43 protein-coding genes (2 of these 43 cut by a window edge) are annotated in these 57,671 nt (G+C 42.1%); 22 read left to right on the forward strand and 21 right to left on the reverse strand.

Translation table 11 applies throughout. The annotated features are described in order from the left end of the window. The 3 genes in view from Q0993_RS04590 to Q0993_RS04600 are tightly spaced (at most 8 nt apart) and all read right to left on the reverse strand, a layout consistent with a single transcriptional unit that may run on beyond the window. On the reverse strand, window positions 1-106 hold the beginning of the coding sequence (locus Q0993_RS04590) for an L-ribulose-5-phosphate 4-epimerase (RefSeq protein WP_299530151.1). Its footprint begins 599 nt before the window's first position; 106 of the gene's 705 nt are visible here — the first part of the coding sequence; it begins with the start codon at window positions 104-106; its stop codon lies off the left edge, out of view. Beyond that, a complete protein-coding gene (locus tag Q0993_RS04595) occupies window positions 99-1,790 on the reverse strand; it encodes a ribulokinase (protein ID WP_299530152.1) in 1,692 nt (563 codons plus the stop codon). Before Q0993_RS04595 ends, Q0993_RS04590 begins: the two co-directional genes overlap by 8 nt. Before the next feature lie 8 nt (window positions 1,791-1,798). Continuing rightward, the gene (locus Q0993_RS04600; protein WP_299530153.1) at window positions 1,799-2,476 is read right to left on the reverse strand and encodes an NUDIX domain-containing protein; all 678 of its coding nucleotides are present in this window, start codon (window positions 2,474-2,476) and stop codon (window positions 1,799-1,801) included. A gap of 305 nt (window positions 2,477-2,781) precedes the next feature. On the opposite strand from Q0993_RS04600, the gene Q0993_RS04605 reads away from it, so the two are divergent. Beyond that, a complete protein-coding gene (locus tag Q0993_RS04605; protein WP_299530154.1) occupies window positions 2,782-3,732 on the forward strand; it encodes a bifunctional helix-turn-helix transcriptional regulator/GNAT family N-acetyltransferase in 951 nt (316 codons plus the stop codon). 22 nt (window positions 3,733-3,754) lie between these two features. On the opposite strand, the gene Q0993_RS04610 is transcribed toward Q0993_RS04605, so the two are convergent. The 3 genes from Q0993_RS04610 to Q0993_RS04620 all read right to left on the reverse strand — a co-directional run bounded on the left by Q0993_RS04610 (window position 3,755) and on the right by Q0993_RS04620 (window position 9,480). Beyond that, window positions 3,755-4,855 carry an alanine--glyoxylate aminotransferase family protein gene (locus Q0993_RS04610; protein WP_299530155.1) on the reverse strand — a complete coding sequence of 367 codons (1,101 nt, stop codon included), beginning with the start codon at window positions 4,853-4,855 and terminating at the stop codon, window positions 3,755-3,757. A 69-nt stretch (window positions 4,856-4,924) separates the two neighbouring features. Continuing rightward, window positions 4,925-7,795 carry an FAD-binding and (Fe-S)-binding domain-containing protein gene (locus Q0993_RS04615; protein WP_299530156.1) on the reverse strand — a complete coding sequence of 957 codons (2,871 nt, stop codon included), beginning with the start codon at window positions 7,793-7,795 and terminating at the stop codon, window positions 4,925-4,927. Window positions 7,796-7,812: 17 nt separating this feature from the next. Further along, window positions 7,813-9,480 (reverse strand): L-lactate permease, encoded by a 1,668-nt coding sequence (locus Q0993_RS04620; RefSeq protein WP_299530157.1) that lies wholly within the window; start codon window positions 9,478-9,480, stop codon window positions 7,813-7,815. Window positions 9,481-9,770: 290 nt separating this feature from the next. Here Q0993_RS04620 and Q0993_RS04625 point away from each other — a divergent pair, with 290 nt between their 5' ends. Continuing rightward, entirely contained in the window at window positions 9,771-11,717 is a 1,947-nt protein-coding gene (locus Q0993_RS04625; RefSeq protein ID WP_299530158.1) for a metallophosphoesterase, read from the forward strand. Window positions 11,718-11,830: 113 nt separating this feature from the next. Here Q0993_RS04625 and iolG read toward each other — a convergent pair whose 3' ends face one another. From iolG to Q0993_RS04685, 12 genes are all read right to left on the reverse strand, one after another. Beyond that, window positions 11,831-12,838, reverse strand: a complete 1,008-nt coding sequence (gene iolG, locus Q0993_RS04630) for an inositol 2-dehydrogenase (protein WP_299530159.1) — start codon at window positions 12,836-12,838, stop codon at window positions 11,831-11,833. Window positions 12,839-12,852: 14 nt separating this feature from the next. Beyond that, entirely contained in the window at window positions 12,853-13,758 is a 906-nt protein-coding gene (locus tag Q0993_RS04635; RefSeq protein WP_299530160.1) for a TIM barrel protein, read from the reverse strand. Between the two features lie 8 nt (window positions 13,759-13,766). Next, window positions 13,767-15,242 carry a CoA-acylating methylmalonate-semialdehyde dehydrogenase gene (locus Q0993_RS04640; protein WP_299530161.1) on the reverse strand — a complete coding sequence of 492 codons (1,476 nt, stop codon included), beginning with the start codon at window positions 15,240-15,242 and terminating at the stop codon, window positions 13,767-13,769. A 39-nt stretch (window positions 15,243-15,281) separates the two neighbouring features. After that, window positions 15,282-16,880 (reverse strand): solute:sodium symporter family transporter, encoded by a 1,599-nt coding sequence (locus Q0993_RS04645; protein WP_299530162.1) that lies wholly within the window; start codon window positions 16,878-16,880, stop codon window positions 15,282-15,284. Between the two features lie 15 nt (window positions 16,881-16,895). Then, complete coding sequence (iolD, locus tag Q0993_RS04650) at window positions 16,896-18,755, reverse strand: 3D-(3,5/4)-trihydroxycyclohexane-1,2-dione acylhydrolase (decyclizing) (RefSeq protein ID WP_299530163.1); 1,860 nt, start codon at window positions 18,753-18,755, stop codon at window positions 16,896-16,898. 12 nt (window positions 18,756-18,767) lie between these two features. Continuing rightward, window positions 18,768-19,781: a 5-dehydro-2-deoxygluconokinase gene (gene iolC / locus Q0993_RS04655; RefSeq protein ID WP_299530164.1), complete on the reverse strand. Its 1,014-nt coding sequence runs from the start codon at window positions 19,779-19,781 to the stop codon at window positions 18,768-18,770. A gap of 4 nt (window positions 19,782-19,785) precedes the next feature. Continuing rightward, window positions 19,786-20,658: a 5-deoxy-glucuronate isomerase gene (gene iolB / locus Q0993_RS04660; protein WP_299530165.1), complete on the reverse strand. Its 873-nt coding sequence runs from the start codon at window positions 20,656-20,658 to the stop codon at window positions 19,786-19,788. An 8-nt stretch (window positions 20,659-20,666) separates the two neighbouring features. After that, the gene (locus Q0993_RS04665; protein ID WP_299530166.1) at window positions 20,667-21,608 is read right to left on the reverse strand and encodes a class II fructose-bisphosphate aldolase; all 942 of its coding nucleotides are present in this window, start codon (window positions 21,606-21,608) and stop codon (window positions 20,667-20,669) included. A gap of 113 nt (window positions 21,609-21,721) precedes the next feature. Beyond that, window positions 21,722-22,777: a LacI family DNA-binding transcriptional regulator gene (locus tag Q0993_RS04670; RefSeq protein WP_299530167.1), complete on the reverse strand. Its 1,056-nt coding sequence runs from the start codon at window positions 22,775-22,777 to the stop codon at window positions 21,722-21,724. A gap of 179 nt (window positions 22,778-22,956) precedes the next feature. After that, complete coding sequence (locus tag Q0993_RS04675) at window positions 22,957-25,272, reverse strand: GH92 family glycosyl hydrolase (RefSeq protein ID WP_299530168.1); 2,316 nt, start codon at window positions 25,270-25,272, stop codon at window positions 22,957-22,959. 260 nt (window positions 25,273-25,532) lie between these two features. Further along, entirely contained in the window at window positions 25,533-27,290 is a 1,758-nt protein-coding gene (locus Q0993_RS04680) for a RagB/SusD family nutrient uptake outer membrane protein (RefSeq protein ID WP_299530169.1), read from the reverse strand. Window positions 27,291-27,308: 18 nt separating this feature from the next. Continuing rightward, window positions 27,309-30,287 (reverse strand): TonB-dependent receptor, encoded by a 2,979-nt coding sequence (locus Q0993_RS04685; protein ID WP_299530170.1) that lies wholly within the window; start codon window positions 30,285-30,287, stop codon window positions 27,309-27,311. A gap of 569 nt (window positions 30,288-30,856) precedes the next feature. Here Q0993_RS04685 and Q0993_RS04690 point away from each other — a divergent pair. From Q0993_RS04690 to Q0993_RS04700, 3 genes are all read left to right on the forward strand, one after another. Beyond that, entirely contained in the window at window positions 30,857-32,662 is a 1,806-nt protein-coding gene (locus Q0993_RS04690) for an alkaline phosphatase (protein ID WP_299530171.1), read from the forward strand. A gap of 79 nt (window positions 32,663-32,741) precedes the next feature. After that, the gene (locus Q0993_RS04695; RefSeq protein WP_299530172.1) at window positions 32,742-33,383 is read left to right on the forward strand and encodes an HAD-IA family hydrolase; all 642 of its coding nucleotides are present in this window, start codon (window positions 32,742-32,744) and stop codon (window positions 33,381-33,383) included. A 447-nt stretch (window positions 33,384-33,830) separates the two neighbouring features. Then, a complete protein-coding gene (locus tag Q0993_RS04700) occupies window positions 33,831-36,971 on the forward strand; it encodes a sensor histidine kinase (protein WP_299530173.1) in 3,141 nt (1,046 codons plus the stop codon). A 70-nt stretch (window positions 36,972-37,041) separates the two neighbouring features. On the opposite strand, the gene Q0993_RS04705 is transcribed toward Q0993_RS04700, so the two are convergent. Further along, window positions 37,042-39,150, reverse strand: a complete 2,109-nt coding sequence (locus tag Q0993_RS04705) for an IPT/TIG domain-containing protein (RefSeq protein ID WP_299530174.1) — start codon at window positions 39,148-39,150, stop codon at window positions 37,042-37,044. 135 nt (window positions 39,151-39,285) lie between these two features. Then, a complete protein-coding gene (locus Q0993_RS04710) occupies window positions 39,286-42,222 on the reverse strand; it encodes a tetratricopeptide repeat protein (protein WP_299530175.1) in 2,937 nt (978 codons plus the stop codon). A 212-nt stretch (window positions 42,223-42,434) separates the two neighbouring features. Here Q0993_RS04710 and Q0993_RS04715 point away from each other — a divergent pair, with 212 nt between their 5' ends. From Q0993_RS04715 to Q0993_RS04795, 17 genes are all read left to right on the forward strand, one after another. Continuing rightward, the gene (locus Q0993_RS04715; RefSeq protein ID WP_299530176.1) at window positions 42,435-43,046 is read left to right on the forward strand and encodes a hypothetical protein; all 612 of its coding nucleotides are present in this window, start codon (window positions 42,435-42,437) and stop codon (window positions 43,044-43,046) included. A 172-nt stretch (window positions 43,047-43,218) separates the two neighbouring features. Continuing rightward, window positions 43,219-43,863, forward strand: coding sequence for a bifunctional 2-polyprenyl-6-hydroxyphenol methylase/3-demethylubiquinol 3-O-methyltransferase UbiG (locus Q0993_RS04720; protein ID WP_299530177.1), 645 nt, complete (start codon window positions 43,219-43,221; stop codon window positions 43,861-43,863). A gap of 8 nt (window positions 43,864-43,871) precedes the next feature. After that, a complete protein-coding gene (locus tag Q0993_RS04725; protein ID WP_299530178.1) occupies window positions 43,872-44,540 on the forward strand; it encodes a hypothetical protein in 669 nt (222 codons plus the stop codon). A gap of 161 nt (window positions 44,541-44,701) precedes the next feature. Further along, window positions 44,702-45,244, forward strand: a complete 543-nt coding sequence (locus Q0993_RS04730; RefSeq protein ID WP_299530179.1) for a hypothetical protein — start codon at window positions 44,702-44,704, stop codon at window positions 45,242-45,244. An 80-nt stretch (window positions 45,245-45,324) separates the two neighbouring features. Next, complete coding sequence (locus Q0993_RS04735; protein WP_299530180.1) at window positions 45,325-46,326, forward strand: hypothetical protein; 1,002 nt, start codon at window positions 45,325-45,327, stop codon at window positions 46,324-46,326. Between the two features lie 83 nt (window positions 46,327-46,409). Further along, the gene (locus Q0993_RS04740; RefSeq protein WP_299530181.1) at window positions 46,410-46,994 is read left to right on the forward strand and encodes a Crp/Fnr family transcriptional regulator; all 585 of its coding nucleotides are present in this window, start codon (window positions 46,410-46,412) and stop codon (window positions 46,992-46,994) included. Window positions 46,995-47,066: 72 nt separating this feature from the next. Continuing rightward, on the forward strand, window positions 47,067-48,341 hold the full coding sequence (locus tag Q0993_RS04745) for a DUF3179 domain-containing (seleno)protein (protein WP_299530183.1): 1,275 nt from the start codon (window positions 47,067-47,069) through the stop codon (window positions 48,339-48,341). Between the two features lie 165 nt (window positions 48,342-48,506). Further along, window positions 48,507-49,154, forward strand: a complete 648-nt coding sequence (locus tag Q0993_RS04750; RefSeq protein ID WP_299530185.1) for a DUF2459 domain-containing protein — start codon at window positions 48,507-48,509, stop codon at window positions 49,152-49,154. 204 nt (window positions 49,155-49,358) lie between these two features. Further along, on the forward strand, window positions 49,359-50,231 hold the full coding sequence (locus Q0993_RS04755) for a hypothetical protein (protein WP_299530187.1): 873 nt from the start codon (window positions 49,359-49,361) through the stop codon (window positions 50,229-50,231). 76 nt (window positions 50,232-50,307) lie between these two features. Then, on the forward strand, window positions 50,308-51,654 hold the full coding sequence (locus Q0993_RS04760) for an amidohydrolase family protein (RefSeq protein ID WP_299530188.1): 1,347 nt from the start codon (window positions 50,308-50,310) through the stop codon (window positions 51,652-51,654). 71 nt (window positions 51,655-51,725) lie between these two features. Next, window positions 51,726-52,397, forward strand: coding sequence for a hypothetical protein (locus Q0993_RS04765; RefSeq protein ID WP_299530189.1), 672 nt, complete (start codon window positions 51,726-51,728; stop codon window positions 52,395-52,397). Window positions 52,398-52,507: 110 nt separating this feature from the next. Further along, window positions 52,508-53,524 carry an NAD-dependent epimerase/dehydratase family protein gene (locus Q0993_RS04770; protein ID WP_299530190.1) on the forward strand — a complete coding sequence of 339 codons (1,017 nt, stop codon included), beginning with the start codon at window positions 52,508-52,510 and terminating at the stop codon, window positions 53,522-53,524. Between the two features lie 138 nt (window positions 53,525-53,662). Then, on the forward strand, window positions 53,663-54,565 hold the full coding sequence (locus Q0993_RS04775) for an AraC family transcriptional regulator (RefSeq protein ID WP_299530191.1): 903 nt from the start codon (window positions 53,663-53,665) through the stop codon (window positions 54,563-54,565). Between the two features lie 68 nt (window positions 54,566-54,633). Next, the gene (locus Q0993_RS04780; RefSeq protein ID WP_299530192.1) at window positions 54,634-55,251 is read left to right on the forward strand and encodes a hypothetical protein; all 618 of its coding nucleotides are present in this window, start codon (window positions 54,634-54,636) and stop codon (window positions 55,249-55,251) included. A gap of 12 nt (window positions 55,252-55,263) precedes the next feature. After that, entirely contained in the window at window positions 55,264-55,734 is a 471-nt protein-coding gene (locus tag Q0993_RS04785) for a DoxX family protein (RefSeq protein WP_299530193.1), read from the forward strand. Then, on the forward strand, window positions 55,731-56,054 hold the full coding sequence (locus Q0993_RS04790; RefSeq protein ID WP_299530194.1) for a multidrug efflux SMR transporter: 324 nt from the start codon (window positions 55,731-55,733) through the stop codon (window positions 56,052-56,054). The genes Q0993_RS04785 and Q0993_RS04790 overlap by 4 nt, the downstream gene beginning before the upstream one ends. 257 nt (window positions 56,055-56,311) lie before the next feature. Beyond that, a complete protein-coding gene (locus tag Q0993_RS04795) occupies window positions 56,312-57,337 on the forward strand; it encodes a serine hydrolase (RefSeq protein WP_299530195.1) in 1,026 nt (341 codons plus the stop codon). A 71-nt stretch (window positions 57,338-57,408) separates the two neighbouring features. Here Q0993_RS04795 and Q0993_RS04800 read toward each other — a convergent pair whose 3' ends face one another. Continuing rightward, a protein-coding gene (locus Q0993_RS04800) for a DUF6528 family protein (RefSeq protein ID WP_299530196.1) crosses the window boundary here: on the reverse strand, window positions 57,409-57,671 show its final stretch. 682 nt of this gene lie beyond the right edge of the window; 263 of the gene's 945 nt are visible here — the last part of the coding sequence; the start codon falls outside the window, past its right edge; it ends in the stop codon at window positions 57,409-57,411.

Genomic DNA, 57,671 nt, shown 5'->3' on the forward strand with positions numbered 1-57,671 from the left:
GGTCAACGGCGCTTGCGTTCCCGAAAGTAAAAAGCACCAATCCCAATTCCGGGAGCTGCATATTGGCCTGGTAAGCCTCTTCTTTTAGTGTTCTATAATTACTCATTTCCCTTAACTTGTTCCATTATATGCCCTTCCATAGTTTCGCCTAAAGTATCGTATTTTCTATAGAGAATCATATATGCCTTTGATCGTTGGGCATCAGGTTTATACACGGTCTCGAAAGGGCTTCCCATTTTTTGCATCGCTTGGGGCACTTCCTTGTAAATCCCTGCAGCGACGGCTCCAAATATGGAAGCCCCCAAGGCACATGCCTGCTCGGATGCTACTACCTTAATGGGCATGTCCAGAACATCGGCCATCATCTGCATGATGAAAGGGGATTTTTTGGCCACTCCTCCCAATGCCACAATGCCCTTGATGGGAATACCTTCTGAATGAAAACGGTCTACTATCTTTTTGGCCCCAAAGCAAGTGGCCTCTACCAAAGCCCGAAATACCTTGGGTGAAGTACTCCCTAAATTGATTCCAGAAATGACCCCCTTTAGATTTTGATTGGCGTCCGGAGTTCGTCTTCCGTTCATCCAGTCCAGGGCCAATTCCCCAGAAGCGCCTATGGGTTCCTTGGAGGCAGCATGGCTCAATTTTGGAATAAGGTTTTCCATGGCCTCCTTTATCAATCTTTCCTTTGTTCGGGCATCGATTACACCTGAATTTCCGATAAGCTCCTTAACAGGCCAGGATAGTAGCTTTTCGTACCAGGCATAAATATCCCCAAACGCAGATTGACCTGCCTCCAAGCCCAACATATTGGGAATCACAGATCCGTTTACCTGCCCACAGATACCTTTGACCAATTTTTCCTTCCCTTGCAAAGGGGCCACCAAAATATCACAGGTAGAAGTACCCATGATCTTGGTCAAAAAATAAGGTTCCGCTCTTGCACCTACAGCGCCCATGTGGGCATCGAAAGCTCCAACGGATACGTTAACCGATGGCGATAGACCTAGACGTTCAGCCCATATGGGACTCAAAGTTCCCACAGGAATATCAGAAGTGTAGGTTTTTGTATAGAGTCTGTCCCGTAATCCATCTAACAAGGGGTCTAAGGTCACAAAAAATGCATTAGGCGGTAAACCGCCAAAGGTCTCATGCCACAACGCCTTGTGCCCAGCGGCACAACGGCTGCGTTTCATTTCGTTGACGTTGGTTCCCCCGGTCAATAAAAAAGGGACCCAATCGCAATGCTCTACCCAAGAAAAGGCTGCTTTGTGAACGCTATTGTCCGCTCTTGAAATATGTAGGATTTTTGACCAGAACCATTCCGAGGAGTAAATGCCCCCTTCATATTGTGCATAGTCAATTTCCCATTTACTGCATAAGTCATTGATTTCGTCAGCTTCATGGATTGCGGTATGGTCTTTCCAAAGCACAAACATGGCATTGGGATTCTCCTGAAATTCATCGAGAAGCGCCAGCGGTGTTCCATTCGAATCCACTGCAACGGGAGTGGATCCCGTAGTGTCCACGCCTATGCCCACAATACTTTGGGCTACTTCCGTCCCCACCTCTTTCACGATCTCGGTAATACTTTGTTCAATGCCTTCTATGTAGTCCAAGGGATGTTGCCGAAACTGGTTCTTTGAAGGGTCGCAATACCTTCCTTCTGCCCAACGCTTATAACGATGAACGGATGTAGCAATTTCATCACCGGTTGAAGTGTTGACCAACAACGCCCGAACCGAATCCGTTCCAAAATCCAATCCTAGACAATATGCAGTTTTTGCCATACTTCGATTTATATGCTAAAGCTCTTGGCCTTGTTATATTTCTTTTTATCAAATCGATATAGGAACGCTCCTTTTTTGGACTGGGATCTGTCCTTCTCATCCAGTCTGACCAAAAAGTCCATGGTTCCCAACTTTTTTCTAAAATTCCTTTTATCAATTTTTTCTCCCAAGATACCCTCATACAACTTCTGTAATTGTGGTAATGTAAATTTTCCCGGGAGCAAATTGAAACCGATAGGAACACTTCGAACACGTCTTTGCAAGCGCTGCAGGGCAGATACAACCATGTCCTTATGGTCAAAAATCAGATCGGGAAGGTCATGTATGGGAAACCATTCGGCTCTATATTCTTTAATGAACTCTGCCTTGTAGTCCTTTTTTAAGATCAACGCGCTATAGGTTGTGGAAACCACACGTTCGTAGGGGTCCCGATTTGCCTTTCCAAAGGTCCGTACCTGCTCCATATACACATTATTCAATCCAGACAAATTGCGAAGTACACGGTTTGCCGCCTCATCCAAATCCTCTTCATTCCTCACAAACCCACCCATCAAAGACCATCTTTCCTTCTCGGGTTCAAAACCACGATGCACCAATAGAACTTCCAATTGATCGGTATCAAAGCCAAAAATGATGCAATCTACGGCAAGTGTAATCTGCTGAATTTGCTTATAGGTCCTGTTCACTCTGGTTTATGATGGTATTCATATATCGGTTTCCATCAAATATATAAAAACAAAATGAGTGTACTACATACACTTAATAATTGTTTCTGTTGACTAGCTTTTTATTGGACCCCATAAGAACAGGCCAGATCCAAGGATAAAACGAAATCATAAAGTCCAACAGTGATGACCATTAATTCAGTACATGTACGTCATATCCTGACCATGAGGATATTACTGAAAACTGCTTAAAAAAGTCAGATGTAGTTAAATATATAAAAGTACTTTTATATATTTACAAAAGTGCTTTCATATATAATTGTATAATGACAGATAGATTAACAAAACTTGGTTATTTGGCAGGGGCATCCCGGTTTAGGAGGATTAGCGAGAAACTGCAACAGGATGGTGATAAAATTTACAGAGAAAACGGTGTTTCTTTCAAAGCAAGTTGGTTTTCGGTTTACTACGTGCTCTGCACATCCAACTCCCCCCAAAGCATTGTTGAAATTGCCAAACAAATTGGTTTTTCCCACATCACGGTTAAAAACGTTCTTAGGGAGCTCAAAATGGAAGGGTTGGTCATCATTAAGCCCAATCCATTGGACAAACGCTCCAAACTGGCTTCGCTTTCCCATAATGGAAAACTCATATTCAAAAAAATGGAGCCATTATGGCTATCATTTTCCAAGGTGCTGGAGGAAGTTTTCAATAGTGGCCATCCGGATCTTATGAATATTCTCAACAGAATCGATTCGGAAATCAGTAAGAATCCAATACATGAAAGAATCCCAAACCTTCCTCCAAAAACCATTGCTATAATCGACTATAGACCAAGCCTAAAAAAGAGCTTTAAGAAGTTGGCCGGTCCTTGGTTATTACGTGTTTTGGACGGTAATTTGGAAGCAGAGGATGCGTATACCCTGAATCAACCGGACAACGCATATCTCAAAAAAGGAGGATTTCTATTTTATGCCCAATACCAAACCAAAATTGTAGGTTGCGTTGCGCTAAAGCGATTGGACGATGATACATTTGAGTTTGCCAAACTATTTATTGACCCAGAGTATAGGAACCTAGGGATAGCTACAAAGCTTATAGAAAGATGTATAGGTCGATGCAAGGAAAATTTGGCCAAACAACTTTGGCTGCAGACTACCATGCGTATGCCACAAGCCCATAAATTATACTACAAACTAGGGTTTGTGGATAAAAAGGCCCCAAAACAAATGGAAGTTTTGAAAAGAACAGAAAAAATTATGTGCTTGCCCCTGTAAACCAAAAAATGGATATACGAATTTATTGGGACATAATACTCCTCAATGCGGCCAACAACATATTTACATGATTGGCATCCGAGCTTTCACCCATTAGACCTATACGCCATATTTTCCCCGCAAAGGGACCAAGACCTCCCCCTATCTCAATGTTATATTCCTCCAATAATCGTCTTCTTATCATGGAATCGTCTATCCCCTCGGGAATGCGCACAGCATTCAACATGGGTAGGCGGTACGGCTCCTGTACCAGAAATTCAAAACCCATACCTTCCAATCCATCCCGAAGCAGTTCATGATTTCTTCGGTGACGTGCAAAACGGTTTTCCAAACCCTCCTCAAGAACGATCCGCAATGCTTCGCGCATGGCATACATGGACGATATAGGTGCCGTATGGTGGTAGGCTCTCTTGGCCCCGGCCCAGTAGTTCTTTACCAAGGATAAATCCAAAAACCAGCTTTGCACCTTGGTCTTTCGATTATCCAGTACATCTATCGCTGCTTCACTGAAGGTAACCGGGGATAATCCAGGGGGGGCACTGAGGCATTTTTGGCTTCCGGAGTACAAGGCATCAATACCCCATTCGTCTACTTTCAAATCCGCGCCACAGTACGAGGTTACCGCATCTACTACAAACAAGGCCCCTGCTTCCTTGGTTAGCCTACTTATTTCCTCCAAAGGTTGCAACACACCAGTTGAGGTTTCGGCATGCACTATCGCCAACAACTTTGGGGTACAGCTCTCCAGTGCAGTCTTTACATCCTCCACTTGTATTGGGCTACCCCAATCTGCCTCTACCTTAATGACCTTCGCCCCACAGCGTTCCGCTATATCCGCCATTCGGTTTCCGAAAACGCCATGTACGCAAATTATTGCTTCATCACCTGGTTCCAATAGATTTACCAGACATGTTTCCATCCCGGCACTTCCAGGAGCTGAGACTACAAAGGTTAACGAATTTTTGGTTTGCAGGGTCTCCTGCGTCATGACCTTAATGTCGTCCATTACTTCCAAAAACTCGGGATCAAGATGTCCTAATAATGGTGTAGCCATAGCCTTCAATACCCTTGGATGTACATCGCTTGGCCCAGGGCCCATTAAAACCCTCGTACTCGTTCTCATTTCGCTGATCTTTCCCATTTTAATAGTTTTCGTTTTCTTTGGATGGATATAACATGTTCCGAAATATATTCAATTAATTTTTACAGCCCGTACGGCCTCAACAAAATGTTTGGGCCTTGCCTCCGTGAAATGTGCTATTTGATGACGACAACTGAAGCCGCATGCCACAATTTCATGGTCTTTGTGTAGCTTTTTTATTGCTGGAAACAGAATTTCATTTCCAATTTTTTGGGAAAGGGCGTAATGTTCCTTTTCGTAGCCAAAAGAACCGGCCATACCACAACACCCCGATGGTATTTCCTGGATTTTCCTTGTAGAATCCTTTACCAATGTCTTCATGGCATTAGTGCCATAGAGTGCCTTTTGATGGCAATGCCCATGAATGGCCAGGGCCTTGGATATGGGTTCTAATCGTACGTCCAAATGGCCTTTTTCCAATTCATTGCTCAAGAATACATCAATCATCATCACCCCATTTTTCAATTGTTCCGCCATCTCCGTATCGGCAATCATATCCGGCAAATCATCATTTAGGGCCGAGGCACAACTGGGCTCACACACCACCACCTTTAATCCCTTATCCAAGAATTTTTTCAATCCTTGTGTTGTCCGTACTCCCTCCCTCTTCGCGTCCCGTAAAAACCCATGGGAGATTTTCGGTCGTTGGCAACAACCCACATTGGCCAAAATGACCTCATAACCACAGGAATTCAGAAGCTGAAGTGCTGAAATCCCTACCTGGGGTTCGTGATAATTCAAATAGGTATCCGCAAAAAGCACCACTTTTTTGTCGCCTACATTTGTTTTATGGGCATGCATAGCGAACCATTTATAAAAGGGCCGTTTGGCAAAACCGGGTAGTTTCCTCCGCTTATCGAATTTTACGGCACGTTCCAAAATCGATCGAAACAGCTTGGTTTTTTGAAGGGGGTTGATCATATTGGCCTTCCATCCGGCTATGTTCGCCGCGGCCCTTGCGGAATCACGTATCAATTTATCCCTAAGCGTAATGCCATGTTCATCATAATACATTTGCAAGCTATCGCTTTTCATCTTCGCCATATCCACATTACTGGGACATTCGGATTTACAGGCCTTACAGGAAAGGCAAAGGTCCATGACCTCATGGAGACGTTGGCTGGTCAGACCTTTCTCTCCAAATTGATTGGACATCGCCAAGCGCAGCGCATTGGCCCTTCCCCTTGTTGAATGCTCTTCGTCCCTTGTGGCCTTGAAACTGGGGCACATGGTTCCACCGATTATTTTTCGGCACTCCCCAACACCGGTACACATATGTACCGAGGCCCCAAAACCTCCTTCGACTCGGTATTGGTATTCTGTCCTTACCGCTTGGTCTTGATAGGCCGTCCCATACCGTAAATTATGTTCAATGGTTTGTGCCTCAACAATCTTGCCCGGATTCATCAGGTTATCGGGGTCGAATAGTTTTTTAATATCCAAAAAGACCTTGTATAGGGTTTCCCCGAAAAAACGTTTGTTATAAGCACTCCTTACCAGACCATCTCCATGTTCCCCGCTCCAAGACCCTTTGTACTTCATTACCAGTTCAAAGGTATCTTCGGTGATCGCCTTCAGTCTTTGGATATCCTCTTCCAATCGAAGATCCAATATGGGGCGTACGTGGATTACCCCAACACTGGCGTGAGCATACATCGTCGCCTGGGCCCCATTCTTCTCACATATTTTCAAAACCTGATCGATATACTCGGGCAAGTGTTGGGATGGTATTCCCGCATCCTCGATAAATGCCAAGGGCTTTTTGTTGCCTTTTAACCCCAACATCAATCCCAAACCTTTCTTACGGATTACCCAAACATCCTCGTAGGCTTCGCCTTCCGGGAAAATGGGGTAGGCATAACCCAATCCACTCGCCTTCAATTCTGCTATCATTTGCAGTGGTCTATCCATCACCTCGTCCATGGTATCTCCGTAGAATTCTACTATTAATATGGCTTCCGGGTTTCCTTCTAAAAAGTGACAATGGTTTTTTGTAGTGAGGTTCTCCCTACTAAGGCCGATAACTGTTTTATCCAATATTTCTATAGCGGAGGGGCTAAACGGCAGTATGGATTCTACCGCGGAAATGGCTTCCAAAATTTCGGCAAAATGTGCCACACAGACCGATTTATACTTGGGCAGATCCACAAGATTAAGCTTCAGTTCCAAGGTAGTGGCCAAGGTGCCTTCGCTACCACAGATTAATTTGCTTAGGTTCCATTGGTCGGTATGGACAAATTCGTCCAGATTGTATCCTCCGACTCTTCGCATTACCTTGGGAAAGCGTTTCTTGATTTCCTTAACATGAGTATCCACCAATTTTTTGAAAACGGCATAAATCTCTCCCTCACGATCGTTTTGTGAGGCCCTTTTACGATATTCTTCCGAGGAACAGTTCTTTAAGCCTAGCGAGGTGCCATCTGCGAGTATTACCTTAGCCTCCAAAATGTGATCTACGGTCTTACCGTACAAAATACTTTTGGTACCCGACGAATTGTTGCCGACCATACCCCCTACGTTTGCCCTGCTCCCCGTAGCGGGATCCGGTGCAAAATGCAATCCGTAGGGTTTCAATTCCGCATTGAGATTGTCCCTTACCATGCCCGGTTGTACCCGTGCCCATTTTTCCGTTACGTTTATTTCCAACAGATCGTTCATGTATTTGGAAAAATCCAAAATCATGCTTTTGCCTACGGTCTGTCCGGCCAAGCTGGTTCCAGCTCCCCTGGGAAGGATGCTGATCTTGTTCTTTTGTGCAACGGAAATGGCATTTTTTACATCTTCGGCATCCTTTGGCAAGACTACCGCAAAAGGTTTTATTTGATAGATACTGGCATCAGTGGCATACATGCCCAAAGAGTATTCGTCCGTTAAAACTTCTCCCTTTAACGATTTATCCAAACGATTAAAAATAGCCTTCATCCCCATAATGCCGTTTATCAAATAAAGATAAGTCCCAGGAGACCAACCACCAATAAATAATATAACGTAGGTACAATGGTCCTGCGCAAAACCATACCTTCCTTTCCAAGGAAGCCAACAGTAGCGGAGGCCGCTACCACATTGTGAATCGCGATCATATTTCCCGCAGCCGCACCGACCGCTTGCAGTGCCAATACTATATAAGAGGGCATTGCCAATTTTGCCGCTACCCCAAACTGGAACAGTCCGAACATAAGGTTGCTTACGGTATTGCTACCAGCAATAAAGGCTCCCAGTGCACCAATGGTAGGGGCGAACATGGGATAAATGCGACCAACGGTATCCGCTACCCATTCGGCCATCGCAATGGGCATACCGGGAATACCGGCAGGATTGGCTCCCGAGTTAATGTAGATACGCACCATGGGAACCGTAAAAATCAACACAAAACCGGCTCCCAATAACATTTTTGCACTGTCCTTAAAGGCAATCCGAACCTTGTCCCATTTCATATTATGCAACCCAATAGTAATCGTTCCCGCTATCAGCAGAATTGTCCCGGGCAAATAGATCGGGCTACTAGAAGCCGAGATGGAGGTACCCAAAATTTCGGCCCATACTATTTTAATATTGCCAAGCCATCCCTTTAAGGGTAGTTGTGGAAGTCTGGACAATACCAATAGGGCCGCCATAGCCAGATAGGGGATCCATGCCTTGGCCAATGGCATCTTTTTCCCGACAATATCATCCTTCAATTTTACTTTTAAAGTGCCGAACCAAGTGGAAGGCCAGTTTTCGGCGGAATCAAAATCCCAAACCTTTTTTGGAATCAAAAAACCCCGCTTCGCCCCAATCACAACAATAGGAATAGCGACCAAGGCCCCCAATAGGGAAGGAAACTCGGGACCTAGAAAAAGACCCGTAAGAACATAGGGAACCGTAAATGCAAGTCCGCCAAAAAAAGTGAAGGGCAGTATTTGCAATCCTTCCTTCCAAGATTTGTTCTTTCCAAAAAAACGGGTCATCATGCAGACCATGAGGGTTGGTATAAGGGTCCCGGTTATACCGTGTAGAAGTACTACTTGAGAGGTAACCTGTTGTATATAATCGGAAAGTTCCAACCCGGTTGCGGCAAGTTCCGCATCAAATTCGGGGCTTTGGATGCCACCACTTACGCCAACCAAAATAGGGGTTCCAACGGCCCCAAAGGATACTGCAGTACTCTGCACCATCATCCCCAACATTACCGCACAAAAAGCCGGAAAGCCCAAACCTACCAACAGGGGTGCTACAATTGCCGCCGGGGTACCGAAACCGGCCGCTCCTTCAATAAAGGAACCGAAAAGCCATACGATGATGACCACCTGTACCCTCCGATCTTTGGAGATATTGGCAAAACCCTCTCGAATTACACTTAAAGCCCTAGAATACTTGAGTAGATTTAAGAGTACGATGGCCCCAAAGACAATATACAAAATGTCGAAAGTGATGAACAGTCCTTGAATCGTGGAAGCTATGATATCGATAATAGCTATATCCCAAACCAAAAAAGCAATCCCGATCGTGACCAAAAAAGAAATAGGCATGGCCCTTTTTGCCGGCATTCTTAATCCGACCAAAAGTATGGCGGCCGTAAGAATAGGAACGACCGCCAGAAATGCCAATAGGGATGATGACCTGTCCAACTTAGTTTTTGTTCTACAATTTAAACCCTTGCAATCTGTTTAAAAATAATACAAATAGGACTGATATTCGGAAAGTCCTTAAGATTCTTTGCAAGTGCCCTAGCCCAAATTAAGGAAAACCCGAATGCACTAGACACCTATTCCCAATGACAAAAACTATAAACTAAAATTTTATGGACAAAAATCCGACTCCATTGCAAACCTTTGCATAAAATAGATAAGGCTATCCCTTTTATATCCACTATTTTTATGTGGCATAGCCCAACTCTGAGCACTTATTTCGTAATGGTATGAGCTTCCCAAGAAACGTAAAATACCTACTCTCCTCCGTTATCCTAATAATCGGTATTTCCTGTGCCCCGAAAAAAGGCATATATCCGGAAAATTTAAGGGTTGCCGTAATTGCCGATGTACACCTTCAGGACGTTTACGGTAAACTTCAGGATAGTGAATACCCTGGGGTAAAGAACCCCAAAAATGGGAACTATGTACTTATCCGAACGATGGGAAGTCAGTTGAGGTCCACCCGGATTTTTAATGAAAATTACTTCGCGTTTTTGGCCGCTCTTGACGACATAGTCAAAAGAGATGTGGACTATGTATTGTTACCTGGGGATTTCTCGGATGACGGGCAGCCTATCCATCTACGTGGACTAAAACGGATATTGGAAGACTATTCCAAAGACCATGGACTGTCATTCTATTTAATCCATGGCAACCATGATGTTGTACGGCCGTTTAACCGCAAAGATGGAAAAACTGATTTCCTTGGGGAAGGTGGTAAGCAGCAACCCATTATGTCGCAGGTGCAGATGTATGTTGCCGATACCACCAAAGAACACCCGGTAGTAGTCTCAAGGGATATTCAAAATTTGGGGTATTACGAGTGTACGGACCTTATGGCCGATTTTGGATTTTTTCCCAAAGAAGATCATGTATATTGGGAATCCCCGTTTTCTGGATATACCTATGATACTTATACTTTTGAAAAGGCCAAGGAACAGGCGTCCTTAAAAAATAGGAGCCGCTTACTTCCTTCCAATGCTATTCCCTTGCCGGACACCAGTTATCTGGTAGAACCGATTGAAGGCATCTGGTTACTCGCCCTTGATGCGAATACCTATCTAAAAAAAGCAAAAAAAGATAAGAAAAGAGGAGCAGAGGATTATCCCAATACCGGATTGGGTCACGACAATCTCCTTGACACCAAAAAATACCTCGTGGACTGGGTAAGGAAAGTGGTGAAAAATGCGGAAAGACAAGGCAAAATACTCATCGCCTTTAGCCACTACCCCATGGTCGATTTTACAAATGGTGCTACTCCTGAAATTGATAATTTATTAGTCGGCAGTCAAATGCAATTGAGGCGGGTTCCCAATAACAAAGTGGCCGAAGTATTTGCCGATGCAGGCCTAAAACTCCACTTTGGAGGTCATATACATATTAACGACACAGGAATTACCACCACGGAAAAGGGAAACACATTGGTGAACGTTCAAGTGCCCTCCTTGGCTGCTTATAAACCGGCCTACAAACTGCTTACTATAAAAGAAAAAGCGGTTATGGAGGTGCAGACGATAACCTTGGATTCCGTTCCCAAACTTGATGAATTTTTCGACCTATATGAACAGGAGCACGCTTTTTTGAGAAGTATAAATGACAAAAATGCCTGGAACAATATGGTTTTGACCTCAAAGACCTATAATGAGTTTATGACATGGCATTTAAGGGAACTCATTCGATTACGATTCCTAAAATCCGAATGGCCAACTAAATTTGCTTCCTTTCTTTTACCCATTTCCGGTAAAGAATTACTTGTGCTCTCACAAACGAACACCTCGGAACGTCTTGAAGAATCATTGAAAAAAATCAAGGAGAATAAGACTTCGGATTACTGGATAATAGCACGGGAAGGTGCTAAAATGGCAAATCTGGACTTTGAGCGGTTCGACGATTGGTCGGGATTTGATTTAGTATTCGATCTCTATCGACTTAGAAGCGCCGACGAATTGGCCTTCAACGATATTGGCCAAGAACGGTTGGACCAATACCAGCTTCTTATCCAATCGTTCCTACAACAAGAAAAACTAATTTCAGATAATGACCCGATGCGAAGCAGCCTGATCGAGTTGCTAAAAATGTTTCAAAAATTTATGAACGGGGAGCCTTCCGACCATTTTCAAATACATCTCAATACCGGGAAAGTAATCCCGTTGCATAGCAAAACGGCAGATTGAAACCCTATGGGAAGCTAGAAGCCGAACCGATTCGGTTGGACTTCTGAAATGAAAAGGGGCCAAATCCCTGCCTATTCAAAATACACGATGAAGAGCCAATACCTAAATGCGAATCATCCGATTTCCGATATTTTTACCGGCCTGTTTTCCTGAATGGATTTTATTGCGGCAAGTCCAATTTTTAAAGATTGCAGACCATCATTCCCATTGACGGGCATCATGGTGCCGTTTGAAAGCCCCTTAATAAAATCTTTCATTTCCGTTTTGTAGGCCTCCTGATAGCGTTCCAAGAAAAAATGTAAGGGTAAGGCCGCATGTATCCCTCGATCGTTGTACAGTTTATGTGAATCGTGAAAATTATTGTTGGATTGCACCATACCCTTTGATCCAAAGACTTCCACCCTCTGATCGTAACCGTAGGAGGCCTCTCTACTATTATCTATGATGGCCATGGTACCATCCGAATAGGTTAGCGTAACTACAGCGGTGTCGATATCCCCGGCATCTCCGATGGCCGGATCGATTAAAACAGCGCCTTTAGCGTACACTTCCTCAACTTCCTTGTCCACCACAAAACGGGCCATATCAAAATCATGAATAGTCATATCCAAAAACAGACCTCCTGATTTTTCAATGTAGCTTACCGGCGGAGCACCGGGATCTCGACTTGTAATCTTAACTAAATGAGGTAATCCTACAGCTTCGTTTTTCACTAATTCCCGAACCTTCCTAAATTCCTTGTCGAACCTTCTATTAAAACCCAACATTAGCTTTACCTCGGCCTCTTTTACGATTCGTAACACTTCCGAAACCCTTGCCAATGATAGATCCAATGGTTTTTCACAGAAAATATGTTTTCCCGCTTTTGCCGACAACTCCACATAATCGGCATGCGTATTCGTGGGGGAACATATCAAGACGGCATCGATTTGGGTGCCTCCCAACATTTCCTCAAAAGTATCAGTGGTATAGGGTACGCCTTTGTTCCTTGCATATTGCAAAGACTCCTCATCGGGATCCGTCGCCGCTACGACCTCTACATCCGATGTTTGGAGCAGATTGTCCAAGTGGATTTTTCCGATTCTTCCCAATCCTGCTATGGCTAATTTTAATTTTGTCATCTGTTTCTAATTAATTACAATCCCAGTGTTTTTATGTAGTCCCTATTGGCCTGTGCACATTTTTTGGGTGCTCCCATACCTGGAAGTATATCCTGTTCCACAACGATCCAATCCCCATAGTCCTTATCTTTCAAAAGCTTTACAACTGCATTGAAATCTACAGATCCTTTTCCAAGCTCGCAGAACACTCCTTTTTTTAGGGCATCGAAATAGTCCCCGTTTTCTTGATGGGATAACCGTGCAGCTTCAGGGTCATAGTCCTTAAAGTGAACGTGCCATATTCGGTCCGAATACTTTGTTATGGCATCTATGGGATTACCCCCACCAAAGGCATAATGCCCTGTATCCAAACAAAGTCCCAAAAATTCAGGGTCGGTCAAGGCCATAAGCGTATCTATTTCCTGTGGGGTCTCTACATACCCTGCACAATGATGGTGAAAAACGGTGCGTAGTCCGTGTTTTTCCTTCACCGCTTTGGCTACTTTTTCGGCACCTATCGCATATGCCTTCCATTGCTCTTCTGAAAGTCCCATTTCCGGGGTTATTCTCCCTGCATATTGGGTACGGTATGGTACGGTCCCATTGTCATCGGCCAAAACAATAAATGCTTTCGTATATCCCGCATCATGCATCAACTGGGCCACTTTTAATGCGGCATCGACTCCAGTTTCATGAGTATCGCTATCGGCCAAGGCCACCGGAACAAAGGCTCCCAGTAACTCTAAACCTCTTTTTTCAATTTCCCGCCGCAAGAGATTGGGATTTGTGGGCATATATCCCCAATCACCGAGTTCCGTACCAATATACCCTGTTTCCTTTATTTCGTCCAAAACCTGTTCAAACCCGATTTCCTCGGATTTTTCCTCTAGGTCAAATTCCAGGGCGCCCCAGGAACAGGGTGCATTTGCTATTTTAATCATTCCAATTTTTAAAATTTACGCGACCATATACTGGGCCATCGCTCAATAATTACTTTGGTTTGAGTGAAAAATTCAATGGCGTGTTTCCCCTGCCCATGCAGATCTCCAAAAAAACTATCCTTCCAACCGCTAAAAGGAAATTGGGCCATTGGGGCCGCCACTCCAATGTTAATGCCAATATTCCCGGCATCGGCCTCGTTCCTAAACTGTCTCGCATTTGCCCCACTTCCCGTAAACAAGCAAGCCATGTTACCATAGTCTCCGCTGTTAACGAACGAAAGGGCCTCATCTATAGTCGCCATAGAAATAAGGCTCATTACAGGACCGAAGATTTCCGTTTTTATAAGTTCCTTGTCCAAAGCTACATTCTCCAAAATGGTGGGGGTAATGAAATTCCCATTTTCATATCCGGAAATTGAGGTATTTCTACCGTCCAAGAGCACTTGGGCGCCTTCATCGACTCCCTTTTGGATCAATCCCTCTATTCTTGTCTTGCTTTCCGGGGTGATTACCGGGCCCATGCTAATCCCTTCTTCCCACCCATAACCCGTAGTCCTTGATTTTACGGTTTCGTAAAGGGCATCCTTTACTTCCCGCTGCGCGTCATCTACCGTGATGATGGTCGAGGCTGCCAAACATCGCTGCCCTGCACAGCCATAAACGGAATCTGCAATAATCTTTGTAGACATCTCAATATCCGAATCGGGCAATATAACTACAGGATTTTTTGCTCCTCCCTGTGCCTGTACCCTTTTTCCGTTGGCCGTCCCCTTGGAATAAATATATCGCGCTACGGGTGTACTGCCCACAAAACTGATGGCCTTGATCTGCGGATGTTCTAAAAGCGCATCTACGGAATCCTTTCCACCATGTACTAGATTGACCAAGCCCTTTGGAATATCCAATTGATGGATGAACTCAAAAATCTTCATCATGGTCAGAGGTACTTTTTCGGAAGGCTTTACGATAAAGGCATTCCCAGTAGCAATCGCATAAGGTAGAAACCAGAATACGATCATACTCGGAAAATTAAAAGGCGTAATACAGGCTGTAACGCCTAAAGGTTGGCGAACCATCATTTCGTCTATTCCTGTGGCAATATCCTCTATGACATCACCGGCCATGAGCATCGGTGTACCACAGGCTACCTCAACATTTTCTATGGCCCGTTGTATTTCCCCAAAGGATTCGGCCTTGGTTTTGCCCGACTCATCCGTAATGATTTTTGCCAAAACCTCCGAATTGTTTTCGAGCAACGATTTTAAATGATATAGAACCTGAACCCTTTTCATTACAGGCACCTTGCTCCATTCCTTATACGCCTTTTGTGCAGTGATTACAGCTTCGGCCACATCATTTTTCGTATCCGGGCCATACGGTACTTTTGCCAAAACCTGCTGATCGGCCGGATTTACTACATCAATTGTTTCCTTAGATATACTACTTTGCCAATCACCATTTATATAATTTCTTAAAATGCTCATTTTTTTGAATTCTTAATACGTATTAGTTAAAAACTGCTTTTATCCATTGCTGCCCAATAAAACATATATCAAAATTGTAATCGTACACAACCCGATCGACATGGCTTTGGTATACTTCCATGACGCCAGATTAACGGCACCCACATCGGTAACTTCATACAAATTCCTTCTTGGGTAAAAATAGGAAACCACGTACATAATAACCACATTCAATACGAATTCAATGCCCCATAAATGCACAAAATGAATCCCATGCCCCGTATAGCCCCAAGTCATGAAAATGTAAAAGCATAAACCAAAAATCAAGGCAACCTTGGCCCCAAGGGCGGAAACTTTTTTCATAAAGAACCCTGCCAAAAGGATTGAAGCTATCGGGATAAAGAAAATACCATTCAGTTCCTGCAATAATTGATATAATCCATCAGAGGCGTTGGCAACCATTGGTGCCGCAAAAATGGCCACTACAGCCAATACAGCAGATGTTCCTTTTCCGATTCGGACCAGGTGGGTATCGCTAACACTTTTATATAGATGTTTTTTTACAATATCGACACTGAACAGGGTGGCTACCGAATTTAAAACCGAATTAAAAGTACTCAAAACCGCCCCCATAATTACAGCGGCAAAAAAACCGATCAACCAAATGGGAAGTACCTTTTTTACCAATTGGGGATACACGGAATCCTGTTGGTCAAAATAGGAGTCCTGAAAATAAAAGTAACAGATGACACCCGGGAGTACGATGACCAATGGAATCAATATTTTGAAAAGGCCCGTCAATAATAATCCCTTTTGCGCTTCCTTTAAATTCTTGGCCCCTAATGCCCTTTGAATAATGGCCTGATTCATCCCCCAGAAATAGAGTTGATTGATTATCAATCCCGTAAACAATACCTCAAAGGGCAAAACCGAATTAGGTTTTCCTATCACATTGAATTTCTCCGGGGCAAATTCATAAACCTTTACCAGGCCATCCACAATATTGTTGTCGCCAATGGCCATTAACGCAAGAATGGGAATCAATAACCCCCCGATCAAAAGACCGAGGCCATTGATGGTATCGGAATACGCTACCGCCTTTAATCCACCAAAAATTGCATATATAGACCCAATGGCCCCAATGGCCACAACGGTAATCCAAAGTCCCTGCGTGGTATCTACGCCTAAGAAATCCGAAACTCCGAAAAGACTTTCAATGCCGATGGCCCCTGAATACAATACAATGGGCAAAAGGGTAACGACAAAGGAGAAAATCAATATGGCGGCAACCATGGTCCGTGTGAGTGCATCAAAACGATTTTCCAAAAATTGGGGAATGGTGGTGAGACCCATCTTAAGGTATTTGGGTACGAAAAAAATTGCGGCAATAACCAAGGCTATGGACGAGGTAACCTCCCAGGCAATAACGATGAATCCATTGACGTACGAATTGCCGTTCATGCCGATTAGATGTTCCGAAGAGATATTGGTCAGCAACATTGAACCCGCGATTACGGTTCCGGTGAGACTTCTCCCTCCCAGAAAATAGCCTTCGGAAGAGCCCAAATTGGTCCTTCGCAGGCTATACCAGGTAAAGAGCGCCACTCCTCCCGTAAAAAGGATAAAGGAGGCCAACGTAATGATCAAATCGGTATTCATCGGGTCGGTTGTGGTTTACAAGTAATACTTCTGGGATTTCTTGTTTTTTTGATAGGTCTTGTACGATTCACTTACGGCGGTTTTCTCCGATACCTCCGCCACGGCCACATCCCACCAAGCAAAACCGGGAACGCCTTTCTTGCGATCCACCTCAATATAAATCAAGGTAGTGCGATCAACGGTCTTTGCCTCCTTAAGGGCCTTTTTGAGCTCCCCAACATTGGAGGCCTTGATTACATGCGCACCCATGCTGGCCGCATTGGCAGCATAGTCTATGGGCAATAATCCTCCATCCAATTGGTTGGTCTCCGCATTGCGATAGCGGTAATAGGTACCAAAGCCGTCGCTTCCCAAAGAAGCGGACAGCCCTCCGATACTGGAATACCCATCGTTGTTCAGGAGCACGATGGTTAATTTTTGTCTTTCCTGAATGGAGGTAATAATCTCTTGCGACATCATCAAGTAACTGCCATCGCCTACCAGCACATAGATCTCACTTTCCGGACGGGCCATTTTGGCACCTAACCCCCCCGCGATTTCATAGCCCATACAGGAGTATCCATACTCCAGATGAAAGCCTTTTGGATTTCGGGTTCTCCATAATTTGTGTAAATCGCCTGGAAGGCTTCCCGCGGCACAAATCATAATATCATTGTCATCGGAAAACGTGTTTACCGCACCAATGACCTCACCTTGAAAAGCTGGGGTCTCGTTCTTTTCCGTATAGATATCGGAGACAAAATTGTCCCAGCTGGTATTGAGGTTCTCCACTTTTTCCCAATAATCCGTACTAACCTTATATTCGGACAACTGCTGATCCATTTTTTCAAGAATCGCCTTGGCATCACCTATTAGTGGTAATGCTCCATGTTTAAAGGAGTCGAACTCGGTTACGTTGACATTGATAAACTGCACTTTGGGGTGTTGAAAGGCCGATTTTGAGATAGTGGTGAAATCGCTATACCGTGTTCCGAGACCAATCACCAAATCGGCTTCCCTAGCGATTTCCACAGCTCCTGGAGTTCCTGTTACCCCTACGGCACCCAGATTTTGGGGTTCATTATACTTCAATGATCCCTTACCTGCAAAAGTCTCGGCTACCGGAATGCCCGTGCGGTTGACTAATTTTTTCAAAATTTCAGTGGCACCACTATAGATGGTGCCTCCCCCTGAAACTATCAAAGGCTTTTTGCTTGCCCTTATTTGTTCGATTGCCTTGGCCAAAAAGGCTTGATCCGGCATTGTTCTGCCGATATGCCATACCTTTTTTTGGAAAAAAGTGGCGGGAAAGTCAAATGCTTCTGCCTGTACATCCTGGGGAATACTTAAAGTAACCGCCCCGGTTTCGGCTTGGGAGGTCAATACGCGCATAACCTCGGGCAATGCGGTAATCAATTGTTCCGGGCGATTGATACGGTCCCAGTATTTGGATACCGGCCTGAAACAATCATTGACCGAAATATCCTGGGTAGCTGCCGATTCCAATTGCTGTAAAACGGGGGCCACATGCCGGGTCGCAAAAATATCCCCCGGAATCAATAAAACAGGAATCCTATTTATGGTGGCCGCTGCGGCACCCGTAACCATATTGGTGGCTCCAGGACCGATGGAAGAAGTACATATAAAGGTCTGTAAACGATTTTTCACTTTGGCATAGGCCGCTGCCGTATGTACCATGGCCTGTTCGTTTCGTGCCACATAAAATGGAAAATCCGGGTTTTGATGCAGTGCCTGCCCTATACCGGCGACGTTGCCGTGACCCAAAATCCCAAAACAACCTGCAAAAAACTTGTTTTGGATACCATCCCTTTCCACATACTGATTTTTTAGGTATTCTATGGTGGCCTGAGCAACCGTCAGTCGTTTTATTTCCATTTTGGTCAAAGTTTAAAATCCTCCATTTTTTTCTATAAAGGCCAACGATTCTTCCAAAGTCGGCATAAAATTGGCGCAACCCTTTTGGGTTACCACATGGGCCCCGCTAGCATTGCCCATACGGCAGGCCTTGTACATATCCCACCCCTGCAAGACACCGTACAGAAACCCACTGGCAAAAGCATCGCCAGCTCCTAGAATGTTAAGTACCTCTACCGGAAATCCAGGAACATTTTGCATGGATCCGTCCTTTCTACAGATACTTGCCCCATCCTTGCCCCTCTTTACGATTAAGGTCTCGATGCCCGTAGCAAGCAGCCGTTTTATGGACTCATTGATATCACCTGAAATTTCAGGGGCCGATATTTGCTGATGCTTTATCGTTACTTGGGATGTGTTGACCATAGTTGCCGCCAGTATTTCCTCTTCCGTCCCTATGGCTATTTTCACTTTCGGCAATACAGCGCGCATGGTTATACCATAAGCCCTATAGTCGTGCCACTGATCCGCCCTAAAATCGAGGTCAAGAACTACTTCGACCTCATTGTGGTTTGCTATTTCAGCGGCGTAAAAAGTAGCGCTTCTAGAGGGTTCCCTATTCATGGCCGTACCATTGATCAATAAAATCCGATGGCCCGGGATATTGGCCTTATCCACGTCATCAATGTCCACTTGACTGTCGGCCGCATTGTCCCTGTAAAACACCAATGGAAACTTATCCGGAGGTTCTATCCCCAGCACTACGGCACTACTACGAGCGGAATTCTTTATAGGGATGCATTGCGTATTGACTCCTTCTTGGTTTAAAAAGTTTACAATAAACTCGCCAACTTTATCATTCCCCACAGCAGTCAAAAGACTGGTTTTGATCCCTAATCGCGCACAACCTACGGCAATATTCAATGGGGACCCCCCTACAAAGGCATCAAATCCCTTGATATCTTTAAATGCGGAACCAATGTCTTGCGAATAAAGGTCTATGGAAGATCTTCCAAATGTAATTACATCATATTTTGTATTGGTCATATTCCTATGTATTCATTTCTGCCGTTACCAGGGGCAGTCTTTTATCCTTTGAGGTCCAAGAATCGTAAATCCATTCGTGGTCCGGGTCCGTGGTATTGGCCAGACACTGATCTGTTCCGGCCAAAAAGTTAAGATAGTAACAGTGAAACCCGTGTTCCGCTACAACCGGATGAAAACCTTTGGGTATCATAACTACATCATTATGCCGAGGTCTCACTATTTCGTCCAAAGATCGATCTTTGGTGTAGACTTGTTGAATGGCATAAGCCTCCGATTTTTGAAATTTGTAGAAATAGGTCTCTTCTTGAATGGGTTCCAGCACAGTGCCATCCTCGTCAAGAATCCTTTCATCGTGTTTATGTGCCGGGAAAGAACTCCAATTGCCCGAAGGGGTATATACTTCCCTAACCACAATACTATGGCATCCAAAGCCTGGAGGTACCAGATCATTGAACTGCCGTGTGGCATTGTCCCCGCCAAAAATAACCACCGGAGTTTCCTCTGGAGTAACGAACTTTGCGGGAAAATCCTCATCGGACTTACACCAACCATAAGCAATATCCAATATAGCACTGGTAGCCTCTAACCTAAACTTTGTATGTCTTGGTAAGTATAGGGTATGGGCCACTCCCCTGAAAACATCCTTGCGCCCGTTAAGGGTCTGCCAATTTCCCTTATCGCTTTCTACCTTAAAGTTACCGCTCAACAGTACAATGACCATCTCATTTTCTTGGGTGTCCCATTCCCAGGTTTCATCCTGGACCATTTCCCTGGCTTCAAAGGAAAGGTATTCCCATTGGGCCGATTCGGGGGATATTTGATGATATATCCTTGATCCAGTCTTAGGTTTTACCAATAGTGGAGATTGTATTCCCATATTCTTATTTATTGGATGAATTGATTTGCCTTACCTGTGGCTCCCAAAAGCTCAAATTTCTCCAACATGAATGCTTCGTTCGCCTCAATATACCTTTTACCCGGGATTATGGGGTCAAAAAGTTCAGGGGTATCCCTAAAAAATTCCCTATGCACTCTTGTCCAAAGGAGTCTTGTATCCGTGGCTATGTTAATTTTGCATACGCCGAATGTAATCGATTTAACTATTTCTTCTGGAGAAACTCCAGTTGCACTTTCGCTCAGCGCACCCCCATTCCGATTTATTCGGGAGATTTCCTCTTTATTTACCGCAGACCCGCCATGGAGCACTATGGGAAAGTGGGGAAGACGCTTTTGTATGTCCTCAAGGATATCAAACTGTATACCTTCACCTCCAGAAAACTTATAGGCTCCATGACTTGTGCCTACCGCAACGGCCAAACTATCACATTGGGTCAATTGCACGAATTCCTCAACTTCGGAGGGTTTGGTATATCTTGCCTCTTTTTCATCGATCGAGATATCGTCCTCAACCCCACTAAGTACTCCCAACTCCGCTTCCACACAAACGTTTTTCTTATGGGCTTCCGCCACTATGGCCCTTGTTCTTTCCACATTTTTATCAAAACTATCATGCGATGCGTCTATCATTACTGAATTGTACGTGTTGGAAGTTATGGCGTCCAGTACATGTTCCTCGTTCCCATGGTCCAAATGAACGGCGTAGACCGTTTTCGGATATATTTTAGATGCTGCCTCAATCATTGCGGACAACATTTTTTCATGGGCATAATTCCTTGACACTGGGGTAATCTGAACCAAAAAAGGGGCGTTCGCTTTTTCCCCAGCACGAAATAGTGCATGTACTTGCTCCATCGTAAACACGTTTACGGCAGCAATTGCATATTTGCCGTAGCACTTTGTAAAGAGTTCCTTTGGCGAAACGATCATATCAGGTCATTCTACGGAAATCATTAGAACCTCTTATTATCATAAAAAAACAATAAAAAAACGATGTTGAAAAGCATGCTGGACTAAAATACTATGCAAAGGTTTGCATTTTCCTACAACTCTATTTTGTCATTAATCCTGGAGGTACATTCCTTGGAAGACGCCCTAATAACAAGCTCTGGCTTAAAAACTTCCTGTCGAAATTCTTTCTGTGGAACTTCATCATTTAATCTATGCAATATGATTCTTGCAGAGAGCATCCCCAAGCTGTAAACCGGTTGCCAGACCGTAGAGAGGGATGGTCTAAAATAAGAAGAATGGGGTTCATCATCAAAACCGACTATTGAAATATCCTCAGGTATCTTTAGGGCCATTTTCCGAGCGATGTGCATGGCAGAGATCGCAATATTATCGTTCATGGCAAAAATTGCGTCAGGTGGATTTTCAAGTTTCAATAGCTTTTCGGATTGCTTTAGCCCATCGTCATGGGAAAACCCGGGAACATGCTCAATGTACTCCCTTCGAATTGGAATACCACCATTTTCCAAAGCATCCAAATAGCCTTGAAGCCTATGTTTTGTAGTGCTAAGATTTAAAGGTCCTCCTAGATGGGCGATTCTTGTGCACCCTGATTTAATGAGATAATCTACTGCCTGGAAAGCTCCCGCATAGTCATCTACCAAGACCTTATCCGCCTCCAACCCAGGGCAGTCCCTATCAAAGACCACTACCGGGATATCATTTTTTTGAAGCGCCCTGAAATGATCAAAATTCTTGGTTGCGGAGGTAGGTGACACCAAAACGCCATCCACTTGTATTTTCAATAATCTCTGGATAATGACCACTTCCTCCTCATAAGATTCGTTTGAAAGACATATCATAATGTTATATTCGGAACTGCCTATGACATCCTGAATACCGGTAATTATTGCAGAAAAAAAGTGGCCTGTGATCTCCGGGACGATTACCCCAATGGTGTTGGATTTCTTTTGCAGGAGATTCAAGGCAAGTAAATTAGGTTGATAGTCCAATTTTTTGGCCAAGGCCCTGACTGCGTCCTTTGTTTCCTTCTTTAATGCCGGATGGTCCTTTAAGGCCCTGGAAACCGTGGAAGGCGCAATCCGTAACTCGCGGGCAATATCGATAATCGTAACCCTACCCTTTTTCATGATCGGCGATTTAGAATCTTTTTCAACATTTGTCTATCGACGTATTATGGCAGCATTATCAGCTGTATACAATCCCAACCTACTTAGAAAAATACAAAAAAATATGTTGTCATGGTACTTGGAAAAATCCAACACTATAAAGGAACAACTAAAATTTATCGAACCGAAATAAACTATGTTTAGTTTTCTTTAAATTCTATGAGCAATTCGCCGCCCTTGACAATCTGTGAATGTGGGATGGCGTTTTCTTGAATCGGTTTCCCGTTTAGGAAAGTGTTTTTTATGGCCCAGTTGCCTTGGTCATTATTTTTAGTGCGAATTACAAAATGTGTTCCAGGATAATAATCAGGATGTAGGTCAATTTTAACCGCATCGAAAATGGGGCTTCCCAATTGGTATGCCGGGTCTTCCTCGGTACCGCCGTTCATTTGAAACAATCCCATCTTCAGCAATACGGCCAAACTTCCCATAAGCCCTTGGTCCTCATCCCCGTTATATCCTGTTGACGGATCAAGACCACTAAAAACCGAGTCGACCACCTTACGGGACCAATATTGGGTTAAATCCGGTCTTCCGAGTTGGTTAAAAATAAAAGCGGTTTGAATGGAGGGTTGGTTACCATAATTGATCGGAACACGACTATATTCCGGGTGCACTTCAACATCATGTGAAGTTCCTGAAGTAAAATCCAGTTTTTGGGCAGTCTTAAATTGGCCGTTCAATTTTTCAACTGCCCTGTCCAATCCGCCCATCAATTGGGCCAAGCCGGTTATATCATGAGGTACGAACCAAGTGGATTGCGCCCCGTTGCTCTCTATAAATCCGTTTTTATACAAATAGGGGTCATAGTTTTCCATCCAATTCCCAATGGAATCCTTAGGCCTAATCCAGCCAGATTCCTTATCAAAAAGGAGTTTATAGTTGTTTGACCGATCCAAAAAATAGCCATAGTCTTCTTGCTCATTTAATTTTTTTGCAAGTTGGGCCAAGGTCCAATCCTGATAGGCATATTCCAGGGTAAGGCTGGCCCCATCTTGATGACCACCAAATTTTCCCTCGGGAATTGGATAGGGCACAAAGCCTTTTTCCAGATAGTGTTTAAACCCTCCACCCAAATTTGTGGTGTGTTCATAGCCTGCTTTTTCCATGATACCACCGGGCATATGGTTTTTCCTTAAGGCCTTGTAGATACTTTCCAAACTATCCCTTACAATTCCTTTTTGGATTGCGCTTACGATAAAAGGAGTACTGGAAGCACCTGTCATTACATAGGTATAATTACCGCCCGAAGGTCCCCTTGGGACAAGTCCACCATCGTTGTAATACTGTAGCAGGGAGCGTACGAATTCTTCCTTGATATCGGGATAGACCAAACCCCAAAGCGTATTCAAGGTCCATTGTGCCCCCCAAAAGGAATCGGAATTGTAATGGTTGAACTCGGGTTTTCCGTCGACGCCCAAAGGCAAATGCCCAACCCTAAGGTTATCTCCGGTATTGTCCGGGTAACTGCCGTTCACATCGTTGATGATCCTTCTTCCCTGCAGTGCATGCCAGAGATCTGTATAGAAACGGCGTCGTTGTGTTTCGGTACCTCCGCTAACCTTGATTCTTCCCAATACGTTGTTCCATTCTTCTTTGGATTCTTCGACCACTTTTTCAAAATTCCAGTGGTCCAGTTCAGTTTTTGAATTTTTTTGCGCATTTTCAATCGAAGTATATGAAATTCCCGCTTTAAGTTGTACGGTCTTTTTATTTTGCTCCATGAAAACTAGGTAATTGCCCGTTCTATCGTCCTGGACAATCGAATCGATCTTTGAATCAAATTCCGTTTGAAAAAAAACCTGGAAGGGTTTGGGACGTCGGTGCGTTGGTGCCATTTCAAATTCTCCCGTGAGCACATTGTCGTCAATTTTTGTCAATGTACCGTTCCTATTTTCACAAGGACCCAATAATCCGTTTAAATTAAACAATAGGGCAGGTTTCCCTTTCGTAGGGAAGGAATATTTATGGAAACCCACCCGCTTTGTGCTGGTTAGCTCAACTGTTATATCATAGCGCTGTAAGAAGACCTTATGATATCCCGGATTGGTCTTTTCCTCGTTATGGGAAAACTTTGAATAAAAATCACTGAAAACAGTTTGTCCGTTCTCTTCAGAAATCGTTACCGGCATTACGGAAAGTCCGGAAATCTGCCAACCGTGAATATGACTAAATCCTTTGATAGTATCGGTCTTGTGACGATAACCGCTACCCCATGCACCGCCGATTTGCGTATCCGGACTAAGGTTGACCATCCCAAAAGGACGACATGCGGATGAAAATAAAAACCAGCGAGAGTTTTCGGTATCCAATTGGGTATACACCTTATCCACAGGAGAGGTATCAAATTCCGTTATCTTGGAAGAACTTGTCCGTTCCGTACCACATGCATGTATCAAAAAAAGCAATAGAAATGCTCCCAGACCTCTTAAAACGAAGGATTCATTTGGTTTCATATTTCCTAGAAAATCAATCTTCATCGGATCACCCTATCAATACCGATGTCCTTACCTCAATAAATATAAGGTTTATGAGAACATTTTAAGCCTAACCACTATTGACCAGGGCCATCAAAATGTGAATATGCCTTAAAAATAAAGGCAAGCAACTATTTGCCTGCCTTTACTAAACTAATTCAAACTTAAACAAACTAATTACGAAAAACCAACACGATTACTAGTGTGTTATTCTATTTTAAAACGAATTGTACAATTCGCTAATACCCTGGATTCTGATTCAAGAAACCTTCTATTCCCGAAGCCGCGTCCACGGCGCTTTGGGGGATAGGAAACAATCTCTTATTGGGATCGGCATCTGTCTTATCCGTCCAAGCATCCTCATATTTGCCAAAACGTATTTGGTCGCTACGTCTAAAACCTTCCCAATACAACTCAAAACCACGCTCACGGAACAGGGCTTCCAAATCTATTGAGGGCCATGCTTCCGGGGTTTGGTCCGGACGGGCCGTTCTGGACGTTCTTACCGTATTGACATCGGCCAGGGCACCTGCATCGTCGCCATTTCTCAGTTTCGCCTCCGCACGCATTAGGTATACTTCAGCCAAACGTATCAATACCAAATCTACGCTACTGAAGTTATTACCGTTGGGAGAGGTTCGGCTAAACTGGTACTTGGAACAGCGGTACCCGGTGTTGTGCAGGGAACCTTCATTGGTAAAGTTGACTTCGAAGGTATGGTTTACATAAGCTACATCACGATCTGGGCCACTTCCCCGGGTCAATTGGATCGGGTAGATCCGTACTTCGCCACCATCACAGGAAAGAAACGCGCCATCTTCACCCTTTCGGGGTCCCCATTGAATTCCGCGTAGTATGCCCCTATCTATTTCAAAATCATCGGGCGCAATGCAGTAATAGCTGTTTTCGGTCTCAGTAGCGATCAGCTTTTCACGATTTTCAAAGTCATCCAATTGTGCCGGGGGTATTATCGTATTCTGCTGATAAAACCGTGCATCGGCCTCGGCCGGATCAACAGGGCCGTAGGCATCTATCCAAGTCTGGATAAAATCGGAATTGATTGCGGGACCGTCGGTTCCATCCGCACTTGGAAATTCAGGTCTTGGGAACATATCCCCAGCAATGGACCAATAGGCCCACCGGCTGTGCTCCCTTCGTAACTGACCTCGCTGATCTAAGGCAAATATAAGTTCCGGATTGCTATTATTATCGTCATTAAAAAGGTCAAAATATTCCGGTGACAATGAGAAGTTACCAGAATTGATAACATTATCCGTATATTGGATGACCCGGCCCATATCCTCGGTACTAAAACTGGGTGTCCCATACGGATCGCGATATACCGCCGCATTGAGATATAGTCTTGCCAAAAGGCTCCAGACCGCGGCCTGGGTTATTCTGCCCGGACCTCTATCCGTATTGATGACATCCACAACCGCCAAAAGTTCGCTTTCAATATAGTCTATGGCATCTTGGGTTCGCAGTACCTCGGAGAGTTCCGCGGAAGACTCTTTTCTCAATACCAATCCCCAGCTATCCAACATCAACATGTTTAGGTACGCTCGCAATGCCCGCATCTCATGGAGGGCACCAAGCGCCTCATTATCGCCGCCATCCGCAAGTGGCGTCAATACCTCAATAGCCGCCAAGGTTCTGGAAATATTGGTGGTTAGTTCGTTCCAACTATCCCCAACCAAATCATTGGTAGGGGTAATGGTATGGGCATGGGTAGCTAAAAATTTCCCCCCATCAAACCAGTCCGTTCCTCCCCGAAAGGGCAGGATACCCTCATCCGAAGCAATAAGTTGCAGGCCATAATAATTGGTATGTCGCCATACCCAGGAAACATAGCCGTAAGCTGGGGCAATGGCGCCACTAACCGCTTCGGCCTGGCCCCCAAATTCGGATTCATCCAGTCTTTCTTCTTCCAGATCGGTACAGCTCCAATTGAAAAGGGAGCAAAACACAAGAGTTGCAATTAAGATTCTATTTTTCATTTTCTAACAATTTTTTTATTAAAATGATACATTTAAACCAAACAAAACTGTTCTCGGAGAGGGATAGGTAAAACGATCGATTCCAAAGGTTTGGATTCCATCAATATCGTTCCCGGTATTGATTTCGGGGTCAAAGCCCGAATAATCGGTTATTACAAACAGGTTTTGTCCCGTTAGCGTAATGCGAAAACTATTTATCCAGTCGCTTAGCCCAAGTACAGCGGGGTCCAGCGTATAGCCCAAAGTGGCATTGTTCAATCGCAAGAAACTACCGTCTTCCAGATAGCGGGTAGAGACCTCGTTGGAATTACTCAGATCCTCGTTGGGAAACTGGATAGCAAAATCAGTGGTATTTAAGCTTCTACTCAACTGGCTATTGGAAAATATGGTCATGGCCGTATGGTTATAAATTTCGTTACCGGATACCCCGTTGAAATTGATGCCCAAATCGAACTTTTTATAATTGAAATTAAGATAGAAGGCATAGATAATGTCCGGTAGGGCGCTACCCGTGGCAAACCTATCGTTGTCCAAAGACTCGCCATCCCCATTAATATCCCTGAATTCATTTAATCCATCGGCGCCAATGCCTATAAATTCCTTCATAAAGAAGGTTCCGGTAGGCTCTCCATTAATGTATCCATTAATCGTTGCCCCGGTTTGCCCGGCTCCTACGGCACCCCCGGTAGTCAACACGGCAAAGGGGGAGTTTTCTATTTTGTTATCGGTATAGGAAATGTTACCTCCAATATTGAAGGTGAAATCCTCACTAAAGCTTCCTCTATAGTCCAAAGATAATTCAAAGCCATTGTTGATGATTTCCAGATCGGGCACGTTGGTCCATATTCTTTCGGTAGGCTGAATGGGATCGGTACGGTTGGCAAAAAGTACTACATCCGTGACCACTTTGTTGAAATAGTCCAAAGTACCGGTAATCTTATTTCCGAAAAGTCCAAAGTCCAACCCAATATTGGTCTGTGTGGACACCTCCCATTTAAGGTCAGGAAAGGCCGTACGAACGGGAACGGTACCAAAGGGATAGTCGTCTAATGTAACCTCGTTCCCATCAAGGGGGTAGGTGTCATTTTCCGTTCGGGAATCCACAAAACTTGCCAAACTAACGTTATTGGGAATACCATCCTGATTACCGGCCTGGCCCCAACTGGCCCGTAGTTTCAAGTTGCTGAAAATCGTGTTGTCCGCCATGAAATCTTCCCTGTTAATATTCCATCCCAAGGCTACGGATGGGAAATACCCATACTTGTTGTTTTCCCCAAATTTGGAGGATCCATCCGCCCGCATAGTCGCTGTAAATAGATACTTATCGGCATACGAATAGTTGACCCTTCCAAAAAAGGATTGCAATTCATTTTCAAAAGCACGGGAATCCAAGGTGGTTGGCAGGATCTCAGTACTAATTTGATCCTGAAACCTCGGTTCAATGCCATTATTGGCAAACCCGTCCAGTTCAAAACGTTTTTGCTCAAACCGGGTTCTTTGGTAAGAATGTGCCGCCAATACAGTGACATTGTGTTTGTCCTTGTTAAGAGTATAGGTCAGTGTATTTTCAACCAAAGTATTGGTATTAATTGTAGCCGTGGTATTCAAAAAGCCATCTTCAAAACCTTCCAATTGCACAAAAGGTACTTGTTGTACATCACGATTGGTGGATGAATAATCCACCCCTAGGTTCAATTTGTAGACCAATCCCTTAATAATTTCAATGGAAGGCGAGATATTGGCCAAAATACGATTGGTATTGGCTTCGTCCGTAAAAATCCGGTTACGTTGTATAGGGTTTATACGTTCTTCCAACAAGGTAGGCTCTCCATCGGTAAAGACCGGTATGGTAGGGTTCAATTCCAACATTTCCCTTACGATGGCCCTATCGTCCGGTCTCTCATTTACCGTTCTTGAGGCCGTAAGGTTCAAATCCACGTTAAAGCGTCCTTGAAGTGCCTTTTGATTTAAATTTACGCGTCCGGAATATCGTGTTAAGGAACTATTGTTCAAGGTACCTTCCTGGTCATCCACACCGGCGGATACAAAATAGGACGACTTATCCGCAACCCCTCCGCTCATGGAGAAATTGACATTGTTGGAAATACCAGTACGGGTCAACTCGTCCTGCCAATCGGTATTACCTCCAAAATCTTCGAGAATACCACCAACGGCGACTACCTGCTCCCGAAATTCATTGGCGCTAAACACATCCATGGGATTGGCAATGGTAGACATTGCAGTGGACACGGATAGATTCATTTCCGCCTTGCCGGCCTTTCCTTTTTTGGTAGTGATGGCTACTACACCATTAGCTGCCCGAGCACCATAAATGGCCGTAGCAGAGGCATCCTTCAAAATATCTATGGATTCTATATCCTGGGGATTAATAAAATTCAAAGGGTTGGCACTGGCCGCAACACCAATACCGGAATTGTCAATAATAAAACCATCCACTACAAACAGGGGTGTGGTACCGGAGCGCAAACTTCCTACACCTCGAATGATAATGTTCTGTGCGGCTCCCGGTTCGCCACTTACACTGGTCACATTGACCCCGGCCACTTTACCTTGTAAAAGCTGCCCTGGGTTGGCCACAACACCTTTGTTAAAATCTTCACTCTTTACAGAACCTATGGCACCTGTTATGTCGGATTTTCTTTGAACACCGTACCCGACCACTACCACATCTTCCAACTGTGTGGCATCCTCGGACAACTGCACCGTTACGTTAGTTTGTCCGGCCAAGGGTATATCCATGGTTGTGTATCCGAGATAAGAAACTTCAAGAACAGCGTTGGAATCGCTTACTTCAATAGTGAAGTTGCCATCAAAATTGGTCGTAGTACCATTGGTGGTTCCCTTCTCTATAACACTCGCCCCGGGAAGAGGAGTATTTTGATCGTCCGTGACCGTCCCGGTAACTGTAGTCTGTGCCCAAGAAACCGAAACGATTCCGAGCAGGAAAATCAGCATTAAAAATCGAATTTTCTTCATATCTGGCTGTTTTTGCGTTAGTTAATTCTCAAGCCAAATAACAATAAAAAAGCGATGCCTAAAATTATTCCGAGCCAAAAGTCAATGCAAAGGTTTGCATTGATTTACATGGACTTAAGCCTTATTTAAACTTTAGGGAACATTATTCCCAAATAACTATTTAGGGCTTTTCAAAACTGGTGAAAAAGTAATATGGAGGGAAGAATTTCTTAAAAAATTAGAGAAAATGATCTGGGCGTTAACCCCAAGTATAGAAGGGTGATTCGGCAAGACCAAACGCACCCTAAACACTGTTCGGAAAGCTTCTTTCGCAGAACGAATAATACGGCCCGTTTTTGGTCTCCTTTTGGTAGTGGCCACCCTTTATGGAAGGGCATTATTTCTTTCGTAGTATCTCTTGGTCTTCGTCATGCAAACCTTTGCATAAGCTTCTCCTTATCGTTCAACGCCAAGAGTTCTATATTCGTACAAGGATAGTGGTTCCCATTCCACTTTTACCTATATCCGTGTAACACGATAATTATATCCTTTTTTTGAGCAACAATAGTTTAACAAGTCAAATACCGGTCATGTCCAAACAAAAACTTCTCCTAATTCTTGTACTCTGCATTTCGATCGTTCCTCTTATTGCACAACCCATAAGCGGAGTAAAAATACACTCACACAACGATTACGCCCAAAAGGTTCCATTTTGGAGCGCCTATGCCAATGGTTTAAACTCAATTGAGGTAGATATTTTTCTTAAAAACGATAGGCTTTACGTTACCCATTCGGAATCCGAAATTATAGAGGACCGAGTCCTGGAAAATCTGTATTTGGAACCTATAAAAAAGGCAATGGACTTAAAATTCGGAGAGCCAGAAGAGCTACAGTTGCTCATCGACATAAAATCGGAGCCCCGTGCCTCCTTAGAAAAACTGATATCCATTCTGGAAATGTATCCCACCCTCATCAACAGCGAACAAATGTCTATTGTGATATCCGGAAATAGACCAGAGGTAAGTGCGTATACGGATTACCCCCCTTACATTCATTTCGATTATCAAAAGCTTGATGATGTACCACAAGCGGAAGTTTGGAACAAAATAGCTTTGATCAGCCTAAATTTCAAAAGGTTCTCACCATGGAACGGAAAGGGAAGATTGACCGCCGACGACTACAAAAAGATAAAGGCCGTAATCGATAAGGCCCATGCCTACGGCAAACCTTTCCGATTTTGGGGGGCACCGGATTCCAAAACCGCCTGGAAAACTTTTAGCGATATGGGTGTGGACTTTGTTAATACCGATTTGCCCTATGCATCGGCTTCCTATTTACATACCTTGGAGCAACGGATTTATCATAATACTATCCGGTCTGAGGTGTATACGCCGACCTTTGACACGGATCAAAAGGACAAGCCCGTTAAAAATGTCATTCTATTAATTGGCGATGGTAACGGGCTGGCCCAAATCTCATCCTCAGTTTTCGGCAATGGTGGGGATTTAACATTGACCCAATTAAAAAGTATCGGACTTATAAAAACACAATCCGCGGACGATTTTACGACCGATTCCGCTGCTGCAGGTACTGCCTTGGCCACAGGTACAAAAACGAACAATCGTGCTATAGGGGTAGATTCCGAAGGCAAATCCGTAAAAAACCTCCCCGAGCTTCTCCATGAGAACGGTTTTAACTCCGGCTGCATTACAACGGATATGATTACAGGCGCTACCCCGGCCGCCTTTTACGCACATCGAAAAGATCGATCGGATACGGACGGTATTATCTCAGACCTATCCAAAAGTGAACTTTCACTACTGATCGGCGGAGGTGCCAATTCGTTTGAAAGGCAAATTGCCCAAATGGGTTTTTCTATTCTGGAAAATACGGGTGGAATGGCCCAAAGAACAGAAAAACAAATTGCACATTTTATTTCAAAGGATGATGTGCCTGGCGTTCTTGAGGGCCGCGGAACCGTATTGGCCGACGTGACCAAAAATGGACTGGCCTTTTTAAATGCCAAGAACACTCCTTTTTTTTTAGTCGTAGAAAGTTCTAAAATAGATAGTTATGGTCATGAAAACGATGTCCCTGGTATTGCCTCTGAAGGCATAGACTTTGATCGGTCCATTACCGAAGCCTTGAAATTTGCAGATGTAACGGGTAATACACTTGTTATTGTCACCGCAGATCACGAGACATCCGGATTTAGTTTGCCGCAAGGAAATATTGACAACAAGATGGTGGAAGGGGATTTTACCACCCACGATCACACAGGCATTATGGTGCCGATATTTGCCTATGGTCCCCATTCCCAGGAATTTCAAGGGGTATATGAAAATACAGAGGTGTATGATAAAATCATAAAAGTGCTTGGGATAAAGGCAGATTAAACCTGATACCTTTTCTTTATATCCAAGCTTATTGTACATTCATGCCCGTGATTGCTCTTTGCCACAAAAAGAGACCTAAATGAAATACAAGTGTATTATTTTCGATTGCGATGGCGTCCTGGTAGACAGCGAGTTGATTACCGCAAAGGTGTTGGTGGCAATGGGAAAAGATTTGGGATTGCATATTGATTTGGACTTTGTGACAAATGAGTTCCTGGGTAAGTCCTTAAATGATATTATGCAATATCTCGACGTACTTGTTGAAGGGCACTTACCCGCTAATTTTGAATTGGAATACCGTAAAAAAACGTACAAGGCCTTCAAGAATGAAATCCAGCCCATAGAAGGAATCCATTCGGTAATTGAAAATCTTGAAGTCCCGTTTTGTGTCGCCTCGAGCGGCCCTTTGGAAAAAATACGTGCCAATTTAACGACCACCGGGCTAATCGATAAATTTGAGGGAAGAATATTCAGCTGCTACGAAATACAGAGTTGGAAACCCAATCCGGATATTTTTCTTCACGCCGCCAAAAATATGGGCTTTAGACCGGAGGAATGCGCGGTTGTGGAGGACAGTGAAGTTGGTGTTCAGGCGGCCTTGGCAGGGGGCTTCGATGTCTTCCTATATTCCAAAAATGGCCATGAATATCCCAATGATTTGGAGGTAGCCTCTGTTTTTCAGGAGATGAGCGATTTGGAAATGCTACTTTCCCAATCTTGAGGAGGTTATTCCTCACCAGTTCCGAAACTTTTAACTGAAAGCGCTATTGGGCTTCATATACATTGAAAAATTTTTATTTAACCTATTGAAAGTTTAAGACCCTACCTACAATTGACTTTTAGAATTTCTAGGAGACTTGCGCCATTCCCAAATGAGACGTCCCAAGAAAAAAAAACTTTGCCATCTTGCTCCATTTCCCCTGTTTTTACGCAATTAATTTTGCTAATTTTAAATCCGTGAAATAATCATATAGCTCGTGTCGTAATCATCAACTACGGCATTGGTATATGCATTCTGATTTACTGGCCAATTATTACTACGATTCCACATTGTATTTAATGTGGTGGTAATCAATTTGTTCCAATGATTCTTTAGTAAGGTTTTCAACGCTATTTCCCCCGTAGGTTTGTTTAGTCAATGCGCAAAATATTTACATATTCCATCATTTTGTACATATTTTTTTTCAATGTCTCGCATGCCCAGGACTATACCATACGGGATGTTGAAATAAATCCCAACGGGAAATCCCACAAGTTTAGGAATTTCATGCAAGTGGATGACGATGGATTCCTCTGGTATTCCACAAATGATGGAATTGTAAAGGATTTTGAGACCCATAACGTCCTTTCTTACTTTCTGGTCGAAAATGTTAATGACCTGGTACAGGATATCTACGGGATTTTTTTTGATAGCCAAAAGAGAATGTGGGTGTCCGCGGATACGGGACTTTTCGTATCCGATAAAAGTTTGAATGAAAGTTTCACCCGCGTTGCGTTAAAACCTTTCTTAACGGGAAGGGAACTGCAACCCAACTCCTTTATGGAAGACTGCAATGGAAACTTATGGATGGTGGCTTCCACCGCTGAGGACAATATCATTTTGAAGGTAGATTCGTCCCTTCAAGTCACGAAATATCAAATAGACGGCATCAATCCCAGATATACGAACGACAGATATTTTTTAAGGAATTTCCTCTATTTTGAACGAAGGTTAGGCTGCGATACATTTCTGGTTCGCCAAGGGCGCAAGCTCTATATCTTTGATTCCGGAACTACCACGCCCGTTGCGGACTATACGCGCTCGATCAAATACAGTTGGGCGGATTACATCTATCCCGAATGGCCCCTGAACGGAGGTGATGGCCTGGTACTCACCGATAATGGCGACCTCCTCCCAAAATCCATGGAAACACCATATACCTACGAGGGAGAGGTTTTTGAGACCTTCTTTATTGAGGAATTGGATCTACAGCTTATCAACGTACCCTTTCAAGAAATGATTCCCATTACGGAGGACAGCAATCCGATACTAAAAAATCATGCCGACCTTATCGCTATCGATGGCCCCGGAAAGACCTTGATGTTATTTAAACTGGTGGAAACAAACGGGAGCCTTCATCTTAAAAAGACCTATGACATTCCGTTCGCTTTCCCGATTGAAGATTTGATTGTTGATAAAAACGACATCATCTACGTCAGCAGTTATGATCAAATCAGTAAAATAAAGTTCAGTCAGAATCGCTTTGATCGAATTTTATATGCCAATGGCGAACAAAACATCGATGCAAGGGGGTTTTTGGAACTTCCCAACAAGGAAATCCTTGCCACCACCGATCAGGGAATCTTTAAGCTTTCACCATCAGACGATGCGAATTATGATGAAGGCCCTTATAAAACAAAAAATATTTTTCCAACATTGAATCTCCTTAGGTCTTTTCTAAAGGCAAGCGATTCCACGGTCTGGTGTATTGGGGAGCACAAAACGCTCTGGGAAGTCAATTTTTTAAGGAATACGATTGTTGATACCAATATCTTTCGCTCCCATCGAAGGTTGGCCAATTTACATTACTTTGATATAGCAAAGTATTCGGACTCCACCCTTTTGCTGGCCAGCAATTATGATATTCAGGAATTCAATGTCAATCAGAAAAAGTTCCGCGAGGTACCTATCCCTCCTCTCGAGAAAGCAATAGACCCTATTATAAGAGTTCTTCTAAAAACCAAAAACAAACTCTATATAGGAACGGACGTAAATGGATTGATCATACAGGATCTCCACTCCAATACCTTTTTACACTTTACCGATGATCCCGCAAACAACGATTTAACCCTGCCTACCAATAAGATCTATTCAATTTTCTTAGACCGGCAAGAGAACATATGGCTGGGTACTGATAAAGGGGCAATCCAAATTGACAAGTCTCTCAACAAGACCACAGTGCTAAACGCAGCGGACGGCCTTACTGATTTAAACGTCGTGGGAATCTTGGAAGACGCCGCGGAAAATGTGTGGTTCAGCACCCATGACGGACTATACCGGTTTGAAAAAAACTCGAAAAAAGTGACCGCGTTCTATGTGGAGGATGGCCTGCCCTTCAATGACTTCAATGAGTATTCCTATTATAGGACCTCCTCCAATTCCTTGTTGTTCGGGGGGGTTAGGGGGTTGATTGCCTTTGACAGTATACATAGTACGGTCCAATCCCGGGACATCAGGATATTCCCTACAAAATTCGAATACTACGATACCGACCAAGAAAAGGACGTGGAACTTGACGCCCTAAACGCCGGACAGTTCGATTTTGACCTGCCGTACTCCAAAAATTCCTTCTCCATAACCTACAGCATCAACGACTGTTATAACACCGAGACCAACAAATACGCCTATAGGCTAGACGGGTTTACCGAGGACTGGGTAAACCTGGGGAGCCAGACCACTCTGAAGCTGCTGTCCATTCCCCCCGGGGACTACGTACTCCGGATCAAGGGATCCGATCCCGCTGGGGTAGAATCCTCGAATGAACTACAATATGATATCCATGTAGCCCAGGTCTTCTACAAGAGGCCCTGGGTACAGTTCCTCGCCCTGCTCCTTCTGCTGGGCATCATGGCTCTGGTTTTCGCCCAACGTTCCAGAACTGAACGTAAAAAACATCAGCTTCGTCTTACATTGATCGAACTGGAACGGAAGACCCTACGGGCACAGATGAACCCGCACTTCATCTTCAATGCCCTGAACAATGTACGCCATACCGTAAAACAGGGCAAACTCGCCAATTTGGATACCTATATCACCAACTTCGCCACCTTGATGCGACAGACGCTGGACCTGACCCGTAACGAAAACATATCACTTGCCAGGGAAATTGGCTATATCGAAAACTACATAGCCCTGAACAACACCAAGAACAAGAACAAAATAGACCTAAAGGTCCAATATGGGCCGGACATCGATGTGGAGGATACCTTCATCCCCTCAATGATGCTGCAGCCCATTGTGGAGAATTCCATCGTACACGGCTTTACGGAAGGCCAGAAGGAAAAGGCCATAACCATTGCGATCGAAAGGTCCACGGCCACAAAACAACTGGTCCTTACCGTTGAGGACAACGGTATAGGCATCTCGGGGGCGAAGAACGAAGCCGCGCCGGACCAGGGACACCAATCCTATGCCACACAGATATTGCACGAGCGGTTGAGACTCCTGAACCAGATCCGCAAAAAGGACCATGGTTATGAAATTGCTATTGAGGACATAGCTAATGGAACAAGGACAGGGGCCCTGGTAACCATCAAGATTCCGTATTAGAGCACATTATCGTCCTTACAATTTCCCATTAATATACTTAAAAGAATTCTTTAGGGTCATACATTTCAAATCAATTGGAAGCTACATTACCCAGTGCATTATTTGAAAAAGTGTTGCTACTCTGTGACAGGCTATTACCGCCTTGTACAAAATCAACACCCCAGCCTCCACTGTCACTAATTGTGCTGTTCTCCAAGGTTAGGCTTCCACTGCAATGGATCACGATATTGCCCTGCCCTCCGGCATTGTACATCTGTTCCGCTCCCCCTCCGGATATTTCACAATAGGTGAAAAGGTTGGCACTGGTACTGGAATTGATCCCAATGCCCAGCCAAGTTCCCTGGCCCTCCGAAGCGCCACGGAAAATGATCGGTTCTGAAGGGGTGCCTTCGGCATTCAAGGAGCCCGAGGTCGGCAGACAATCCACCCCTGGGCTTCCCAGGACTAGCCCCGCTCCGGTCTCAAACTCCAAGATGGTACCGGGCTCTATCGTGATGGCCGTTTCCACATAGGTCTCCCTTCCTGAACGCTCTGTCTCAATACGGTAAGGCACGTCCAACTTTTTAATGGTAAGGTCGGCATCCGTAACGGCATCACCCACCACTTGGATATAGGCCATTCCATTGCCATCGGCATAGGTGGTAGCCGCATCCAATTCATTAACCTGTGGCAGGTGCATCCAAATCGGGGCCAATTCATTGTTTACGATCGAGTTCGCTTCAAAATCCTCCAGTTGGGCATCATCATCCAACATATAGAGCCCGTATCCGCCACTATCGGTAAGCGTAGTATTCTGTATAGTTAATCTGCTATTACATTGTAGGGTAACATTGGCCGCAAAATCGGACGCGTTATAAAAGTCTGCGCTTCCGCCCCCGGAAATAGTACAATAGATCAAGTTGTTGTTGGGACTTGCGGAATTGAAGCCGATGCCCAGCCAAGTGCCCTTACCAGGCGTTACTCCCCTGAACGTTATCGAATTTTCCGATGTACCTGTAGCGTTAAGGGATCCCGAGGTATCCGCACAATCCGAACCCTGTACTCCCAGGCGCAAACCTGAACCATTGGTAAATTCCAAGGTGTTTCCTGGATCGATGGTCAATTCATTTTGGATATTATATCTACCACTATCCACAAAGCGGTAGGGGACGTTCAAAAAGGCCATGTTAACGGGGTCGTCCTCAAGGTCATTTTCCCGGACCTCGATATAGTTCTTGGCATTGCCCTGATAGTCCGACGCGGCATCCAACGCGCTCAACTGGTTGAAATATAGGCCCACAGGGGCTTCCTCGTTATTGGATATGACATTATTGGAAAACTCCTCCAAATCGCTTTCGTCCGTAATGAACACGCCGAATCCATCATTATCGGTAATGGTACAATTGACAATGGCACCCGAGGAATCTTCGTCCCTGGATAGTTGAACGGCACCCTTTTCGTCGGATTGAGTGGAAGCGGAGCGGCCCGCATGACGTACAATTACATGTTCTAGACGATTTTCCGGATGATTGGAGCCAAAATAGACTCCTTTCCAAACCCCCTTATTCTCCGAGGTTCCCAAAAACTGTATGGTGTTTTCCGCCGTGCCCACGGCCTTTAATCCACCACCTTCCCCGGTAAAGATACCGCTGTTCTCGCCTTCAAAGGCGATGATGACCCCGGGTTCAATGGTCAGTAATGCATTTCCTCTTACATTAATTTCACATTGTATCACATAGTCCACGGCATCTCCCGGTTCCACATCTTCCCAGGTCGTATTTTCCAAAATCTCATTTTGATTACATAACGAAACATCCGCCGTGAGCACGGTGAAGGAGGCGCCAACCGCTGTTCTTCCGTTAACGGTTACGGACACTTGTCCGGTAGTGGCATCTGCCGGGACATCTACGACCAGCTGTGTGGCCGATGCAGATTTTACCGCTGCCGTTATTCCATTGAACTCCACCTCATTTTGGCTACCGGTACTGCTAAAATTGGTTCCCGAAATGGTGACTTCGGTTCCTACCACCCCACTGCTGGGGGATATCCCGGAAATTGTCGGGGACTGGATTTCAGGTTCCTCGTTCACGGTAGGGCCATCGTCCCCATCACTACTACAACTTATTACTAAACCTAAGGCAATAACGGCCAATACGCCTTTACCTACATTTTTGTGCACCTTTGTGAATACCTTTTTCATAATCGCATGTGTTTATTTTGAAGAGTGGGAAACCTTTGGAATTGAACCAAAGCTAGGTTTTACGCCTATCGGAGACTGACACAATAGTCCCAAATAGTGACACGGGAATACCAAATAATGTACTTCCCCTAAAAATCAGTACGAAGAAGGAGGAACACCGTAGAGGGCCTTAAAGCATTTAGCGAAATAGGAAAGATTATTAAAGCCCACCTGATAGGCCACCTGGGTTACGGTATCCGCCTTTTGGGACAACAATTGGGCCGCTCGTTTTAATCGAAAGTTTCGTAGCAGTTCCCCAGGGGATTCATTGGTCAATGCCTTTATTTTCCGGTGTAGTTGGGTTTTGCTCATGGCCAGCGTCCTTTGCATTTGGGGTACCCCGAAATTTGCATCGGTGTATTCCTTTTCCAAGAGATCCAGAACCTGCTCCAGAAATTTTCTATCCAATGAGGTGGTCGTAATTTTTTCAGGATGTACGGTATAGGCATTATCCCTATAGTGTGCCCTTAGTCGTTTCCTTTGATCGATGAGGTTTTTCACCCGTACCGCAAGTTCCTGGGCATCAAAGGGTTTCGTTAGGTAATCGTCCGCCCCGGTCTCCAACCCTTCGATCTTGTTCTGGACACCTGCTCTGGCCGTGAGCATAATAACGGGAATATGACTGGTTTCCAAATTGGTCTTCAGTTTTTTGCAAAGCTCCATCCCATCCATTTTTGGCATCATTAAATCCGTAATGAGCAGGTCGGGTAGATGTGTCATGGCCATTTTAAAACCCTCTTCACCATTTCTGGCCTCGGTTATCCTGTACTTTTCCACGAGCCGGGTCTTGATGAACTGGAGCATGTCCTCGTTGTCCTCCACAAGCAGAATTTCAGGGAGGTCGCGTACATCGGCCCTAGGCAGGTCAAAGGATTCCGTTTCAAGAGTTTCCTTTGTTTCCTCCGGTATTGCAGCTTGCAGGGAGGCCTTGGGGGTTTTAATTTTTTCAATCGGAATCTGTACCGTAAAATAGGTGCCCTTCCCTTCTTCACTGGAAACGGTAATGGTGCCATCCATCAATTCCACCAAGTCCTTGGACAAGGACAGACCAATGCCGGAACCTTCCCTATCCTTGGTGATACTACCATCTACCTGATAGAAACGATCAAAGATAAAGGGCAGTTTGTCCTCGGAAATCCCCCTACCCGAATCGGAAACCTGAATGACCAAATCTGAATGGGTATGGGATGCCTCCATAGCCACCAATTCCCCATCCTCACTAAATTTAAAGGCGTTGCTCAACAAGTTGTAGACCACTTTTTCCAGCTTGTCCCGGTCAAAGGCCGCCCATAAGGTTTCGCTGGGGATTTCTAGCCGATAGTCCATATTGCGCTGTGCCGCATAGGAATTGAAGGATGCCGCCGCAGTCCTAAGGCATTTAAAAACATCCCCTTCGGTCGATTTTAGCTGTAATTTGCCCTCATCGATCCTGGAAAGATCCAACAGCTGGTTCACCAATCCCAGGACCTTGTTCGTATTTCTCCGGATCATCTTCACTTCATTACGGCCCAATTGCTCTTCCGGGTTCTGCTCCAAATGTTCAATAGGACCCTTGATCAAGGTTAGGGGCGTCCGAAACTCATGGGAAATGTTTGCAAAAAAGTTGGATTTTAATCGGCCCAATTCCTGGAGCTCCCTGTTGGCCTTTTGTTTAACGCGGTATTGATTGTAGAGCAATACGGCCAACACCAGAATAAAAACCGCAAAGGCTATGGTACCGTTGCGTTCGTTCTTTCGCTTGCTCAACTGTAATGCCTGCAGTTCCTTTTCGGAGGCCAACAAAGCGATTTCCTTGGTCTTCTCCTCATTTTGATATTGAGCCTCTATTTCCTCGGCAAGATCACGCTTTTCCAAGGTGTACAGACTGTCCCGCATGGTTTGGTATTCCATAAGTGCGGCATAGGCTTTCTCGTGCTCGGATTGGGCCTGGTACACCTGGGCCAAGATCTTGTATCCATCCATTGTGGTGAGATCTGCGCCTACTTCCTTTGCCATTTCGAGCGCCCGCCTGGAATAGTAGCCCGCACTGTCCCATTTTTTGGCCCTAAAAAACTCCTGCCCCAAGGATTGGCTAAAAATGGCCATATTGATGGAATCCGCGGTCTCGGTGGCTATGGCTAAGGACCGATGATAATTGTAGATCGCCTCGCCGGATTGCGATCTGTCCGAATAAATATTGCCGATATTCTCATAAACCTGGCTCATTTCACGTTTCAGGTCCATTTGTTGGTAGCTTTCCAGGGCTTGACGGTATTTTTCCAGCGCGGCATCGGGCTTTTTCTGATTTCGGTATACAACACCCATATTTTTTAGCACAAAGGCCCGGCCGGGCAAAAAATCGAACTTTTTAAAGAGGCTATCGCTTTTGGCATAGTAATCCAGTGCCCTATCGTAGTTGGTCAGTTTTTGGTTGATGAGACCGATGTTGGCGAAGTTGATGCCGGCATTTTTCTCATTGCCGATCTCGGTGTTCGTTTTTGCCGCAAAGGTATAGGCCTCCATGGCTTTTTTGTATTCCCCGGTTTCATTGTAGATATTGCCCAAATTGTTGTGGGAGCTCGCCAAGCCCTCAAAATCGTCCACTTCTTGGGCGAAGGCAATATTGCGTTTGTGGTAGGCTTCGGCCTGTATAAGGTCGCCCTTGCTCAAATAGGTATTGCCCAGTCCGATCAACGCGATACCTTTTCCTGAATCATAGGTTATATCCTCAGCTAAGGCCAAAGACCTTTGAAATACAGAAATCGCGGAATCGTTCTGGGCCCTGCCGTTCAAAAGATCGGCAAAAGCGTTAAGGGCCTTTACCTCATAGCGTTTGTCACGGATTCCCTGGGCAATGTCCAGAGCTTTTTTGATATTGGTTTCGGCCTTAGCCGGGTCTTCATAATGATATTCGTCAAAGAGGTTCAACAGGAGGTTTACTTTAAGAGAGTCTACCGTTTCCCGGTCCAGCCTTTTCTCCAGGCTATCGATTTTGGATTGCGCCTGGCCTAACACCGAAATGAGCAGTATGATGCTAAGGAAGAATCTGGTCATGTATAAATTTAAAATAAATAATTTCAAATTTTAAAACGGTCCTGTTTCTGGGAGGCTTATAGGCTGGGAATACGCTGCCAGGATAACGGAACTATACACCCATGTAGCGGAAACCACCTTCAACGGCATAAAAGATCTCTTATCTTAGTTCCACACATAAAAGATATATAGATCATGATCTATATTCCTACGTTGTACATAATGCGACAAAAATGACGCCTGAAGAGAAAATTAAATTTTTAAAAGATAATATCGAACCTCTATCTGATCTAATTTATGGAAATGGATATCGAGCTTCTGCATACTTAACAGATGGAACTTATATTCCTTGCGTTAGATTTCGAAATCCTGAATTAAAAACTAAAATGGCGATTAAACGGTTTAACGAAGAAAAAAAAGGGAAAAGCATATCTAAGAGTAATTCTGGAAATGGATATTACGAAATCATAGAATTATTCGTGACTGGAGGAAATTCATTGAATGAATATGATATTGACCGAATTGAAATAAGTCCATTTGCTTTTCCAAAAAATATTCTCGAACAAATTCAAGGAGAAACGACCATGTCGTGGACTGGATTTTGTGCAAAAATGAAAGATGGAAAAATATTTGGATTTGGAAGTAAATTTTTATTTGACTTTTTCCAAATGCCATATGGATATGAATCGACTGATATTAAAGAAATAATAAATCACAGTTATATTTCAAAAACTGGCGAATTGAAAGAGCATAAAGTTCCGTTTTTTGATTGGCCTACTGATTATGACGAAAAAGCAGTTTATAGAGAAAGACCATTTTTTGACTGCTATATTAAAGGATTGTAAAACTAAAAAGCACTATGTACAACAATGGCTATAAACAATTGCTATTACGGGTTTATCCTGAAAATTCCTGTGGAATTTTCAGCTTGTTGTGTACTTATAAAAGTCCGTGTTAACCCACGCAACTGTTAATAGCCCAGACCGTTGGCGGTAATTAAAACTTACGAAACGACAGATGACCGACACTTGGCTAAAAAGATGGAACAATAGATATAAAGAAAAAGAATTTGCCTATGGGACAGAACCAAACGAATTTTTAAAAGAACAAATTCTAAAATTAAAAGTCGGAACAATTCTTTTTGGAGCGGAAGGAGAAGGAAGAAACGCTGTTTACACTGCAAAAAATGGTTGGAATGTTAGTGCTTTTGACATTAGTGAAGAAGGGAAAAATAAAGCATTGAGACTTGCTGAAGAAAACAAGGTTTCAATTGATTACCAAATTGGACAGTTGCCCGATTTGGATTTTAAAAATGAACAATTTGATGCAATTGCCTTGATTTACGCCCATTTTCCGCCAAACGTAAAATCTGAATACCACAAAATTCTTGACAAGAAATTAAAAAAAGGTGGAACCGTAATTTTTGAAGCATTTGGGAAAAACCACCTTAAATATCGCAAAGAAAATCCAAAAATTGGAGGACCACCTGACTTGAATTCGTTGTTTTCAACGGACGAATTGAAATCAGACTTTGCTAATTATGAAATCCTGATGCTCAAAGAACAAGAAGTTGAATTAAGTGAAGGAATTTACCACAATGGAAAAGGCTCGGTAACAAGGTTTGTAGGGCGAAAAAGTAATAACCATAGCCGAGACCGTTAGCTTACATTATGAATAAGTTATTCACCTTGATTTTTCTTGTTTCCTTTCTTGCTAATGGGCAAAGCTTAAAGGAAATCTATATCGAAAATTCAAGAGGGGAATGGGAAAAATATGAAAACAAAGAGTTTTTAAATCAAGTTATAGACACTTCGATGACCTATAATCTCAAAAATGGAAAAAGCCCCCAACAAAACCTAATTGATAACGCCAAAGCTAATGTGTATAAAAGAGCGGAAAAGCTTGCTCAAATCCTGTCGGCATTAGAAATTAATTTCACCGCGTTAGATTCTTTAACAATTATTGAACAGCGATTCCTGAATCATGAATTACCGTTTGACTTTACAAAATATGGAACTATTTTGACAAAGAGCGAAATTCACGGATTTTCTTACGACACAGCCAAGGAAAGTGACGGAATTAAAAAAATTGACTATTTCGCGACTTCAAAAAATGAGACTTTAAGTCAAGCAAAACAGATTATCGGAAATCTAATCCTTTCTGGAAAAACAAAATATTTGGATACGATTGCTAAAGTGGAAACCGAAATGTTAGCTGGACCACTAAAAGATTTAATACCCGAAACTGAATTTGAAATATTGATTTTCAATAAAAGTAGCGAACAGCAATTGAGGAGGATTTATCTGCACGAAATCTTTGTCCAGATCATGAATCAATGAATAGCGTATGCTAACAAGGGCTATAATTCAGGTTTACCTATGCACCAAAAACAAAATTCCTAACTTTAAAAAACGCTCGATTTCTCACTTGAAAAATCCTAACGGATTTCCCAAGCCGAAATCATAGCCGGACCGTTGTACCGCATTTTGATTATGTTAAGATGGATAAAGTAAACCATTGCGAAATTTGTGACCTCCATTCTTTCAATTTCAAGGATGGAATAATATGTAGTTTAACTACTAAAAAACCCCATTTCCTAAAAAAATGTCCTGACATAAAGCTGGATCAAAATTTAAAAGACAAAATAATAGAAGTAAATACTGAATTTGAAGATTCGAAATACGTAAACAAATTAGCGATAGGAAACGCTGTTCTTTACAGTTTAACTGGAATTGGGGTACTTGGGATATGTTATTTCTTAATTATTTCACTTTTTAGGTTAGCAAGAATACACACATTCACAATTGTTGTTTTTTGTATTGGAATGGGGTTTTTTGGAATCGCAATCGGAGTCCTAAACTATTCTAGAAGAAAAAAGCAACTAATCTCACCGAAAAAACAGACATTGGACAAATTAGCCGAATTGTACAATATCCGATATCAATTTGATTCTAAAATATCGACTGACCTAATGGGAATTAAGGAAACGAAAATCAATTTGAGATTGAACGGGGAAAAAATTGAAAAAACTTACCGATACTAAAACGCAATACAACAATAGCTATAGTTCATTGCGCGCCTCCACCCCCAATATTTTAACTAAATTTAAAATCAAACGAACGAATGGATAAAACACTAAACCTTCAGAAGCATCTAATAATATTTGGACTACCGATATTGATTATTGGAACGATGATAATCCTTGCAAAATCATCAATTTTTTATGAGTATCCAAAAGACCTATCAACTGGAATTACATTTGACTTATTATTGACTGTACCACTTTTGTATTTTTTGTTAATTAGAAAAACCAACATTCCTAAGACAACGGTAATACCACTCCTAATTGTTGGCCTTATTATTTGTTCATCAATACTTCCAATTGAAAACCAATATTATCTAAATCTTTTTAAGACTTGGGCACTTCCAGTTATTGAATTAACCGTCTTTACTTACTTTATATATAACATTAGAAAAGGAATAAAACATTATAAACAGAACAAGAAAGTTACCAATGACTTTTTCACTTCCCTAAAACAAATGTGCAGTGCAATACTACCCAAGGGGCTTGCTGTTTTTTTTGCTTTTGAAATAGCAACCATCTATTATGGATTCATCTATTGGAGGAAAAGAAATATCAAAAACGGGGAATTCTCATATCATAAAAACAGTGCAACCATTTCAACCTTAGTAGCATTTATTTTAGTGATATGTATTGAGACAGTCGTGTTTCATTTACTTCTTGCAAATTGGAGTTCCATTGTTGCTTGGACTTTCACATTTTTAAGCATTTATACCGCAATCCAGCTTTTCGGATTTTTAAAATCCTTAATGAAAAGACCCATATCAATTACTGATGGAAAGTTACATCTGTATTATGGAATAATGAATGAGACGGTAATTGATATAAAACAAATAGAGACCATTGAAATAACGTCAAAGGAAATTGATTATAATAAAGGAACTAAAAAATTCTCTTTTCTAGACTCACCGAATATTATGATTAAATTAAAAAAAGAAGGCACATTGAATGGACTTTATGGAATGAAAAGAAAATTCTCGGCAATTGGGGTGTATGTTGACAAACCGACCGAATTCAATAACGCCTTACAACAATGGCTATGATTTCGTCCCTCCCAAGTACTCGGGAGGGGTCGTCGTAGGCAAGGATCATAGCCGAGACCGTTGGCAGTCATTAAAGAAACCCAATGAATGATTTTGAAAATATATCGTTATTTCTTAGAAATAAAGTCAACCTCACAGAAAAGGAAGTCGATATTTTTGTCGATGCTATAGAAGTACGAAAAGTTTCAAAAAAAGAAAACTTTATCACGCAAGGAAAACGCGCTGCTTACAAAGGGTTTCTTAATAAAGGTTGTACTCGTACTTATTTTACCGATAACAACGGAAAGGACAACGTGATTTACTTCTCATTTGAGAATAGTTGGTTAGGAGATATTGAGAGTTATCATTTGAACAAACCAAGCAGAATATCAATTCAGGCGATAGAAGTTTGTCAATTTTTTGTCATTACCAAGGACAAATTTGAGCACTTAGAAACCTTAATTCCCAATCTTAGTAAATGGTACAATTATACTGCCGTAAAGATGTATTCAAATTTGTTCGACAAACTCATTGAAAACAAGATTAGAAACAAGGAAGACAAATACAATTACCTACTCACTGAGCATCCTTATATTTTCCAAAGAGTACCATTGCAACACATTGCTGACTATCTAGAAATAGAACCTCAATCATTGAGTCGTTTAAGAAGACGACTTCTGGAAAAATGACTTCTTAACTATGGTTAAGTAGATTATTCATTGACCTCCTCAAATTTGTATCATCAACAAAAATGAAAAAAGATGGTACAAAAGAAAACTAAGTCTGGTCGAATGCTATTTTTAATCACCAAAACAATACTAGTACTTTGGATGATTTCAGGTGGAGTTTCAGCACTTCTAGGTGCGGAATTTATGGTGGAACAAATTGAGAAATTAGGCTATCCAAATTATTTTCCAAAAGTTTTGGGAATTGCCAAATTAATTGGTGCGTTAATTTTCATCTTTCCAGTAAAGAAAATTTTAAAAGTCATTACGTATTGTGGTGTATTTTTTGAGGTCTCAATTGCTTTCGTAAGCTATATATTTGCTGGTCTTTGGCAAGATAGTTTTCCACCAATTGTTTTTCTAACAATAGCAACCGTTTCATTTTTTCTTTGGTTTAAGAGCAAGGATTTAAGTCTTGGACTAAAACCTAAATTGCCAAAAATCAAAAGTTTTAGACCAGAACTGATAACAAACAAAGAGTTTGTAAAGATTTACCAAACATTTCAAATTACAGAGAAGCATCTTTTAAGTCTCAAGCAAATGATTGCTGAAAATCGAATTAAGCCAAATCAAGAAGTTTTCAATATCAAAATTGGAAAAGAGCAGATAATCATAACTCTTTGGAATTTGGCATATCATCACTTAGCCGAGGGTAATTTGAATAAAGTTCCTTTCTTAATCACATTTTGTCCAGTTTGCAATTCTGGAATGCTTTTTAACAGAACTGTTGAAGATGAAATACTTGAGTTTTATGTTTCGGGGGTTTATCGTGGAACGATGATAATGTGTGATCAACAAACTAATTCCTACTGGGACCATATTACTGGAGTTTGTTTAGGAGGTTATTATACTGGTAGACAGTTAGAAATCATTGATTCGCATACTATTACCAGTGCCAAAGAGAGTTTATCATATTCGGACACAATTAAAGTAGCCATTCCCCAACTCTCATTGTTAAAAAGATTCTTTACCAAATTTCAAAATGGACACGTTTGGCGAAAAGTTCCTGAAGGAAAATTTTATCCGGGCTTTAAAGATTCATTCGAGTTTGAAGATACACGAAGACCAGAAAAAGAATTAGGGTTGGGTATCCTTCATAAGAATAAAGCAAAATTTTATCCTTTTGAAACAATTAAAAAAGAGAAGGAAATCAAGGACGAGTTTCTGGGACAGACTATTATCATTAAGATAGATGAACAATTAGGAATACCAAAAGCTGAATTTCAATCGAAATCCAAAGAAATGCCAAAACAATTGTTTTTAAGGTGGTACGGATTTGTCCAAACTTTTAGAAATTGTGAAATCTACTAAATGAAGAAAAACGACTTCCAACAAGGTATAAAAGCAATAGATGTTTGAGCGCAAACCCGAACCGTTTTTTCGTTTAAATAAAGTATATTACGAACTGAAAGGCAGCTGCATAAAATCCACTGCTGCTCATACTGGACCATTGGCAAACATACTAGTCCGAATGGAATGAAAATAGTGAAGAAAACATTACAATGGATTTTGTATTTCCTATTAATTCCTATCGCCTACATAACCGTTTCATTGATTTTGTCTTCAATTACCATTGACCGAAAAAATGGAAACCAGATTGCTGAAAAATCAATTTACCTGAACACAAACGGGATACATCTAGACATTATAATCCCGATAAACAACCTGGACAGTTTATTGATCTCCGGATTAAAAAAAGTACAGTCAGATAAGTACCTGTCCTTTGGTTGGGGAGATGAGAATTTTTATATCAATACCCCGACTTGGGGGGATTTGACATTTAAGAATGCTTTCAAGGCGATGTTCTTAAAAAGTCCAACCTTAATGCACGTTACCCATTACAAATCCAAACATCAGGATTGGATTGAGATAAAAATTAGTGAAGACGAACTAGACAAACTGAATCTTTTTATTCAAAGCACCTTCAAAACGGATGCATACGGAATGAAGGTGATCTTGGAAAATAAGGGGTATACTTCAACAGACTACTTTTACAGAGCCCAAGGAAACTATTCCTGTTTTAAAACATGTAACAGTTGGGTAAATACAGGATTTAAAAAAAGTGGTTTAAAATCTTGTTTATGGACACCTTTTGATTTTGGACTAATGAACAAGTACGAATAAAATACGTTTGCCAACAAAGACCATAATTCATTGTTGCCTTCCTACCCCTAATAATTTTGACTAAATTTAATATCAAACGCACAAGCCCGGGCAATACATTCAATGGTGCCCTCCTCTCGCCGCTCCCGATAGTTATCGAGAGGAGTCGTCGGAGGCAAGAACAAATCAGAGCTGAACCGTTAAGTGTGCGTAAAAAATAATAAAGTGACCGAAAATCGTCAAAATATCATCGAAAAAATATTTGATGCCCAAAATGAAAATGGGTTATGGAAAGTAATCCCTACAAACCATAAGAATTACCCTGATTACTTGCACTATGTACCAAATTACAAAGCTTCACTTTGGGCATTATTATTATTGGCCGAACTAAAATGCAATAAGAATGACGAACGAATAAAGAAGCCTTTAAAAACAGTAAAGAATCATTTATTCGATAAAGAATATGGTATTTATTCTTTAAAAGAAGACCATTTTCCAATACCCTGTTTGAATGGGAATATGCTGTATTTAGATTGCTACTTTAACAATGGGCCAGATGAAAAAAGCAAGCGATTATTAAGGTTCTTTTTCAAATACCAGCGTTTTGACGACGGTAAGTATGAAGAACCGAAAAATCAATTCTGTGTGAACACGAGTTGTTATGGAAAACATACCTGTTATTGGGGAATTGTTAAACTATTGAAAGGAATTTCATTTATTCCAAAAAACAAGCGAGACAGTGAAATAGAACTTCTAAAAGAAAGATGTATAAACTTTGTCTTAAAGCACAAAGTATGTTATAGTTCTCGTAATCCATCAAAAATAATGATTCAAAAAATGGACTTGTTAACATTTCCCAATTTTTACAAAGGGGATTTTTTAGAACTACTTTGGATACTAAAAAGGGAAGGGGTTACCTCAAATAATTTGAAACCTGCCTTAGCATTGTTAAGATCCAAACAAAATGCTAATGGAGAATGGGAATTAGAAAGGACAATGCATAACATTGTGACTTCGATCGGACCAGTTAATAAATCAAGTGAATTTATAACTGAAAGAGCAAATGAAGTAATCGAATACTATAAAAACCACACCTAACTATATGTATATGTCCATTGCAAGCAAAAGCTCGCTACGGCACATATACAAGACCGTTAGTGGTCATTCAAACAAAATGAGAAACACAATCATTCTTATACTTATTTTCTGTCTATTTGGCTGCTCATCGGATAGACCAGAAAAGTACGACTTGGCCATTTCAAATGTCAACCTTATTGACGGCACCGGGAAATCAATGAAAACCAATGTTTCTATTGGTATACGAGGTGGGAAAATCGTTACCATTGATTCATCTACTATTGAACGTGCCAAAAGCGTAATTGATGGAACCGGGAAGTTCCTTATACCCGGTTTGTTTGATTGTCATGTCCATACCAATGATTTTGAAAGTGACTTTCCCAAATATGTCCATTATGGAGTAACATCCATCTTCATTACCGGAGGAAGTTTATGTACAAATGAATACTATGCTTCCATGCGGGCCCATGGCAATCAGGATACGATTCCTGCTCCAATAGTTTTTCATACCAGTCAGCACTTCACTATGGCCGGCAGACATCCTATGAAGACTTATGTAGGAAAGTGGTTTGACGGAAAATCAGTTTTTCTACTTAAGGATACCCTCCAAATTGAAGCATTGGCAAAAGAGGTAACCCAATATCCCATCGTAGGAATTAAGCTCACCATTGAAGATGGACCTCACCCACCCTGGGTGGAGCGCATGCCACAAAGATTTGTCAATAAAGTCCAGAAAGAGGCGATTAAAAACGACACTGAAGTATTTGCTCATGTAAGTGATAATATCGAACTGGAAATGGCAATGGATGCGGGTATCAAAAACATCGTCCATTGGACAGGTATAGACCTTGACTTTCAGAGAGACACCGTTCTTATAGACAAAATTTATCGGGTAAGACCATCATTTATCACAACGCTCATGATCGATAAAGGCTTTTTATATCCATTGTTTCCGGAGTGGATTGAAGCTCTTCGTCGGGAAAAAGTATTTGATGAAGAGTATTGGGCAAGAGCTGATAATCCTAATTTCATAGCTCGTGCCGAAGATAATATCAGGTTTTGGAAAGATTATTTTCAAAAGGAGGAAATAAAGCTTGAGGATATTGCTTCCTTTCAGGTCGATGATATCAAAGTTTTGTATGAGGATGGCATACTCTTCGCCTTAGGGACCGATACAGGCTTTTTTGTACTTCCCGGTTACAGCTTACACGAAGAAATGCAGTTATTTGAATTGGGCGGAATGGATCAATTGAATATCATTAAAATGGCCACTTTGAATGCAGCAAAGATGATGCATGCACAAGATAGTTTAGGTTCAATTGAAGATGGCAAAATTGCCAATATGATACTGCTCGATCGAAATCCTCTAAAGAAAATAAGCAATACATTGGCGATTAATACCGTGATTAAAAGGGGAAAAATTCAAAAAAGAATTGAAAAATGAACAGCCCCCAACACTGTATAAACAGAGTTAAAACGACCATTTATACTACCCGTTGTAGCCCATTATAAAGAATGAGAAACATACGACATATACCTATTCTTTTTCTATTGATAGGTTTATTATATGGTTTTAATAGCTGTACTGACAAAAATCCACAATCAAAACTATCCCCGGTTTCTCATGATTCTATTTTATCACCAAAATTACTTAATAGCGAAAGGATCAAACTGAAATTTGGAAGCTATAATATCCAAGTCCTTACTAAAAATTCTAAATTAAGAGTATCGGATTTATACAGCTTGCATGGTGACCAGAAAATAACCAGAACCTTTGCTGTCGTTAGCTATCCGGGGATTATAGACAGCATGTTCTTAAAAGAACATACAAAAATTTTGGAGGGCCATTCCATAGGGAGGGTTTTCAAACAAGGGCAATGGAAAATTGAAAAGAAAAGTCTTTTCCTCGGTGAAATTATGCCTTCACCCGATTATATGGGCATATATAAACGAATGGGAAACATTGACCCTTCCAAATTAGCAATTTATGCGTATGGGTTTACTATAAAAAAAGATAATAGAAACTATCAATATGCAACAATTTCAGAGGTGTATCACCCCGACTATCTTACTCTAAATGACCTGAAGAAGATGATTGAGGATTCGGATGCATATTTGGATAAAACCGCTTTTAGTCCAATAGTAAAACAGGTAGAAAGGGAGATGAAAACTAAGTATAACAAATAAAGAACTGGCTACCACAACATGTAAAAACAAAACGCTTTATCGATTAGGCCACTGTAAGCTTGGTAATTTTAGTACGCATTACCGTTAGATAACTTTAGCCATCTTGAATCATGAAAAACATTTTAATCCTTGGCGGCACTCGATTTGTGGGAAGAAACATCGTGGAAAAGTTAATGGAGTTGGGTAAGTACAATATAACCCTATTCAATAGAGGAGAATCTAGCCCGGATTTATTTCCTAATATTAGAATTATACATGGAGACCGTAAGAAAATCAATGACATTAAACGGATTAGCTCAATGGATTGGGATATCGTTATCGATGTTTCCGGATACTGGGCCGGGGCTTTTGAACAACAGATCGCGTTACAACGCGGTACAATAGGAAGATATATTTACATCTCAACTTCCAGCCACTATAAATTCGACAAACTGAATCCCCACTTAATAAAGGAATATGAGGATTTGGTTCCTTGTACCCAAGAACAAAAAAATAGCGGAAACCCCGCATTTTACAATCAAAACAAAGCGGAGTGCGAAAGAATTTTACAAAAACAAAAGGGTTTAGACTATATAATACTAAGACCGGGTCTGATCATTGGAAAATATGACTATACGGATAGACTATATTACTGGTTTCATAAATTAAAAAATCAAAATGATATATTAATCTGTAATAATGGAGAGAACGTTTTATCCTATACAAATGTATTGGATTTAGCAGATTTGGTCATCCAGTCTATTGAAATTGAACATAGTTGCGAAGTATACAATGCCTCTTCTTTTATTACCAGCCTAAAAAATATAATGGACATCGCTTCAAAAAAGTTAGGCATTGAAGTAGCTCTAATATCCGCATCTTCTAAATTTCTAGACAAGAATAACGTAAAGCAATGGACCGATTTGCCTTTATGGTTGGACGGGGATTTTTTGACCACGGACAACTCAAAAATAATAGCTGATTACAATTTTACTTTTCGCAATGTTGATGAAACGATCGAGCAATTACTACGCTATTATTCCAAAATACGAAAGTGGGAAGAACCAAAAACAGAACCTTCCCCTATCGATACGCTAAAAGAACTTGAATTGATACAAAAGGTAAAAGCTACCTACAACAAGGTATAATCGCATTGTACTGACCGATGTTACGTTTTAAGTAGGAGTTCGTCCGACGCTTTGCTATAGTCGGCGCTTAGCCGAAAAATAGTAACTTAAGACCTGCAACCCACGGTTATACGAGACCGTTGGCATACATTTGATCGAATGAGGACATTTCAATCAATAAACGACTTTCTAAATGAGATTGGAATTACATCAAGCCGAGAGTATAGCGACTTCTTTATTTTTCAGATTGAAGACCATTTTGGGGAAATTGGTTTTGAAATGTCACCATACAAGCACAGTTTTTTTGAACTGACAATGGCAATAGGGCATGATGTTGATATCAACATAGGCACCTCAAAATTCAATACAATAAACAATGTCTTATCGTTTACGGCGCCCTATCAAATAACATCGTGGAAAGTAAATTCCTTCAAAGAGAATTCCGTTGGTTATATGATACTATTTAATCCTTCCTTTATTCAATCCGAGTTTGGCAAAATAGACCTATATAACTCATTTAGGTTCTTGAATTTGCATGCTTCCCCAATGTACGCACTATCAGAGCATCAAAAACATACCATTTTAGAACTGATGCGGACAATGGATTTAGAGTTCAATCGAAGTTCTGCCGAAAGGAAGTCTATAATTTTAAGTGCTTACCTGACTATTCTACTGGAAAAAATCAATGCTATTTCCGACTCGGACGCCACGAAAAGGTTATTTAGAAATCGTGCCGATGAAATCACGTATCAATTTGAAAATTTGCTAAAAAAAGAAATCAATTACAAAAACAGATTAGAACACTACGCGAGCCAACTTTTTATAAGCAAAGCCTATTTATCAGAATGCGTTAAAAAATCTACTCAAAAATCGGCCAAAGCATTCATACAGGAATTCATTGTTTTCAAAGCCAAAGTACTGCTCAACCAATCCAATAGTACGATTCAAAATATAGCCATTGAATTAGGCTTCGATGAAACCTCGAATTTCATTACTTATTTTAAAAAGCAAGTAGGCTCTACACCGAATCGCTATAGAAAAAACCGTGATATTTATAACTAACACCTAAAATATTATAAATAAAACTGATTATTGGCGAACTAATTTTGTAGCATCAAACAATCGATACTATGAAATTAAAAGTAGTTCTAGGATTTTTTGCGGTTTTTGCATGTAGGCAACAAAGCTTTTCCCAGACAACAATCGAATCCTTTTTTGCAACGGAAGAAATGGTTGTGGAATCGTGGTTTTTTAAGCCGTTGACAGAAGGTTACGAGCTTAGTATTTTTAGTCTGAATGACGCCATTATTGACTACAAGACGGAAGATGTCGCTTTAGTGTCCTACAGCGTGTTGGGTTATGACATCTGGAAAGGCATTGGGCCAGTTCTTGGCGGACGTTTTTTTGACGGCAGGGCGAGCGCTTTGGCCGGAGTTCAATGGGCCAAGGCAGAAGAAAAATTCTTGATAACCACAAACTTTACCACAGAGTTAAGAAATGAGCCATTTTACGAGTTTTTTCTTCTTACCCAATACCGCTTTCCTTTAAATGAAAATTTAGGCTTTTTCAGTCAATTGCAAAATTCGATAAACTTTAATAGCGAAGTACACGAATTCAGTTTTCAAAGACTTAGAATAGGATTGAGTTGGAAGAAGTATCAGTTCGGTTTGGGAACGAACACCTATCAATATGGAGAAAATTGGGATTTTGAAATTGACCCAGGAATATTTCTAAGACTAGAATTTTAAAAGAAAACAATAATGAAAGACAAATTATTTAACACAAACGACAATTTAGCCTCTACCATTCTTAGAATAGCATTAGGTAGTATTGTTCTTATTCATGGAAGTACAAAATTAGGGGATGGTTTTGCACCTTTTGAACAATTTATCACGGGCTATTTAGAATTACCGGCTCTAGCAGCCTATGCTACCGTATTTATAGAAACAGCAAGTTCATTAATGCTCATTTTGGGTGTGGCGGCCCGAGTAAATGCCATAGCAATGTTTGTATTGTTTATCGGTATGATAGTTTCCGTACACGGTCAAATAGGCTTTATGATGAACTGGAGCGGTCAGTATGATGCTGGTATGGAGGGTTATGAATATCATTTATTGGTTTTAGCCATTTGTGGAGGACTAATTGTATTAGGTGGTGGTAGATTTTCAGCAGACCATTATATCCAAAAATACAGGGAAGATAAAATGACCAAAGCAAATAACTGGCCATGAAGTGGTTCTATTTGATCATTGCGATTATCGGAGAATTGATAGCCACCTCCGCACTCAAAGAAAGTAAGGGGTATTCAGTTCTAAAACCTTCCATTGTTTCGGTAGTTGGTTATGGCGTTACATTTTACTTTTTTTCGCTCGCTATCAAACAAATTCCACTTGGTATAGCTTATGCCGTTTGGGCAGGTCTGGGCATAATACTGATTACGGTTATAGGTTATTTAAGATTTAAGCAGACTTTAGATTTACCCGCAATTATAGGCCTTTCGTTCATTGTGATTGGAGTAACACTTGTAAATGGATTTTCAAAAACCCTCTAAAAAAGGGGATAAAAGCTACCACCAACGTGGCGCATAAGCCAGGGGCAGTTTGGGTGCTGACTCAACCCAATTTTGTTTAAATTGAAGTATATTGTAGTTGGAAATGTAGTAGCTTAAAATCCATTACTGATCATACACAAAAGCGTTTGCCGTTATTAAAACGACCCAATATGAAAAGCCGAATACTTGTACTTCTAATTTTTGTAGTTTCCTGTAAGTCGCCATCTGACAAAAAAACTGAAAATAGGGGTATTGCATTGGAACAATTACAAACCAGTATTGATTCAATTTTCAATGCTCATATTGGGAAAAATGAACCGGGCGCAGCCCTACTTGTCGCCTATGATGGGCAGATGATTATTGGAAAAGGTTTTGGTTTAAGAGACTTGGAAGGGGGAAAACCAATTACAAAAAGTACGAATTTAAGGATGGGTTCGGTCAGCAAACAATTTACCGCCCTAACTGTTCTTAAACTTGTTGACGAAGATAAACTATCTTTAAATGATTCGGTTTACACACTATTTCCATTTGAAACATTTAAGGATGGTACGACCATTGAACAATTAATAAATCATACTTCTGGCGAAGCTGATGCCGAGGAAGCATTTTTTACAGAATGGGATTCAACGAAAATTGCAGAGAACAAGGATGTTTTGCATTGGTATTCCACTAAGAACAGGACAATGACCAAGCCTGGTGAAAAATATCAATACAATAATGGTATTTATGAATTCATTCCAAGCATTGTAGAAAAGATAAGTGGTAAAGATTTTGCGGAATTTGCCAAGGAGAATGTGTTTACAAAAGCTGGGATGGAAAAAACGAATTTTTTCAACTTGGCAAAACCAATCCATATTGAAGAAAGAGCATTTTGTTATCAAAAAGACAGTTTGGGCAATTGGAGCAAAGTGGACGGCCATTTCTTAAATGGGCTTTTAGGGGCAGGTGGTGTTTACACCAGCGTCAATGATTATTTCGACTATGACCTTGCTCTACGGAGTAATTCCATCTTTTCCAAAGAAACCCATGAAGTTATCTTTAAGCCAAGTTCCAAAACGAATACGACTCAATCTGATGGCGCATACTATGCGATGGGCTGGGGTGTAACGGACAGTTCTGCTTCTCATACCGGAGGCTGGTTTGGAACCAATACTTGGACAAAAAGATATTTGGACAAGCCACTCACTATTGCAATTTTTATGAATCGAAATACCCTTTTTGATAGTGGTTTGATTAAAAAAACCGATTCATTAGTGGTAAACTATATAGAGAACTACCGCTGACCTAGGCTGTAATTTATCTACCTAAAAAGCCTTTTAAATAAAGGTATCTACGCAAGACCGGGGTACATCGTTTATCTGTCCCTTTTAATTACCCTTGCCTTGTACATTTTAATATCCGGCACCTCAATTTTCTTATCCGGGTTTTTAAAATACACGCGGTGGGTCCACCAATTGATCTCGCCCTTGGTATAGAGTAGCTCGCCTGTTACATCATCATAGTAGACGGATTTTACCTTTTCCTCATTGGCTATGGGATCAAAAGGTGAAAAACTGCCGGGCGAAATGGTGAACTTCCAGACCTTTTTGGAACTGGAGACCAGTAGTTGGTCCCAGT

Origin of the sequence: Ulvibacterium sp., assembly GCF_028285715.1 — a bacterium.
Taxonomy (GTDB): domain Bacteria; phylum Bacteroidota; class Bacteroidia; order Flavobacteriales; family Flavobacteriaceae; genus Ulvibacterium.

Bases quoted from the DNA above. Each gene is read 5' to 3' on its own strand.
- Q0993_RS04785 (WP_299530193.1), top strand. From the start codon at position 55,264: ATGAAAGACAAATTATTTAACACAAACGACAATTTAGCCTCTACCATT.
- Q0993_RS04645 (WP_299530162.1), bottom strand. From the start codon at position 16,880: ATGAATACCGATTTGATCATTACGTTGGCCTCCTTTATCCTTTTTACG.
- Q0993_RS04705 (WP_299530174.1), bottom strand. From the start codon at position 39,150: ATGAAAAAGGTATTCACAAAGGTGCACAAAAATGTAGGTAAAGGCGTA.
- Q0993_RS04770 (WP_299530190.1), top strand. From the start codon at position 52,508: ATGAAAAACATTTTAATCCTTGGCGGCACTCGATTTGTGGGAAGAAAC.
- Q0993_RS04675 (WP_299530168.1), bottom strand. From the start codon at position 25,272: ATGAAACCAAATGAATCCTTCGTTTTAAGAGGTCTGGGAGCATTTCTA.
- Q0993_RS04625 (WP_299530158.1), top strand. From the start codon at position 9,771: ATGAGCTTCCCAAGAAACGTAAAATACCTACTCTCCTCCGTTATCCTA.
- Q0993_RS04635 (WP_299530160.1), bottom strand. From the start codon at position 13,758: ATGATTAAAATAGCAAATGCACCCTGTTCCTGGGGCGCCCTGGAATTT.
- Q0993_RS04760 (WP_299530188.1), top strand. From the start codon at position 50,308: ATGAGAAACACAATCATTCTTATACTTATTTTCTGTCTATTTGGCTGC.
- iolC (WP_299530164.1), bottom strand. From the start codon at position 19,781: ATGACCAATACAAAATATGATGTAATTACATTTGGAAGATCTTCCATA.
- Q0993_RS04690 (WP_299530171.1), top strand. From the start codon at position 30,857: ATGTCCAAACAAAAACTTCTCCTAATTCTTGTACTCTGCATTTCGATC.
- Q0993_RS04595 (WP_299530152.1), bottom strand. From the start codon at position 1,790: ATGGCAAAAACTGCATATTGTCTAGGATTGGATTTTGGAACGGATTCG.
- Q0993_RS04720 (WP_299530177.1), top strand. From the start codon at position 43,219: ATGACCGACACTTGGCTAAAAAGATGGAACAATAGATATAAAGAAAAA.
- Q0993_RS04790 (WP_299530194.1), top strand. From the start codon at position 55,731: ATGAAGTGGTTCTATTTGATCATTGCGATTATCGGAGAATTGATAGCC.
- Q0993_RS04740 (WP_299530181.1), top strand. From the start codon at position 46,410: ATGAATGATTTTGAAAATATATCGTTATTTCTTAGAAATAAAGTCAAC.
- Q0993_RS04775 (WP_299530191.1), top strand. From the start codon at position 53,663: ATGAGGACATTTCAATCAATAAACGACTTTCTAAATGAGATTGGAATT.
- Q0993_RS04735 (WP_299530180.1), top strand. From the start codon at position 45,325: ATGGATAAAACACTAAACCTTCAGAAGCATCTAATAATATTTGGACTA.
- iolB (WP_299530165.1), bottom strand. From the start codon at position 20,658: ATGGGAATACAATCTCCACTATTGGTAAAACCTAAGACTGGATCAAGG.
- iolG (WP_299530159.1), bottom strand. From the start codon at position 12,838: ATGACAAAATTAAAATTAGCCATAGCAGGATTGGGAAGAATCGGAAAA.
- Q0993_RS04725 (WP_299530178.1), top strand. From the start codon at position 43,872: ATGAATAAGTTATTCACCTTGATTTTTCTTGTTTCCTTTCTTGCTAAT.
- Q0993_RS04610 (WP_299530155.1), bottom strand. From the start codon at position 4,855: ATGAGAACGAGTACGAGGGTTTTAATGGGCCCTGGGCCAAGCGATGTA.
- Q0993_RS04710 (WP_299530175.1), bottom strand. From the start codon at position 42,222: ATGACCAGATTCTTCCTTAGCATCATACTGCTCATTTCGGTGTTAGGC.
- Q0993_RS04685 (WP_299530170.1), bottom strand. From the start codon at position 30,287: ATGAAGAAAATTCGATTTTTAATGCTGATTTTCCTGCTCGGAATCGTT.
- Q0993_RS04695 (WP_299530172.1), top strand. From the start codon at position 32,742: ATGAAATACAAGTGTATTATTTTCGATTGCGATGGCGTCCTGGTAGAC.
- Q0993_RS04670 (WP_299530167.1), bottom strand. From the start codon at position 22,777: ATGAAAAAGGGTAGGGTTACGATTATCGATATTGCCCGCGAGTTACGG.
- Q0993_RS04765 (WP_299530189.1), top strand. From the start codon at position 51,726: ATGAGAAACATACGACATATACCTATTCTTTTTCTATTGATAGGTTTA.
- Q0993_RS04750 (WP_299530185.1), top strand. From the start codon at position 48,507: ATGAAAATAGTGAAGAAAACATTACAATGGATTTTGTATTTCCTATTA.
- Q0993_RS04730 (WP_299530179.1), top strand. From the start codon at position 44,702: ATGGATAAAGTAAACCATTGCGAAATTTGTGACCTCCATTCTTTCAAT.
- Q0993_RS04665 (WP_299530166.1), bottom strand. From the start codon at position 21,608: ATGATCGTTTCGCCAAAGGAACTCTTTACAAAGTGCTACGGCAAATAT.
- Q0993_RS04745 (WP_299530183.1), top strand. From the start codon at position 47,067: ATGGTACAAAAGAAAACTAAGTCTGGTCGAATGCTATTTTTAATCACC.
- iolD (WP_299530163.1), bottom strand. From the start codon at position 18,755: ATGGAAATAAAACGACTGACGGTTGCTCAGGCCACCATAGAATACCTA.
- Q0993_RS04780 (WP_299530192.1), top strand. From the start codon at position 54,634: ATGAAATTAAAAGTAGTTCTAGGATTTTTTGCGGTTTTTGCATGTAGG.
- Q0993_RS04715 (WP_299530176.1), top strand. From the start codon at position 42,435: ATGACGCCTGAAGAGAAAATTAAATTTTTAAAAGATAATATCGAACCT.
- Q0993_RS04680 (WP_299530169.1), bottom strand. From the start codon at position 27,290: ATGAAAAATAGAATCTTAATTGCAACTCTTGTGTTTTGCTCCCTTTTC.
- Q0993_RS04640 (WP_299530161.1), bottom strand. From the start codon at position 15,242: ATGAGCATTTTAAGAAATTATATAAATGGTGATTGGCAAAGTAGTATA.
- Q0993_RS04615 (WP_299530156.1), bottom strand. From the start codon at position 7,795: ATGAAGGCTATTTTTAATCGTTTGGATAAATCGTTAAAGGGAGAAGTT.
- Q0993_RS04605 (WP_299530154.1), top strand. From the start codon at position 2,782: ATGACAGATAGATTAACAAAACTTGGTTATTTGGCAGGGGCATCCCGG.